This window comes from Halomonas sp. SpR1, assembly GCF_031010175.1.
GTDB lineage: Bacteria > Pseudomonadota > Gammaproteobacteria > Pseudomonadales > Halomonadaceae > Vreelandella.
Genome location: NZ_JAUAMB010000001.1, coordinates 172,703 through 229,764 on the forward strand (window position 1 = coordinate 172,703; position 57,062 = coordinate 229,764).

Sequence of the window (57,062 nt, forward strand, 5' to 3'; positions counted from 1 at the left end):
CAGTTGGCGCTGGGCTAACGGTATGCCGGAAGGCCCAGAAATTCGTCGCGCGGCAGATCGTATTGAGCAGCAGATAGGTGGGCGGGTGATCGACGCTGCCTGGTTTGCTTTTCCAGAACTTGCCGAGCAGGCGTCGTCTTTTATCGGTGTTAGGGTTGTGCGGGTAGATACCTGGGGCAAAGCGATGCTTATTCGGTTTGCCGATCAGCGCGTGCTCTACTCCCACAATCAACTCTACGGAGTTTGGAAGCTGCATAGCGAGGATAAGCCGCCTAACACAAAGCGCACGCTGCGTGTTCGACTAACGGCAGAAGGGCGCTGCGCCAGTCTCTATAGCGCCTCCGATATTTCCCTCTGGCATGCAGACAATCTCACCGAGCATCCTTTCTTAGCCCGCTTGGGCCCTGATCTGTTGAGTCAAAAGGTGGCACCTGCGGATGTGCAACAGCGACTTAATTTGCAGCAGTTTCATAAGCGTAGCCTGGGCGCGCTGCTGCTCGATCAGGGGTTGGTGGCGGGGTTGGGCAACTATTTGCGCTCTGAAATCCTGTTCTTCTCTCAACTGCCGCCAAATGCTCGCCCGGTGGATTTAACCCCAGAACAGCAAAAAACGCTGGCTGCCTGCATTATTGACGTTACCCGCCAAGCCTATCAAACCGCAGGCGTTACTAACCAAGAGGCCTGGATAGCGCAAGCCAAAGCAGCGGGGGAGTCGCGCAGGCAGTGGCGTTTTGCGGTTTTTGATCGAGCAGGCCTTGAGTGCCACCGCTGTGGGGCGGTGATTGAGCGCAAAATGGTCGGTTCGCGCAGGCTCTACTTATGTCCTCGCTGCCAGGCAGCGTAAGCGGCTATAGAGTATTCGGTTGGCGCTTCAGTTTCATAGCGTTTTTTTATACCGTTATCTTGTTATTAAAAACACACTTACATCAAGAATTGGCGAAGTAGTCAGTTCTACGCAGCAGAGTGCTGCTGCGTAAGGGCCAATACGGTATACTCGGCCTACGCTAAGACGGCACCTCCGCAGGCGCGGAGGAAAGCCGCTGACTAGACGATAACCTAGGAGCTACTAGTCCATGACCGTGATTCGCCAGGACGACGTTATTCAAAGCGTTGCCGATGCTCTGCAGTACATCTCTTACTACCATCCCAAAGATTTTATCGACGCCATGGCGGCCGCCTACGAGCGTGAAGAGAATCCCGCTGCCAAAGACGCTATTGCGCAAATTCTGATCAACTCACGCATGTGCGCCACCGGGCACCGCCCAATCTGCCAGGATACCGGCATCGTCACCGTGTTCGTTCATGTAGGCATGAACGTTACCTGGGAGGCGGACATGAGCCTGGACGACATGATCAATGAAGGTGTTCGTCGTGCTTACCTGCTACCGGATAATATCCTGCGCGCCTCGGTGCTGGCGGATCCTGACGGCAAGCGTGCCAACACCAAAGACAACACCCCGGCCATTATTCACCACTCGATCGTGCCCGGCGACAGCGTCGAGATTCACGTGGCGGCGAAGGGCGGCGGTAGCGAAGCAAAATCCAAGTTTGCCATGCTCAATCCCTCCGACAGCGTCGTTGATTGGGTGATGGAGCAACTGCCGAAGATGGGTGCTGGCTGGTGTCCGCCCGGTATGCTGGGAATTGGTATCGGCGGCACCGCGGAAAAGGCCATGATGATTGCCAAAGAAGCGCTACTCGATCCTATCGATATTCAGGATCTGCAGGCCCGTGGCCCCAGCAACCGTGCCGAAGAGCTGCGTCTAGAGCTGTTTGATAAGGTCAACAAGAGCGGTATCGGTGCCCAGGGTTTAGGCGGCTTAACCACCGTGCTGGATATTAAAGTCAAAGACTATCCTACCCATGCGGCTAACAAGCCCGTCGCGATCATCCCCAACTGCGCGGCGACCCGTCATGCCCACTTTACCCTGGATGGTTCAGGCCCGGCAGCGCTAAAAGCCCCGAAGCTTGAGGACTGGCCGGAAATTACCCGCGAAGCGGGCGAGAACGTCAAACGCGTCAACCTGGATACAGTGACGCCCGATGAAGTCAAAACCTGGCAGCCGGGTGATACGCTGCTATTAAACGGCAAGCTGCTAACCGGTCGTGATGCCGCCCATAAGCGCATGGTCGATATGCTGGCCAAAGGTGAGCCGTTACCTGTCGATATGCGCGGCCGCTTTATCTACTACGTCGGCCCCGTTGACCCGATTGGCGATGAAGTCGTCGGCCCGGCAGGCCCCACTACCGCCACGCGGATGGATAAATTTACCCGCACCATGCTGGAAGAGACCGGTTTGCTGGGTATGGTCGGCAAGGCAGAGCGTGGCCAAGCCGCTATTGATGCTATCCGTGATAATGAGGCAGTGTACTTAATGGCGGTAGGCGGCTCGGCTTACCTGGTCGCCCAAGCGATTAAGAAATCACGGGTCGTGGGCTTCGAAGATCTGGGGATGGAAGCGATCTATGAGTTTGAGGTAGAAGATATGCCAGTGACCGTTGCCGTTGATAGCCTAGGCACATCGGTACATCAAACCGGGCCTGCGAAGTGGAAAGAGATTATTGCCCAGTCGGCGTAAAGGAGTGGTAAGGTTGATTAGGCTTTAAACGCTTAAGGGCCTCGCTGACGGCGAGGCCTTGTTATTTGTGTGAGCTTCATGAGGACGTGCTATGACCTCCTGGTTGCTAGGGACTGGCATCTTATTGATACACGTGATGGGTATCGTTTCGGCTATTATGGCGCTGATGTCCAGTCGCACCTCTCAGGGGGCTGTGGCGTGGATCATATCGCTGCTTACGTTCCCCTATATTGCGCTGCCCGCTTACTGGTTTTTCGGGCGGCCGCGATTTTATGGCTACGTATCTGCCCGGGGGCAGCGGGACACCGTGCTACGCCGGGTGCTGCTACGCTACCGAGCTAATGTGGAGCCCTATGTTGCGCCCTCTCATAATGCAGATATTCAGGCGGTGGAACAGCTCGCCATGATGCCCCTCACCCATGGCAACCAGGCGACGCTGCTCATTGATGGGTCGGCAACCTTTGAAAGCCTGTTTGACGGCGTCGAACGCGCTGAACAGTATGTCTTGATACAGTTTTTTATTGTCCGCAACGATGCACTTGGGCAACGTTTGAAACAGCATTTGCAGCGCGCTGCCCAGCGCGGTGTACGGGTATATTTTCTCTACGATGAGTTGGGCAGCCGTAAATTAGCCGATAGCTACCTCAATGATTTAATCAGTGAGGGGGTGGCCGTGAGTGCCTTTCGCTCGTCACGGGGCTTTAAACACCGTTTTCAGCTTAACTTCCGCAACCATCGCAAAGTAACCGTAATAGATGGCAAAGAGGGCTGGGTAGGCGGGGTTAATGTCGGGGTCGAGTATCTAGGGGAGAGTCAACGGCATGGGGCTTGGCGGGATACCCACCTCAAGCTTGAAGGGCCTAGCGTGCTGGGGTTGCAGGAAGCCTTTTGGGAGGATTGGCACTGGGCCACTGATGAAGTGATTAGTTTGAACTGGATAGCGAATACCGTTTCTTCCACGATTGATCATCACGTGGTGATTGTGCCCTCGGGGCCCGCTGATCGTCAGGACACTGCCAGCCTGCTTGTGCAACAGGTGATCCATAGCGCAGAGCAGCGGCTGTGGGTAACCAGCCCCTATTTTGTTCCCGACCAGGGGGTTCAGGACGCGCTGCGTCTTGCGGCGATGCGCGGTGTCGACGTTCGAGTAATGATTCCTGAGCGTCCCGACCACCTGCTAGTTTTCCTCTCGGCGTTTTCATTCCTTCCCGATATGTTAAGAGCAGGTGTTAAAATATACCGTTATCTTCCCGGATTTTTACACCAAAAGGTCATATTGATTGATAACCAGGCAGCCACAGTAGGCACAGTAAATTTGGATAATCGCTCTTTTCGGTTGAATTTTGAGATTACGGCATTTATTCCTAGCCGCGATTTTGCTGGCAGTGTCGAGAAGATGCTGGAAAAAGACTTTGCGCACTGCAGGCGTGTCACCCTCGATGAAATCAACCAGCGCCCGATGTGGATGAAAGTCATCTCGCGCGCGGCCTATTTAATGGCCCCGGTTCAATAGATAATACAATCTACAAGGAAAACCATTATGCGTGAAAGCAGAGTGAGACAAGGAGTCATGGAGTGAATCTCGAAACAAAATGGCTGGAAGATTTTGTAGCGCTTGCCAACACGCGTAGCTTCTCTGCATCCGCACGCCAGCGGCATGTAACTCAGCCTGCCTTTAGTCGCCGTATCCGCGCGTTGGAGCAGGCCGTTGATGTCACGCTGGTGGATCGCTCGACCACTCCCGTGGGATTAACGCCAGAAGGGCAGCTTTTTTTAGTCACCGCCCGCAATCTGGTCGAACAGTTAAACGAATCGCTTAGCCATTTGCGCGGTCTTTCCATTGCCAATGAGGCGCTGGATATTGTCGCGGCGCACTCACTGGCACTGAGCTTTTATCCGCCTTGGATTTCCCGCCTGCAGCAGGGGTTGGGCGAGTTGCCAACTCGCCTGGTGGCGATGAATGTTGGCGAAGCGATACACGTGCTGCGGGAGGGGAACTGCGATTTGATGCTCGCGTATTACGACCCCTTTGCCACTATGCAGCTGGATGCCGAGGTGTTTCCCTCTTTTTCGATTGGTAAGGTCAATATGCTGCCCGTTTCGTTGCCAGACGAGCACGGGAAAGCTAAGTTTTCACTCCAGCACGACACCTCCATTCCCTATCTTTCCTATACCCAGGGAGCTTTCTTGGGCCGCAGCGTGCGCATGCTGCTGAAGAATGACCCGCTGCGTATGAAGCTACGCACCGTATACGAAACCGCCATGGCCGAAGGCCTCAAGGGGATGGTGCTACAAGGCGTTGGCGTGGCGTGGATACCTGACTTCTGTATTCGTGAGGAGCTAAAAAGCGGCCGTTTGGTGAGGGCAGGTGACCCAAGTTGGGATATCCCGCTGGAAATTCGCTTATACCGCTGCTCCATGGTGCATAAACCCGGCGTAGAGCGTTTATGGCGGCAGATGATGAAGCTGCCGCGGGATTTTCTTCAGGCCTAATTAGTAAATTGCGAATGGCGAATGGCGAATGGTTGAAGTTTAGCCACTGCCGAAATCAGCAGGCAGGCCCAGAAAGTTCTGAATAATGAAAAAGTGATCCTCGAACAGGCTGTCGGGTTCAAGATCGGCCAGCGCTACCCAGCGTGCATGATCGCCGCCTTTGACTGGTTTTAGGCGCGGTAACTGCTGGTCAGGGCGTAGCGCAAAGTAGAAAGCTTCCGCCAAGGTACGCCCGCGCCAACTGCGGTGGGGCTCATCAAACAGCCGCTGACCGCGCAATGAACCTTTGAGCACCGGCTCGGGCACCTTTAAACGTAAGCGCTCGCGAAGTTCGCGTAAACAGGCATCCAGTAGCCGTTCGTGGGGATTAATAAACCCCCCAGGCAGGGCATAAAGGCCTTTCCCCGGCGCCGCCGTCCGCCGTACCAGCAGCACATGGCCCGACTGTACGACCACCGCATTGACCGTGACAAAAATAGGCGGGTAGGGCGCATGGGCCCAGGCTTGGCGATACTGATCCAGTAACTGCTGCTCTTCCAGCAGTCGCTGGTAGGCACGCTCATGACAAAAGTGTTTAACACTCTCCACTACGCCCGGCGGTAAATCGTGGTAAGCGCCCGTGCTCAGGTAATCATCGGTTGAGCTGGGGGAGTGAAACAGGCGCGCGCGTATCTGACTTGCTGAAATACCCTCCACCGACGGCACGCTGACCGACTCCCACTGGGGAAACAGTGAAAGGTAGTAGCTTGATTGGCCGCGGCTGGCCCCGATCAAACCAATACGGGGTAGACGGGCATTGGCAGGCGTAGCCAAATCGCGCACCTTGCGCTGTACGTCGCGCACCCAAACGTCGTCATTATAGAGGGCATCGAGTAACGGGGTAATTTCCAAACGTTGATTATCCGCGTCATCAAATCCTGCGCGTAGCATGGCCTGACGCTCATCGAATCGCCAGGGATTACGCAGGGAGCGGGCTTGCCAAGAAGAGCCTACCAGCACGATGACCTGCCGTGCGCGCTTAAGCGCCTCTCTAATAACTGCCAGATGCCCCAGGTGCGGTGGCTGAAAACGACCAATAAACACCAAACAGTCGAAGTCGCAGGCGGTCGCGGAGTGCGAAGTGTCAGTGGCCATCCAAGCTTCCTTTTTCGTTTGGTGATCTCAGAGATGCAACCTACCAGAAAACTGCGCTAAACGCTGTGGTTAGGTATGCTAGAAAAAGTAGGACATTGATAACGTTTATAAAACACCCGATACCTAGCATCGATACCCAGCACACAGGGAGTGAATATGATTCAACGCGCCGCTATCTTCTGGTGGAAAGTAGTGCAAGACGCCACGTCACTATGGTTAGAGCGAAATGCCTTTAGCTACGCGGGCTCGCTAGCGTTTTATACGCTTTTCTCATTGGCGCCCACCATTATTATCGCTGTTACGGTAATCGGCGTTGTATTGGGCGAAGAGGCTGCCCAGGGCCAAATAGTCGCTCAGCTTCAAGGCACGCTGGGTATGGATGCGGCGGTAGCGATCGAGCAGGCCGTTGCTCAGTCGAGAATTGAAGAGTCGGGTATCCTGCCAACACTTTTAGGTGTAGGCGCGCTGATAATCGGTGCGACGACAGTCTTTGCTCAAATGCAGTTTTCACTCAATACCATTTGGGGGGTAACAGCTAAGCCGACCTCCAACAGCGTATTGTTGTTTATTAAAAATCGATTGCTATCGTTAACGGTGGTGCTCTCCATCGGGTTTATACTGCTGGTATCACTGGTATTAGGCGTCGTCTTGCGCGGTATGCTTCAGGCTGCCGATCATCTGGTGCCTTTCGCCAGCTTGTTGACCACGTCAATTGAGTCGCTGGTCTCGCTGGGGGTAGTCACTTTGCTATTTGCCACCATCTTTAAGGTACTGCCCGACGTTGTGTTGCGTTGGCAAGATGTGTTGATTGGTGCTGTTGTCACTGCGGTGCTGTTTACCATTGGGCGCAGTGTGATCGCGATTTACCTGGCGTATACGGCAACAGCATCCACCTATGGCGCCGCCGGGTCGGTGGTTATGATACTGCTGTGGGTTTACTACAGTTCATTAATATTGTTGTTTGGGGCGGCGTTCACCCGCTCATTGTTACTGCGTCGTGGCCGCCCGCTGATACCCCGCAACAGTGCAGTCATTGTCAAGCGCGAGTTTGTTTAACTCTCCGTTAAGAAGCGAAAGGCAGGGAGGTGTGTATGAGCGATTGCTGTGTACGTGCTCTTGTGACTGGTAAGGTGCAAGGGGTCTGGTTTCGCCGTGCTGCACAAGAGAAAGCTCTTCAACATAGCATCACCGGCTACGCCAAGAATTTACCCGATGGCCGCGTTGAGGTGTTGATGTGTGGTCACTCTGATGCGGTCAAGCTGCTGAGCGAATGGCTATGGCAGGGCTCAGAGAGGTCGCAGGTGACCCATGTGGAGCTCGAGGTGCTGGATAATTGCCGCGCCCCGAGCCACTTTGCTACCCAGTAAGGCCTATAAGGCACTTCAGGTTAGTCGCTCAATTTCTATTTGCTGGCTTTCCATTCAAGGATATTGTTAGCTGTCAGGCTAACAATATTCTGACGCGCTTCCGGTGTGATCCAGGCATTATGAGGCGTCACAATCAAGTTGAGCGGCTCGCTGAGCGCATCCAGCAGTGGATGGCCCTCTCTGGGCGGCTCGGTGGGCAGTACATCGACACCTAGCCCGCCTAGCCTGCCGCTGCGCAACGCCTCTAACGCAGCCACTTCATCGATAACCCCGCCACGGGCGCAGTTGATCAATAGCAGCGAGTTTTTGGCGCGCGCTAAGCGCTCACGGTTGATCAAGTGCTTGGTGGCCTCGCTCAACGGGCAGTGCAGGCTGATAACATCAGTGTCTGGTAGCAGGTCGTCCAGGGCAGGGCGCTTATCATTCGCTTCGTTTCCGGGGCGTGCGGCAAAGGTAACGTGCATGCCAAAGGCCTCGGCCAAACGTGCGACTTCGGAGCCCAGTTCACCTTGGCCGACTATCACTAGCTGTTTGCCGGAGAGCTGTAGCGTTGGGTGGTTCTGCAAGCAGAAGAAGGCGCTGCGCTGCCACTCGCCTGCGGCAACCGCACGCTGATAGAGAGGAAGTCGATTGGCTAACGCGAGCATTAGCATCAAGGTGTGTTGAGAAACGCTGGCTGTGCCGTAAGCCGCAACGTTTTTCACTAGAATATTGTTAGCTTCTGCACTTTCAAGATCGATATTGTTAAGGCCTGTCGCCAATACGCATATGAGTTGCAGTTTAGGTAACTGCTGGAGTGTCTCAGCGTCCAGCACGACCTTGTTGACGATCGCAATATCCGCGTTGGCAAGGCGTTCCCGCGCTTGTTGAGTCGTGCTTTGCTCAAACACCTCAAGGTTTGAAACTGTCTCTTTAATGGCGGTCAAGTTGATCTCAGGGCCGAGGCTTTCCGCATCCAGTATCACCGCATTGGGCATTTTCTTCTCTCCATTAGCTGCAGGGAGCTGTATAACCTTGCTCGTTAGGGGGCACAAAAGGGTATAATGGCGGCGCTTTATCAACCGCAGCCTTGGAATTTACCCCGACTGGCCACATATTGCAGCCTGGCAGCGTTTGTGTCCGCTACTGTTCTTTAAAAGAACCGATCTTAACGATCTTTAAAAGAACCAAGCTTGTCAGGGTTGAGCTTATTAGGAGTCATTAAGATGCCCATCTACGAATATGAGTGCAAGGCCTGCGGCCATCGTATGGAGAAACTGCAGAAAATTAGCGCCGATCCCCTTAAGGATTGCCCTGCATGCCAAAGCGATGGCTTGGAAAGATTAGTCTCGGCAGCGGGTTTTCGCTTGGCCGGCGGCGGTTGGTACGAAACCGATTTCAAAACGGGTAGCAAAAAGAACCTGGTCGCTGATGGCAAAACTGCCTCTGCAGATGTCGGTAAATCAAGCGACTCCAGCGCTACCGCTAAGAGCGTTACTCCCAAAGACAAGGGCGCCGCGGCATAGCCGCGGCAGTCAGGGTCGGGACGCCCGCGACACACTCATTTGCCACGAAACAGAACAGGATTTGACATGCGCAGCCATTATTGCGGCCAGCTAAACGAAACTTTGGTGGATCAAACGGTTACGGTATGCGGATGGGTTCATCGCCGCCGTGACCACGGTGGGGTAATTTTCCTTGATATGCGCGATCGCGACGGCATCGCTCAGTTCGTGGTCGACCCTGATACCGCCGAGGCGTTCGCTAATGCCGACCGTGCGCGCAGTGAATTTGTCCTGCGTATCACCGGTCGCGTTCGGCTGCGTCCAGAGGGCACCCAAAACCCCAACATGCCAACGGGCATGATTGAGGTATTGGCAAAAGAGGTCGAAGTGCTCAATACCGCCGTTACCCCGCCATTCCAGTTGGATGAGCATGGTAAAGTCGGCGAAGAAGTGCGCTTAAAGCATCGCTATATCGACCTGCGTCGCCCGGACATGATCGAGAAGCTGCGTTTGCGCTCGCGTATTTCTCACACCGTGCGTGCGTATCTCGAGAACCAGGGCTTCCTGGATATCGAAACGCCGGTGCTCACTCGCGCGACGCCAGAAGGCGCCCGCGACTACCTGGTGCCTAGCCGCACCCACGCGGGTAGTTTCTTTGCGTTGCCCCAATCGCCGCAGCTGTTCAAACAACTGTTGATGGTGGCAGGGTTCGACCGCTACTACCAGATTGCCAAGTGCTTCCGCGATGAAGACCTACGCGCCGACCGTCAGCCTGAGTTCACTCAGATTGATATCGAGGCCTCGTTTGTGGAAGAGAACGACATCATGGGTATTACCGAAGCCATGATACGTCAGCTGTTCCAGGAAGTGCTTAAGGTCGAGTTGCCAGAATTTCCGCGCATGACCTGGCAGGAAGCGATGGATCGTTTCGGTTCAGATAAGCCGGATCTACGTATCCCGCTGGAACTGACCGATGTGGACGACCTGATGCAGCAAGTCGACTTCAAGGTCTTCTCTGGCCCTGCCAGCGCTGATGATGGTCGCGTCGCGGCGCTGAAAGTGCCCGGCGGTGCCAAGTTATCGCGTAAAGAGATCGATGAGTACACCAAGTTTGTTGGCATCTACGGTGCTAAAGGTTTGGCGTGGATTAAGGTCAACGAGCGTGCCAAAGGGCTTGAGGGTCTGCAGTCGCCGATCGTCAAGTTTATGGAAAATATCGTTGAAGAGCTGCTCGACCGCGTGGGTGCAGAAGACGGTGACATTATCTTCTTCGGTGCCGATAAAGCCCGTATCGTCAACGAAGCCATTGGCGCGCTGCGCGTCAAGCTGGGCGCTGACCTTGAGCTCTACACCCAGGAGTGGGCGCCGCTATGGGTGGTCGACTTCCCGATGTTTGAAGCCGACGACAATGGTCGCCTAAGTCCGCTGCACCACCCCTTCACCGCGCCTTCCTGCACACCGGAAGAGCTGAAGGCAGACCCTGCAAAGGCGCTTTCACGTGCTTATGATATGGTGCTCAACGGTACCGAATTGGGCGGTGGCTCTATTCGTATTCACGATCAAACCATGCAGAGCACGGTATTTGAGATCCTGGGCATCGGTGAAGAAGAAGCCCAAGAGAAATTCGGCTTCCTGCTGGATGCGCTGCAGTACGGTGCGCCACCCCATGGCGGCTTGGCCTTTGGCTTGGATCGTCTGGTTATGCTGATGGTCGGCGCCAAAACGATTCGTGAAGTGATCGCCTTCCCGAAAACCCAAAGCGCTGCCTGTTTGATGACCAACGCACCGGGCGAAGTCAGTCCCGAGCAGTTGAAAGATTTGAACATCCGTTTACGCCAGAAAGTCAAAGCGGAAACCGCTGCCGAATAAATCGGTTGGTTGACTGCCTAGCACCGACGCCACGGCGTCGGTGTTTTTGTATGTTCTAGTCACACGAGTAGCGACGCCATGGAAGCGAAACAGCCCGTCGTACCCATCCGAATTTTGGGCATCGACCCGGGATCCCGGGTGACCGGCTATGGGGTGATTGATGTTGTCGGGGTTAAGCCTTGCTATGTGGCGAGTGGCTGTATTCGCACGGCGGAAGGGGCGCTAGAGCAGCGCTTGGCGCAAATTTACGCTGGTTTAAGCGAAGTCGTCGGTTTACATCGTCCCACCCAAGTGGCCATTGAACGGGTGTTTATGGCCAAAAATCCCGATTCTGCGCTAAAGCTGGGCCAAGCGAGGGGAGCAGCAATGGTGTGTATGGCTAACCATGGTTTGAACCTCGCCGAGTACGCTGCGCGACAGATCAAGCAAGCGGTAACCGGCCAGGGCGGCGCAGATAAAGAGCAGGTGCAACATATGGTGACCGCGATACTGCAGCTTTCTGCTACCCCTCAAGCCGATGCTGCGGACGCGCTAGCCATTGCGCTAACTCATGCTTATAACGGCCACGCCTTTAGTAGCCACGGTCTGCCTGCCGCGCCATCTCGAGGACGTCGTCGCTCTACGGGGCGCTGGCGGCTTTAATTACAACTGTATGGGTGGCTGAACTACTGGTCACCTGTACAGAGTCGCTTTATAGTAGCCTCTGTTTTTCACTCTACTGTTTTTCACTCTTTTTTCATCTCGGTGCGAGCAAATTTATGATTGGACGTCTGAGTGGCCAGCTAGTGGCAAAGCAACCGCCCTGGATTGTGATCGATGTTCACGGGGTCGGTTACGAGCTGGAAACCTCAATGAATACGCTGGTCGCGCTTCCTGCGGTGAACGAGAGCGTCTCGTTATTCACTCATCTGACCATTCGTGATGACGCCCACTTACTGTATGGCTTCGGCCGTGAGCACGAGCGTGCGCTGTTTCGCGCCTTGATCAAGGTCAATGGTGTAGGGCCCAAGCTCGCACTCGCCATCCTGTCGGGTATGGACGAAGACGCCTTTATGCGCTGTGTGCGTGATGACGATAGCAAAGCGCTGACAACGCTGCCAGGAGTGGGTAAGAAAACCGCTGAGCGGCTGATTATCGAAATGCGCGACCGCTTCCCTGAGTGGGAAGACGGCAGTAACGCACTACTCCCCCTTGAGGCAACCAATGGTCGTGCCTCTGCACGTAATAATCTTGCCGATGCGGAAGCCGCATTGGTTAGCTTGGGGTATAAACTGACTGAGGCGTCGAAAATGCTTGCTGACATCGACCCCAATCAGTCCACTGAGGCGTTGATCAAAGCCGCGCTGACCCAGCGTATGGGTGGCTAAACAGACAGCGGTACAAGCCCGAAATTGCGGGTAGCGAACAGACCTTTTGAATCGCCATAAAGAAGAGCACCTATGTTAGAACACGATCGGCTGATCGCCGCTGAGCCTGAACAGGGGGAGGGGCGGATTGATTACGCTATTCGCCCCAAGCGGCTGGATGACTATATTGGCCAGCCGCGCGTGCGTGAACAACTGGAAATCTTTATCGGCGCCGCCCGGCTGCGCGAAGAGAGCCTTGATCACACTCTGGTATTTGGCCCCCCAGGGTTAGGCAAAACGACCCTCGCGCATATTATTGCCACCGAGATGGGTGTCGGTATGAAGTCGACTTCCGGCCCGGTGCTTGAACGTGCGGGCGATTTAGCCGCCATGCTGACCAACCTAGAGCCTGGCGACGTACTCTTTATCGATGAAATTCATCGCCTGTCGCCGGTGGTTGAAGAAGTGCTCTATCCGGCCATGGAAGATTTTCAGCTCGATATTATGATTGGCGAAGGGCCAGCAGCACGTTCGATTAAGCTGGATCTTCCCCGCTTTACGCTGGTAGGGGCCACCACGCGGGCAGGGCTATTGACCTCTCCATTGCGAGATCGATTTGGTATCGTTCAGCGGCTCGAATTTTATAATCTTGAAGAGCTGACGGAAATTGTCTCGCGCTCGGCGCGCCTGTTGGGCGTTGAAACCAGCCATGATGGTGCCATTGAAGTGGCCAGACGTTCACGCGGCACGCCGCGAATTGCCAACCGATTGCTACGCCGGGTGAGGGATTACGCTGAAATGAAAGGCAACGGTGTAGTCGATGTTGCCATGGCCGATGCGGCGCTCAATATGCTCAATGTGGATCACCACGGTTTGGATCATATGGATCGGCGGCTACTGCTGGCCATGATCGATAAGTTTGACGGCGGGCCGGTGGGCATTGACTCACTCGCCGCTGCCATCAGTGAAGAGCGTGACACCATCGAAGATGTCATTGAGCCCTATCTCATTCAACAGGGCTTAATGATGCGCACCCCCCGTGGCCGGGTAGTGACCCGTCAGGCGTGGCTGCACTTTGAGCGCGTGCCCCACGAGCAGGCAACCGATATGGAAGGAGAGCGCCGTCCGTGAGTGGCAACAACATAAGCGAAAGCTATCGCCTGCCGCTGCGCGTTTATATGGAAGATACTGACGCAGGCGGTATTGTCTACTACGTTAACTACTTGAAGTTTATGGAGCGTGCGCGCAGCGAGTGGCTACGCCAGTTGGGCCTTAACCAGCAAACGCTGCTAGACGAGGGCACACAGCTAGTGGTATACCGCTTGGCCTGTCACTACGCAAAACCAGCCTGCTTAGACGACGCGTTGGAAATCAGTGCCCACGTTACCGATGTTGGTCGCTGCCGGATGACATTTGAACAGCAGGTTTGGCGTGGAGAGGAACTCCTTTGCTCTGCCACAGTCGAGATAGCTTGCTTGAGCACCGAGCGTTTACGGCCAAAGGCTTGGCCTGCATCGCTTAACGTTTTGACCCGGGCCTCTTAACCAAGAGGTCACTCACTGCGTCGGCAATCCCGACCCTAATAGATTGATGAGGGCACCTGTGAACGATAACACCATGTCCATTCCCCATTTGATAATGAATGCCAGTACTGTAGTGCAACTGGTAATGCTGCTACTGCTGGTGGGGTCGATCCTCTCTTGGGTAGTGATTTTTCAGCGCAGTATTGCGCTGGGCCGTGCCAAAAAAGAGTACAACCAGTTTGAAGAATCTTTTTGGTCGGGTGTCGACTTAAACGAGCTCTACCGTGAGATCCCGGCCGATGACCCGCGCCATGGCGCCGAACATATTTTTCAAGCCGGTTTTCGCGAGTTTAACCGTTTGATGCCTAAAACCCGTGATCCGGATACCGTGCTGGAAGGTGTTCAGCGCAGCATGCGGGTCGCGTGGTCACGTGAAGAGGATCGCCTAACTCAACACTTGGTGTTTCTTGCCACAGTTGCCTCAGCCAGCCCCTATATCGGCCTGTTCGGCACCGTGTGGGGTATTATGGGCTCTTTTCAGGCGCTATCGCTAACCCAGCAAGCGACCCTTGCCACCGTGGCTCCCTGGATTGCCGAAGCGCTGATTGCCACCGCCATGGGGCTATTCGCTGCAATCCCAGCGGTCATTTTCTATAACCGTCTTTCCAACTCATCTTCTCGTCTGCTCGGCAAATACGAAGACTTTGCCGAAGAGTTCCACGCTATCCTGCATCGCAATTTGCAAGGTCGTGATGGCAAACCGAGCGCCAGCTAAGAGGAGAGAGCCATGCAAGGACCATTCAATCGTAGCGGTAAAAGCAAGCCGATGGGGGAGATTAACGTCGTCCCTTTCATCGACGTTATGCTGGTACTGCTGGTGGTCTTTATGATCACCGCGCCAATGCTGACCCAGGGCGTACAAGTTGAGTTGCCGCAAGTCACTTCCCAGCCTATTGATACCCAGGAAGATAATGATCCTATCGTTATTTCAGTCGATAGCGACGGTGGCTATTTCATTACGCTGGGGGAAGACTCCACCTCGGTCACGCTGGAGGAGATGTCGTCAAGAGTGACCACGATTCTTGAGCGGCGACCAGGTACGCCGGTCATGGTTCGCGGTGACCGTAACGTGGCCTACGGACAGATCGTCGTGCTGATGAGCACTCTGCAAGGCGCCGGCGTTGCTAATGTGGGGCTGCTTTCCGAGCCGCCGCAAGATGGGTAAGGGCAAGGCGCACATGGCACTGAAATCCCCGCGCGATCCCCAAGATGTCGGCTATAAGTGGCCGACTGTTCTGGCGATAGCCGTGCACGTCGCGATTGTCGCGTTTAGCTTGATCAGCCTGCCCAGCAGGGACGCAGAGCCTGACAGCTCTTCGATTGTGCAGGCTACGCTGGTAAGTACTGAAACCTTTACCGATCAGGCTCAGCAGGCAACAGAAGAGCAAGCGGCCATGAATGCGCCTGCCGAAGCGCCCACCGAGCCTGAGGCGCCCGAAGAACCTTCGTCTAGTGAGGAGCCGTCAGCTAGTGAACAGCAGGCTGCTGCCGAGCAACAAGCGGCAGAAGAGGCAGCCCAGCAGGCGGCGGAAGCTGAAGCACAAGCGTTAGAAGAAGCACGGGCGGCGGCGGAGGCTGAGGCTCAGCGCCGGGCTGAAGAAGCGGCTGCCCAGGCTGAGCAACAGGCGGCAGAAGCGGCTAAACGTGAAGCCGAAGCGGAAGCTGCCGCGCAGCGCCAGCGTGAAGTGGAAGAGGCACAACGCCAACAGGAAGCCGCAGAGCAGCAGCGACGTGAAGAGGAAGAGGCTGCACGGCAGCGCGAAGCCGAAGAGCAGCAGCGTCGTGAGGCGGAAGAAGCTGAACGCCAGCGTGAAGCGGCAGAGCAGCAGCGCCGTGAAGAAGAGGAGGCCGCACGTCAACGCGAGGCTGAAGAGCAGCGCCTCCGAGAGCAAGAGGAGGCCCAGCGGGAGCGCGAGGCAGAAGCGCAACGCCAGCGTGAAGCCGAAGAGCGGCAGCGTCGTGAAGCGGAAGCCGAGCGTCAGCGCGAAGCAGCGGAAGCTGCAGAAGCGGCCATGCAGCGCCAACTGGCCGGTGAGGCCGAAGCGGCAGCCAATGCCCAGCAAGCGGCGCAGGCTGCAAATAATTTCAGTAATATAATGAAACGAGCTATTGAACAAGCGTGGATAATTCCCGCAGGATCGAGTGATAGTATGCGGGCTTCTGTCAATGTGCGCCTGGGGCCGTCGGGGGAGGTATTATTAGTAAACGTAACATCATCGAGTGGCGATAGTGCCTTTGATCAATCCATTATTCAGGCGGTTGAGCAAGCGGCACCGTTTTCTGAGCTACTACAGTTAACAGACGCTCAACAGCGCGAAATCCGACGCAATATCACTTTGAACTTTTCCCCAGGGGGAGTCCGTTGATGCAAACTCAAGTGTTAAAGAAGTTTTTGTTATTATGCTTGCTGATCACTTTTAGCAGTGTGGCAAGTGCCAACTTAACCATTGAGATCACGCGCGGCAGCGATCAAGCGCTGCCTATAGGAGTAGTACCATTCGCCGGCTCAGACGGCCTGCCCGAAGATGTCGCCCAGATTGTCCAGGATGATCTTGAACGCAGTGGCTATTTTGCTCCTCTGGAGCGTAGCGCTATGTTTGAGCAACCGAGCCAATCTGACGATGTGCAATTCGGCACCTGGCGTTCGCTGGATGTGCGTTACCTAGTGGTTGGTCGGGCGGCCCAAACTGACGGCGGCTTTGAACTACAGTTCGAACTGATGGATATCAGCGGCCAGCGCCGGATGATCGGTGAAACCGTAACGGTTCGGGGCAATGATCTGCGTGGTGCTGCCCACTACATCAGTGATCAAATCTTTGAAGAGATAACCGGTATTCGGGGCGCTTTCTCAACTAAAATCGCTTATGTTACCGCGCAGGGTATTGGTGACAACATGCAGTTTGGACTGTACGTTGCCGACGCAGATGGTCGTCGCAGCGAGCAGGTGTTGACTTCGGATGAACCGATCATGTCACCAGCTTGGTCGCCTGATGGTACCAAGCTTGCCTATGTCTCCTTTGAGACTGAGCGTCCGGCAATCTATATTCAGGATGTGGCGACTGGTCAGCGCGTGCAAGCGACCTCGTTCGATGGCATAAATGGCGCGCCGGCGTGGTCACCGGATGGGCGGCGTATTGCCATGTCGCTGTCTAAAGATGGCCAGCCTGAAATTTACATTATGGATGTTGGCAGCCGTTCCGTAGAGCGCATTACCAATAACAACAGCATTGATACGGAGCCCGCTTGGGCGCCGGATGGACGCAGCCTGTTGTTTACCTCGGATCGTAGCGGCGGCCCCCAGCTATACCAATACACGCTGGGTGGCGGAGAGGCCCAGCGCCTGACGTTTACCGGTAATTACAATGCCCGCGGACGTTATTCACCTGATGGCGAGCAGATATTCTTGATTCACCGCTCTAGCCGAGGTTACCAAGTGGCGAGGCAGGATCTAAGCGGCGATCGCTTGGTAGTATTGAGTGAATCGACAAGAGATGAATCTCCTAGTGTTGCGCCGAACGGGACCATGGTAATCTTCGCTACCCAACAGGGTAATAGTGGGGTGCTAAGTGCTGTTTCTGCCGATGGCCGTTCTTCATTCAGGCTGCCATCAGCACAAGGCGATGTCCGTGATCCAGCTTGGTCACCCTTCTTAAATTGATCAAATCAATTGATTAATATCGAAATTCTTAGTTTTCAGGCAAGGAGTCTGATTATGCAAATTAAACCGTTGGCTCGCTCATTAGCAGCAGCGCTATCTATCGTGGTAATTGCTGGCTGTTCCAGCACCGGCGGAACCCAAGACGGTGACTCGTACGGTAGCCAGGATGGCAGCACGACCGGTTCCAGCACCTCGGGTACAGGCACAGGTAGTCAGTATGGATCTACTTCTGGTTCTGGCGCTGGGCAGCAGGCCGATTCACGCATTCCAGAAGTACGCACGATCTATTTTGATTTCGATCGCGATACGATCAAGAGTGAGTACGAATCCGTGGTGATGGCTCATGCGCGCTATTTGCGTGCCAACCCTAATGCCCAGGTGGTTCTCCACGGACATACGGATGAGCGTGGTACCCGTGAATACAACATGGCACTTGGTGAGCGTCGTGCTAACGCCGTGCAGCGTTTCCTGAACATCCAGGGTGTATCTTCTTCACAAATGAGCGTGGTTAGCTATGGTGAAGAGCGTCCGGCCGTCAATGGCCAAGACGAGAGCGCCTACGCTCAGAACCGTCGTGTTGTGTTTAACTACTGAGCATTAACTATTTAGTGTTTAACCACTGATGAATCCGGCGTGCGGCTAACCGCACGCCGTTTACGTCTCCGGAGTCATCATGAATCACAGTCTCAAGCGTTACGTTGAGAGGCTGTGCGGTGCGGGAGCCATTGCGCTCCCGCTGTCCGTATTGTCCCTAACGGCCACCGCTCAACAGCCGCTCGTGCAAGACCTCTCTAACTCTTCTACTAACGCTTCCAACAGCAGCTTCTACCAGCAGACGCAGCGACAGGAAGCCTCAAGCGGCAATCTTGTACTGTTTAACCAGGTGCAGGAGCACCAGCAGGAGATCCAGCAGCTACGTGGTCAGATTGAAGAGCTGCGTCACCAGTTGGAGCAGTTGCGTCGCCAATCGCAACAGCAGTATCTCGACATTGAAGATCGCCTTATGAGCAGCGGCCCAACGCAGATAGAGCAATCAACGCCAGCGGTAGAGCCTGAAGCCGCCGAGGAAGTTGTCAATGCACCGTCTAGCCGCAATGTCAGTGAAGACGCCCAAGCCGATTATCAGGCGGCTTTTGCCCATGTTCAGGCGCGTCGTTTTGACGAAGCGATTGCGGCCTTTGAAGCCTTTGTCAGCGACCATCCTGACACTAGTCTAACGGCTAATGGCCACTACTGGCTGGGTGAGCTATACGCGGCAGAGGGTGAGCTGGATGCCGCCGACCAGGCGTTTAGCCGCGTGATCGGGGAGTATAGCGGCAGCAGTAAAGTGCCGGATGCGATGTACAAGTTAGGCTTGGTGAAGGCGCGTAAAGGCGAAGCACAGCGCAGCCGTGAGCTGCTTGAGCAAGTGCGCGATGATTATCCGCAAAGTAGCGCTGCAGGTCTTGCCAACGATTTTTTACGCCAATCAGCAAGTTAATATCTTTTTGATCTATTTTTGCTTCAGGGAATCAGCATGAGCTGCAAGATCGACTATCAACCAGCGCCCAACCTATTGGAAAATCGCATCGTGTTGGTAACCGGCGCAGGGGACGGTATTGGCCGTGCGGCAGCGTTGAGCTATGCCCAGCACGGTGCAACAGTGATTCTATTGGGGCGCACTATTGCCAAGTTAGAGCGAGTATATGATGAAATTGAAGCGGCCGGCGGCCCCCAACCAGCGATTTTTCCGCTCAACTTTGAAGGCGCCACGCTAAAAGATTTTCATGATATGGCGGAGACGTTGGATAAAGAGTTTGGTCGCTTGGATGGATTGCTGCATAACGCCGGTCTGTTAGGCCGCATCACGCCCTTTGAGCAGTACAATCCCGAGCTTTGGCAGCAGGTAATGCAGGTCAACATTAATGGGCCCATCTGGATGACTCAGGCACTACTGCCTCTGCTGCAGGCGTCTGATGATGCGTCGGTTATTTTTACCTCCTCCAGCGTTGGCCGCAAAGGGCGCGCCTATTGGGGCGCTTACTCCGTGTCTAAGTTTGCCACCGAAGGCTTTGTAGAGGTGCTGGCCGACGAGTTGGATAATCAGTCCAACATCCGGGTTAATTCGCTCAATCCGGGGGCGACACGCACACAGATGCGACGTACCGCGTTTCCCGGTGAAGATCCCTTCACACTTCGCACCCCGGAAGACATTATGCCTACCTACTTATGGCTTATGGGGCCAGACAGTGCAGGCACCAACGGTCAAAAGCTTGATGCCCAGCCGCCCCGGGTATAGTGCTTGCTTTTAGGCCTTATCAGTGTCGATGCCCATAGGTAATCAGTGCGCTTGAAGTTATTGCTAGCGTTTGAAACCGTTCAGGGCATCGACCAGGGCGTCACACTCACCAAACCACAAATCAGCAGGCCACTGCTGGTAGTCATCCTCTTCGCTGATATAGCCGTAGCCAACGGCCACGGCCGTCATCCCCGCGGCGACGGCTGCCTCAATATCCCGGGCATGATCGCCTACATACCAACACTGTTCAGGCTCGACGCCTAGCCGCCGGGCAGCTTCCCAAAGTGGCTCAGGCGCTGGTTTTTTAACACTCAGATCATCTGCACAGAGCAGGGCGCCGGGCTGCAGCGCCAATGCTTCCAACAGTGGGAGGGTGTAGCGGCGCGGCTTATTGGTCACAATCCCCCAGGGGCGTTGATCGCCATGCCACTCTTTCAACCATATATCGAGTGGCGAGAAAACCCGGCTATGCACGGCGACGGCCTGCTCATAGGCATCAAGCAGAAATTGACGTGCCTGAGTATGCCCATCCGAGGTAGCTTCTAACCCCAGAGCCAATGTGACCAGCGCACTCCCACCGTTTGAGACCTGACGGCGAATCACTTCGAAGGGGAGCGGGTCTAAGCCATGGTGAATGCGGAGCGTGTTCGTTGCTTGGGCTAAATCTGGAGCGGTATCGACCAGGGTGCCGTCTAGATCAAAAAGTATGGCTTGAGGCGCGTGCATCATCGGCATTTAGTCGCTCACCTTTCGGCAGTACATCATGTAGTTGACCGAAACATCATGGCTGACCAAGCGGTAGTGACGGGTTAGCGGATTGTAGGTCAGGCCGGTCTGCTCGCGTACTTCTAAACCACTTTCTCGAGACCAGGCCGCCATTTCTGAAGGGCGAATAAATTTCGCATAATTATGAGTGCCCCGGGGGAGCAGTCTTAACACGTATTCAGCGCCTAGAATGGCAAACGCATAAGATTTGGCGGTGCGGTTCAGCGTAGAGAAAAACACGAAGCCACCAGGGCGAACCAGAGCGCTACAGGCGCGAATGACGGAAGCCGGGTCGGGCACGTGCTCAAGCATTTCCATGCAGGTCACTGCATCGTAAAACCCCGGCTTTTGAGCTGCCATAGCCTCCACGCTGATGTGTCGGTAATCAATCTCAACGCCGCGCTCTTCCGCATGCAGCCTGGCGACTGCTAACGGCGCTTCACCCAGATCAATGCCAGTGACTTTAGCCCCGCGGTTGGCCATGGACTCGCTTAAAATGCCACCGCCGCAACCTACATCCAGCACCTTTTTCCCCGCCAGCCCCGCTCGCGCATCAATAAAGTCGAGGCGCAGAGGGTTAATTTCATGGAGCGGTTTAAATTCTCCCTGCGGATCCCACCAGCGGCTGGCGAGCGCTTCAAATTTAGCGACTTCGGCTGCATCGACGTTGCCTTGATAGTGACCAGCAGTGCTATCCTGTGGTGTCGCTTGCATGTTGTGACTCCCATTGTCATTGAGCATTAAGCAATCATTGACGCTTAATCACTGGTTATAATCCATTTGCACTGGTTATCGTCCATTGGCGAGGTGGCATCCATCCGCGCCTTCAGTATTATGGACATTCTAACCACTCCTGTGTCGGAACGCATGAAAAGGACCTCTCTATGATTCGCAAGGCCGTACTTCCTGTCGCTGGGTTTGGCACCCGCTGCTTGCCGGCTTCGAAGGCTATTCCCAAGGAGATGATTACGATTGTCGATAGACCAGTCATTCAATATGTCGTTGAAGAAGCGATAGCCGCGGGGATTCGCGAGATTGTACTGGTCACCAGTAGTAATAAAAGCGCGATTGAAAACCACTTTGACACCCACGCGGAGCTGGAGGCCAGCCTGGAAGCAAAAGGTAAACACGAGCTTTTGGAGATGTTGCGCAACCTGGTGCCTGATGATGTCAGCATTATCAGCATTCGCCAGGGCGTGCCGTTAGGGCTTGGCCATGCGGTGCTCTGCGCTCGCCCGATCATTGGCGACAATGAACCTTTTGCAGTGCTGCTGCCCGATGTGCTGGTCGATAACAGTGCCAACCCAGCGACCGACTTGGCGGGCATGTTAGCAGCGTACGATCAACAGCAAACGGCACAGCTGATGGTGGAAGAGGTAGCTTGGGAGCAAGTTGAAAAATATGGCATCGTGGCGCCAGCCGGTGATGTGCCCGCGCCTAATCAATCGGCAGATCTGGTGGGTATGGTGGAAAAGCCAAAGCGTGATGCAGCGCCCTCAAATTTGGCAGTGATCGGCCGTTATGCGCTGCCAGGCCATATTTTCCCTATTTTAGAAGCCACGAAGCCCGGTGCCGGTGGTGAAATTCAGCTGACCGATGCGCTTGAAACACTACGTGAGCAGTCGGGCGTCCAGGCCTATCGTATGCAGGGCACTACCTACGATTGCGGTCAGCCGCTGGGTTATCTTGAAGCGACGCTTGCCTATGCGCGTCGGCATCCTGAGTTTGGCGAGGGCTTCAAAGCCTTGCTGTCACGTTACCATCAGGGAGAGTAGCCCATGCGGGTGTTACTTTACGGTAGCGAGTTAAGCGCTGCGACGGCAGCCGCTGCGTTAGCCTGGGTGGGCCATCAGGTGCAGTGGTTACCCCATGCCGATGCGCCCTGGTCAGCTCTTTCCCAAGTGGATTGGCTACGTAGCGAACCTCAACTAATGGCACACCTTGAACAGGGCTTGGCGGAGGGCACGCTGCAGGTCATTGATCAACTGAAGGATGCGGTCATTCCTGAAGTCATCTGGCTGGCGTTATCGCCCGCACAGCGCAATTCAGCCAGTACGCTTGTTGAAGATCCGCTACTGGCTGATCAGCAGGGCATTGTGCTGATCAATAACTCAACGTTTCCAGTCGGCGAGACCGAGCGCCTGCATGCGCTGATGGGCACCCAGCACACCAGCGTGGCACTCCCCGATACGCTGGAAGAGGGTCGGGCGTGGGACTCGTTTACCCGCCCCTCTAGGCGGCTGCTGGGTTGTGATGATGCCACAGGCGAACAGGTGACCAGGGAGCTATTACGCGCCTTTAATCGCCGCAGCGAGGTATTCCAGTGTATGCCGCGCCGCGCCGCGGAGCTCACCAAGCTGGCGATTAACGGCATGCTCGCTACGCGCATCAGTTATATGAATGAAATTGCGGGCTTGGCTGATACCCTGGGGGTGGATGTTGAGCATGTCCGGCAGGGCATGGGCGCTGACTCGCGGATTGGTTTTGAATACTTGTATCCCGGATGTGGTTTTGGCGGGCCTAATTTCTCACGGGATTTGATTCGCCTGGCTGATGTTCAGCTACAAAGTGGCCGCTATTCAGCGCTGCTTGAGCAGGTGATGGATATCAACGAGCAGAAGAAAGAGACCCTGTTCCGCAAGCTATGGTCCCACTTTGCTGGCGAGATGGCAGGTAAAACGGTGGCGATTTGGGGCGCCGCGTTTAAACCCGGCACTGCGCGTATTGATCATGCTCCGGTATTAACGCTGCTTGAGGCGCTTTGGGCGCAGGGGGTTAAAGTTCAGCTCCACGACCCAGCGGCGGTGCCTGCTCTGCGCGCTTTGGTAGGCGAACGTGACGATCTGATGACTTATACCCATGACCCCTACCAAGCTTGTGAGGGGGCCGATGCCCTAATGCTAGTGACCGAATGGAAAACGTATTGGAACCCTGACTGGCACCGACTCGGCTCGCTATTAAACGCTAAACTCGTATTAGATGGGCGCAATATTTACGATCCTGAGTTTGTTGCCAGCTGTGGATTAATGTACCGAGGTATTGGCCGTCGTGCCGACCCGAAGACTCTTTGAGGAAATGTCATGCCAGACGCCACCGCATCCTCTCGTATTGTGCCCGATGTGGATCAAAGCTTGACGGCGCAACATCTACGCCATCGAAAGGGGCCGACAATATGGCCGCTATGGCTATGTATGTTACTGATCATTGCGCTATTGGGCGCGGCGGCAGTTGGACTGTGGTACGAACGTGAACGGCTGCTCGATGAGATTCACCGGGTGAGTGGGGAGGTCTCCAATGTGCATGCTCGGTTGGATTCGGATGACACGGACGTACAAGATACGATAACCTTTGTACAAGCTCAGATGTCGACGCTTTTCCAAGAGCAGGAGCAGCTTGCCACATCGTTGGCCGCCACCCGCGAAGAGCTATACGGTTTTCTCACCACTAGCGAGGATACGGTCTCTAGCGACTCAATCAACACGCTGATGCAGCAGTTGTCTCAGCTTAGGGAGCAAGCCGAACTGCGCGACAGTCAGTTAATGGCGGTGCGGGAATCCCTTGATGCCTTGGAACAAACGGGGGCGTCGGGGCGTCAAAATCTCGTTGCAGAGGTATCCCATTTGGAGCAACTGACTGGACAGCGAATCGAGGAGCTGGATAGTCAACTCAACAGCGTCACTAGTGCTTGGGAAGAGCAGTTGTCAGCCCATAGAGCGGCAATTGAGGATCGCTTTGATGAATTAGAAACGTCCGTTGCAGCGCTGGAAGCACCGGTAGATCAAGCAGCCCTGGAAGAACTGGAACAACAGTGGTCTCAACGCCTGAATTCGTTGGAAAGCGATGTGCGCCAAGTGCGACAAGCACAGCTTGCCTTCAGTGCCCAGTTAGAGATGTTGCGTTAACGAATTGCATCGAGAGTATAAGTGCGACTGCTTAATCTTTGACGTGCTAGCGCATTGCAATGCTTAGGCGATGAAGCCGCTGATTTAGGTTGGGATAAAAATGTATGGGAAGACAACGGCAATGGACATTAGCCACAGGACGCACGTTTTTTGCAGTGCTACCGCTGTTATGCGTATCACATGGAGCATGGGCGTTAGAAGCGACCATCGCGGGCGTTTCCAATGAGGTCGAAGGCAATATCCAAGCCTATTTAGAGAACATCGATGCAGCGCAATATACTGAGGTGCGCCTGGAGGGCGAAATTCGCCGACGCACCCAGGAAGCAATGCGTGTTTATGGCTACTATGAGCCTGAAATAACCCTTGAACGCGCCACGGATGAGCGCGTCTGGCTTGAAATCGAGCCGGGCCCCCAGGTTGAAATTGAAATTCTGTCAATCAACGTGGAAGGCGATGCAAGTGAAGACCCTCCTTTTCAACAGGCCGTAAAGAACTTCCCATTAAAGGAAGGGGATGCACTTCGCCATGCCCCTTGGGATCGGCTGAGCAATCAGTTTTCAGGATTGGCTATCGAACGTGGCTACTTTGACTGGGGGTTTACCGATCGGCGTATGGAAGTACGCCCCTATTTGCAAAGTGCGCGACTCTATATGAATTTCGATAGCGGCCCCCGCTATCAATTTGGTGCAACCTCTATCACCGGCAGTCATATTGAGCTAGACAGGTTGCGACGCATGCAGCCTTTCGAGCAGGGCGATCCCTATTTAGCCCAATCCATAGCAAAATATAATCAATCGCTTGCTGAAACCGGCTGGTTTAGTTCGGTCTCGGTGCGCCCACGCCTTGAGACCGCCCAGGAACTGACGATTTCTCCATCTGGCGGCGGAGCTCCCTGGTGGAGTGAGGCTACCGCCTCTCAGCCAGAGCGCCCGCGTGTCACCAGTGCTGCCTTGGCCAGCGCATTAAGACTTAATAAGCGCAGTGATACCCAACTACCGATCGATGTCAGTGTTGAACCTGCTGATCGCCATCAGTTTGAAGTGGGTATTGGCTACGCCACCGATGTAGGGCCGCGGCTGCGCTTTGGTTGGGATCAACCATGGATTAACCGCTATGGTCATAGCCTTGATCACGACCTCTATTTATCTGCCCCAGAGCAGCGTTTCACCGGGGTGTATAACGTGCCCCTTGAGGATCCGCTTCGTGACAGCTATCGGCTTCAATACGGGATTCGTAATGTCGACGACAGCGACACCAAGTCGCTAGAAGGCACCGTTGAACTGGCTCGGCGATGGCAGTTCGATAATGACTGGGTACAAACTCTCTATTTTCGTACTACCTATGAGGATTTCGAGCAGGGCGGCGAAGCGGATCAGGTTTGGTTGTTCTACCCAGGTATCCAGTGGTCGCGCACCCGGACGCGCCCCCAGCGCTTCCCATTATGGGGTGATCGTCAGCAGCTCTCTTTAGAGTACTCAGATACCGTCTGGGGCTCAGATGCTAAGTTCGCTCGCATTACGGGAGATACGGAGTGGATTCGTATGGTCGGCAGCGATAACCGCTTCTTGGCGCGCGTCAGTGTCGGTGCCATTGAAACCGATGATTTTGCCAAGATACCGCCATCGCTGCGCTTTTTCGCGGGTGGCGACCGCAGTGTACGCGGTTACTCCTATGAGAGCTTATCTCCTCGCAATGACGAGGGTCGACTGCGTGGTGGGCAGCAAATGCTCACCTCGACTCTGGAGTACCAGCGCCGCGTGACGGGTGATTGGTGGGGGGCCACTTTCGTGGATAGCGGCGACGCCTTTGATAACTGGGGGCCTAATGATTTGAAAACCGGGGCCGGTGCCGGGGTGCGCTGGGTCTCGCCGGTGGGGCCAATTCGCTTTGACATTGCCCACCCCTTCGACCATGAAGACGATTGGCGTTTGCACTTTTCCATCGGGCCTGAATTCTAGGAGAGAGACTTGTCGCAGGTTGAACCGGCTACATCTGATAAACGCCGTACATTGTCCCCCCAATACCGCGCTTGGCTCCTGCTCTGGAGCCTTGTACGTCTTGTTATTGTTCTACCCATTTGGCTGTTTGGCATAGTAGCGCTAGTTGTTGGGGTTGCATTATCTCCCTGGGGCACCGGTGTGCTGCTCTCCCAAGGTGAGCAGCGTGGTTTTTTCACCTACGGGCAGCATGAAGGGGGCTTGCTCGACCATTTTCAGCTCGAAGATTTCCAGCTACAGCTGGGCGAAACCCGTATAAGCGTGGATGAGTTTGAACTCCAGTGGGCAGATGACTGTGTGCTGTCAGGGCGCTTATGCATCGACACACTGCGTGTGGTGGGCGCCGACGTCCAGCTAGGCCCACCCAGTGAGCAAGCGCCACCTCCCGAAGAGGGGGGGAGCCCGTTGGCTATTCGTTTTCCTTTTCCCATCGAACTACGTTCGCTGCTGCTGGACGATGTTAACCTCAGGCTTGCCGATGGTACCGAAGTAGCGTGGCATTCGTTAAGCTCGGCAGCCATCGCTGAAGGAAACACAGTTCGCCTCTCGTCAACCCATTTGGAGCAGCCACGTGTCTATTTGCCACCCTCCTCGGGTGTGCTGCTAACCCAGGGTATTGAAACACCGCTGCAGGCTGAAGCCATTGATGCCGCTATATTACTCAACCAGCCACCTCAAGAGGCCGTGGCGGCGGTGGAATCGCTAGAGCAGCAGCTTGAAGCACGCGAGCGCCTGGAGCTGCCGGAAATCTCGCTACCGGTAGATATCCAGCTCCCTGAATTTTCGCTCAACGATTTTCGTCTGGAAGGGGCTACCGAGTATCGCGTCGAGCGACTGCAGCTTGGATTGCTGACCGAGGGGAGTAACGTTGAAGTAACCGAGCTTTCCGTGGTTACCCAGGATGCTGAGGCGGAGTTAACCGCAAACGCTACCTTAACCGGTAACTATCCACTCGAAGCCCGCCTAGCGGTCGAGCTGTTTTTACCTGAGATCTACCCTGAGCTAAGCGGCGAGTCGTTAACCTTGACGCTGTCTGGCCCACTGGATGCGCTTGAAGCGCAGTTGGATGCCTCCGGTGCGGTCAACGCATCACTCAGGGGGCAAGTCGACGCGCTAGCCCCAACGCTTCCGTTTCAACTGCAGCTGCAAAGTGACCAAGCAGAGTGGCCTTTGCCTGGGCCTGGAGATGAAAGCCCTGGTGACCGCGTGGATGGAAGCACCGAAGAAGAGACAGCCCAAGCTTATATTGTCGATGACTTGAACCTACAGGTAACCGGTAGTCTTAGCGCTTACAGTGCTCAGCTCGCCATGGCGGTTGAGGGGCCGAGCCTCCCGCGCACTCAAATTAACGTCACCGGTGAGGGCGATCTTGAGCAGTTTAGCTGGCAACCACTCACCCTGGCGGTTGGCGAAAGCTCTTTGCGCAGCGAAGGTAATATTAGCTGGCTGGCACCGTTAACGGTTAACGCTAGTATTCGTTTGGATCAGTTTAACCCTGCCCACTTCGTTGACCAGCTAGAGGGTAATTTAAACGGCGATATTGAGCTTGCCCTTAGCCAACATCAGGGCCAGCAAGAAGAGGATTATTGGTCGATTAGCGTGCCCACTTTAGCGATTGATGGCGAACTGCGCGACTACCCGCTAACGTTGCAAGCTACCTTTGACGCTAATAGCAATCTGGAATTGGATATTGACGAGCTGCTATTCACCCAGGGGAATAATCGCCTGGAAGCAGCGGGACAAGTCAGCCAACAGGCGATGTCGTTAAATGCGGATATTGCCCTGCGCCAGCTGCAAACCCTCTCGCCAGATTTGGCGGGCACTATCGTGGGTACGCTAGAGGCGAGCGGCAGTTTTAACCAGCCCCAAGTACTCGCCAACTTACAGGGTGATGGCGTACGTTTTGGCGAGAACCGGGTTGAGCGGTTAACGCTGGATGCCGATGTGCAGGGCATCGATAACCCTAACCTCGATGTCCAACTGGCGCTACAAAACGTCAATGCGGGAGGGCAGTCGCTGACAAACATTCAGGCCAACCTTGCTGGACGCCTCTCAGAACATCGGCTTGAGCTGAGCGCCCAAGGCGCCGACAACAGCGCTCTTGGCCGCGCGCAGCTTGCCTTGGATGGCCGTTTTGATCAGCAGAGCCAGCTGTATCAAGCTCGCTTGACACCGCTGGAAATCGATTCTGAGGCAGGCGATATTCGCCTTGAAGCCCCTATGGACGTGCGCTACAACTTAGCTAATGGTGAGGCCCGTCTGTCGACGTTCTGCCTGCGCCGTGAGCAGGGCGGGCTAGTCTGTTCCGAAGAGGCGATCGTTGCTTCTGCACAACAGGGCAACGCCGTGCTTACGGTACGCGAAGTGCCAATGGAAATGTTAGAGCCATTTTTGCCGGAGGAGTGGCAGCTAGAGGGCGACACAACCGCGGATCTCGTCGCCAACTGGCGGCAGGGCGGCGCGCGATGGCAGGCTGAGCTGCAAATTCTTAGCGAACTCGCTATTACCGCCGTTAATGATTATGGCCAGCCAGTCCAACTGCCGGAAATCAGTTTGGACGCTCAGATTGAAGCCACCCAATCTCAGGCGGATGCCAATGTATCGCTCTCGCTTGCCGAGGCGGGTGACATCAACTTAGACCTGTCGGTCAATGACCCATTAGGGGCCGGCGCATTATCAGGCGAGCTGCGCGCAAACAATGTGTCGCTGCAACCCTATCGGCCCATGCTGGTGGGAATGGATCGATTGGAAGGCGATTTATCGGGCAGCGTTCAAATTACCGGCACCACTGCGGCTCCTGACTTACAGGGCCAGCTCGGCCTACGCGGCATAGGGGTAAGTGGCCCGGATATCCCTGTCGATGTTCAGGGGGGGGAACTGGTGGTCTCTTTCGATGGTGAAGAGGGCGATATTAACGGTTATCTGGCCGCTGAGCGCGGGCGTTTGAACATCACTGGTGATGCTTATTGGCCAAGCGGAGATGATTGGCGGATTGGCGTTGACCTGAATGCCGTCCAAGAGCCTATCTTGGTTGTACTGCCGCAGTTTGGCCGTCTTGAGGTAGCGCCGGATATCCGTATCCGGGTCACGCCGGAAAGGCTGCAAGTGAGGGGAGACGTCAATTTACCCTGGGCGCGGCTTGAAATTGGCGATATGCCCTCATCGGCCGTCACGCCGAGTAGCGACGAAATAATTATTACCGAGCGCGACGACCGCCAGGCGGAAATAGAGGCCCAGCGTGCGGCTGCCAGTGGGGAGGGCCCCAGCGCTGCGGATGAGCTTGCCGCCAGCGGTATGGCCATTGATGTGCTGGTGACCTTGACCCTGGGCCGTGATATGCAAATTTCAGCCTACGGCCTGGAATCGGGATTAGGCGGTGCGCTGGAAGTTCGCCAAAGTAGCGGGGCGTTGCAGCTGTTTGGCGATGTTAATTTGGTTGATGGTCGTTTCCAGGCGTTTGGCCAAGACCTGATTATTCGCCGCGGTGAACTGCTGTTTAGTGGCCCACCGGGGCTGCCTACGCTGGACTTCGAGGCCATTCGCAACCCTGACGTCACCGAAGATGATGTCATTGCGGGCTTGCGGGTAACCGGCAGCGCCGAAGCTCCGAACGTAATGATCTTTTCTGAACCCCCAATGGATGAATCCCGTGCACTCTCTTACCTATTACGGGGTCGCGCGCCAGATGCTTCCGGTGGCGGTATGGATAGCGCTTTGACAACCGCGCTCATTGGTATGTCCTTGGGTCGCACCGGTGGTGCGGTGGGCTCAATTGGTGAAGCCTTCGGTATTGACGACTTGACGCTGGATACCGCCGGTGCTGGCGACGACAGCCAAGTTGCTGTCAGCGGTCAACTTACCGATGATCTTAGAATTAGTTACGGCGTGGGAATTTTCTCGCCGATTGCCGAACTAACGCTGCGCTACACGCTGTGGCGTAACCTTTATGTGCAGGCCGTATCGGGTACCAATCAAGCAGTGGATTTGATCTATACCTTTACCCGTTCCGGTAATCCCAAAATTATACAGCAGCAATAAGTGAGGGCGAAATGTCGCTATTTTCAAACGCTATCTCAAGTGCAGGCCGTGTACTGCCTGGGCGTGATACGCCCATAGAAACAAGCCAGCTGCATACCATTAATGGGCACTCGCTCCATCCGCCATTTCCCGAAGGTCACGAAGAGATTGTGTTGGGTATGGGCTGTTTTTGGGGCGTAGAACGCCTGTTTTGGCAACTGCCTGGCGTCTATGTCACTGCGGCGGGGTATGCCGGTGGAGAAACGCCAAACCCTACCTATGAGGAGACGTGCACTGGACGTACGGGCCACACCGAGGTGGTGCGGGTTATTTATGACCCTAAGCAAATCAAGCTGGAAACGTTGTTGCAGGTTTTCTGGGAACAGCACGACCCGACCCAAGGCAATCGCCAGGGTAACGATATTGGCTCTCAGTACCGTTCTGCTATTTTCACTACCAGCGAAGCGCAGCAAACGGCAGCCAAGCAGAGCGCGGCAGCGTATCAGCAGGCGCTCGATAAGGCGGGAAGAGGGGCGATTACCACTGAGATAAAGCCGCTCGAAACCTTTTATTACGCAGAGGCCTACCATCAGCAATACCTTGATAAAAATCCCAATGGCTACTGTGGCCTAAAAGGGACTGGCGTCACGTGCCCAATAGGTTAAAAAGTAATTGATTAGCCATTTAACCAACGCATCATCGATAGGAAGCCATTATGCAGCAACGTTATCATTTAAAGTGGGCTTCCCCGCGCTGTGCGGCAGTCAGCGTCTTGGCGCTAATCTTATCCACGCCGCTGGCTTGGGCAGACAATGAGACAAGTGACTTAGCCATGCCTCAGGCGGTCAGCGATACGCCATTCGCAAGCGAACGCGAAGCCGTGATTTGGCGCCGCGAAGAGCTTAAAGATATTGAGAGTCTGGTGCGTCAGCTGCGCTTTGATCTAATCAATAATCAAGATATTGAGGCCGCAACGCCGCGATTGCTGGAGCTGCAAGAGCGCGCCAGTGCGCAACGTTTATTGCCTGCATTTATCGAGGGCACACACGGCAGTGGTTCTGAAGCGCGGGCCTCTATATGGGAGGAGTGGGAACAGTTTGCGGCCGGTTTTACCGACCTTGAGGATAAAATCGCCAATTTGGTAGACGTGGCCGAGCAACAAAATCCCCGTGATACTGCACGCGCGCTTTCAGAGGTAGGGGCAAGCTGTAAAAGTTGTCATCGTGCCTACCGCTACGACTAGCGCAGCGGTAGGTCTTGGAGAAGTAGACGCTGGGGAGGGCGCTTAGTCGCCTTGCTGAATGCGATCAATACGGTAGAGCGTTTCCACTTGTTCTAGACCACTGATGGTGCAATTTAGGTCTTTAACGCGACCATCGCTTAACCCATAAACCCAGCCATGCACTGAGATCTGCTGACCACGCTGCCAGGCGCGCTGTAAAATCTTGGTGCGGCATAAACTATTTACCTGGGCTTTAACGTTGAGCTCGCACATGCGGTCGATTTGATCTTCAAGCGGGAGGTGCTCCAGCGAGCTCCGGTGGTGGTTGTACTGTTCGCGTACCGAATGCAGCCAATAATCTACCACGCCGCATTCGCCTCCCATCATGGCGGCTTTAATGCCCCCGCATCCATAGTGGCCGACAATCATTATATGGCTGACTTTAAGCACATCCACCGCGAACTGAACCACCGATAGCGCGTTCATATCCGTGTGGTGGAGTAGATTGGCGACGTTACGATGGACGAAAACCTCGCCAGGCGGCAGAGCGATAATCTGATTCGCTGGCACTCGGCTGTCGGAGCAGCCAATCCATAAATAATCGGGGTTTTGCTGGTTCGAGAGACGCTTAAAGTAGTCGGGGTCTTCTTCACACATGCGTTCAGCCCAGGCGCGGTTATTATCGAGTAGCGTCGCAATAGGGTCAGACATAGCGTTTCCAGTAAGGTTAAAGGGGTTGAATCACTGGTAGGTAAGCAGAATATCAAACCCTACTCAGTATAAAATTAGGGACTTTATAAAATATGTGCCGGCACAAGAGTACAGCTGAAGGTTTTAACCTCCCCGGGCAGTCAGGTCAACCACCACACTTGGCCCTTTGACAATACGACGATTGACTTACACGAATTTAACTCCCCAGGAGCAAAGCATGGCAGACGTTTCAGAATACGAATATGACCTTCTGGTGATCGGTGCGGGCTCTGGTGGTGTGCGTGCTGCACGCATGGCAGCCGCTACCGGAGCCAAGGTGGCAATTGCCGAAGATCGCTACCTGGGCGGAACCTGCGTCAATGTTGGCTGTGTTCCCAAAAAACTTTACTCCTACGCTGCCCATTTCCATGACAGCTTTGACGATGCGGCTGGCTTTGGTTGGCAACTGCCCGGCCCCGCCAGTTTTGATTGGGCCACGCTGCGTGACAACAAAATCAGTGAAATAAAACGACTGAATGGTATTTATCAGCGCATGCTGGAGGGGGCCGGGGTCACGCTCTTTAATGCTCGAGCACGCCTGGCCGATGCCCATACGGTAACGCTAAGTGGCGAGCATGGTGACATTTCAGTGACCGCACGCAAAATCGTTCTCGCTACCGGTGGTTGGCCCTGGGTGCCCGATTTTCCAGGCAGTGAATACGCCCTCGATTCCAATCAGATTTTTGATCTGAATACCTTCCCGAAACGCTTTTTAGTACTGGGCGGTGGCTATATTGCGGTGGAGTTCTCCAGCATCTTTAATGGACTGGGCAGCGAGACACACCTTATCTACCGCGGTGAGCTGTTTTTGAAAGGCTTTGATCAGCAGGTTCGTGAGTTCACACGCGCTGAAATGGAAAGAAAGGGTGTCAATCTCCACTTCAATACCAATATTGAGCGCATTGAGCTCAGCCAGGATGCCTACAACGTGCATCTCACTAACGGCGATGTGCTTGAAGTCGACGTAGTGCTCGCGGCCACTGGGCGGAAAGCCAATATCCGCGATCTAGGGCTTGAAGCGTTGGGATTAAGCTTGGATGACGCGGGCAAAATCCCCGTAAACGCGCGGTTTGAAACAGCGCTGCCTTCAGTGTTAGCGCTAGGTGACCTAACGGCTGGGCCTGAATTGACACCGGTCGCGCTGGCAGAGGCGATGCAGCTTGTTGAAATTCATTTTGCCGACACAGTTCCCCAGCCGTTGGATTACAGTACGATCCCCACCGCCGTTTTTTGCCACCCCAACATCGGTACCGTAGGACTTTCCGAGCAGGCAGCCCGGGAAAAATTTGCCAATATTCGTGTTTATAGCACTGATTTTCGTGCCATGAAGCACACGCTATCCGGCAGCCAAGAACGCACCTTAATGAAATTGATCGTGGACGATGCCACCGATGTAGTGGTGGGGGCCCATATGGTGGGTGATGATGCGGGTGAAATCATTCAGGGTATTGCCATTGCAGTAAGAGCTGGTCTTACCAAGCAGGACTTCGACCGCACTGTAGGCATTCATCCTACGGGAGCAGAGGAGTTCGTTACGCTGCGTACGCTCACTCGTACTTAGTAGCCCATGCTAAAGCAGGCGTGTCTATATGGCGCGCCTTTTTTTGGCCTGTGCACTACTCTAAAAGCCATAGCCGTTTAATGACCGAGATAGCTGTCGCATTGTTGAATTGACCAGTTATAACAAAAAATTATGGAAAGCGGGGTAGAGAATAATATGGCTTTTGAATTGCTCATAATCAGCTGTTATAATGATCATCAAATTCGCTACAGCGAAGCATAACTATGAGTACGCCGATACAACCTTTTACCCCCTCTGCCGACCTAGCCAGGCCAACGGTGGCCGATGCCGTTGTGGGTCATGCGGAGACACCGCTGTTTATTCGCAAACCCAATGCGGATGATGGCTGGGGGGTTTACGAGCTGGTTAAAGCTTGCCCACCGCTGGATGTGAATTCAGCCTATGCCTACCTGCTACTTGCGACTCAGTTTCGTGATACCTGTGCAGTCGCTACCAATGAAGAGGGTGAAATCGTTGGTTTTGTGTCTGGCTATGTTAAGGACAATGCTCCCGACACTTACTTCCTATGGCAAGTGGCTGTCGGTGAAAAAGCGCGCGGCACAGGTCTGGCCCGGCGCTTGGTCGAGGCGATTATGTCACGCCCCGAGCTTGACGATGTGCATCACCTTGAAACCACCATTACTCCTGACAATCTAGCCTCTTGGGGCTTGTTTCGCCGCTTGGCTGCGCGCTGGCATGCGCCACTCAACAGCCGCGAATACTTCTCTACCGAACAGCTCGGAGGAGAGCATGATCCGGAAAACCTGGTTCGTATTGGCCCGTTCCAAACAGACCGCATCTAATACGCCGTTTCGCTAGATACCGCGTATCGGACTAACTGTTTTCCCGCTCATGCTACTCGGGGCAAGTAACGCCTAACGTCAAAATGATCAACCAAGGAGGTCGCTAATGCAGACCCAGACGCTTGAACGCATGGAATCCAATGTACGTACTTATTCTCGTTCCTTTCCGGTGGTGTTTACCAAAGCGCAAAATGCGCGCTTAACCGATGAGAACGGCCGTGAGTACATTGATTTCCTCGCCGGCGCGGGCACGCTTAACTACGGCCACAACAACCCGCATATGAAGCAGGCGATGATTGATTACCTGTCGACTGATGGTGTGGTTCACGGTTTGGATATGTGGACCAATGCCAAGCGTGATTACCTGGAAACGCTTGAAAACGTTATCTTCAAGCCACGCGGGCTTGACTATAAAGTGCATCTGCCTGGCCCGACCGGTACCAATGCCGTAGAAGCTGCTATCCGACTGGCTCGTGTGGCTAAAGGCCGCCATAATATTGTCACCTTCACCAACGGTTTCCATGGCGTCACCATGGGGGCTTTGGCGACCACGGGTAACCGTAAATTCCGTGAAGCCACTGGGGGCATACCCACCCAGGGTGCTAGCTTCCTTCCTTACGATGGCTACATGGGCGAGCACACCGATACCCTGGATTATTTTGAAAAACTGCTCAGCGATAAATCTGGCGGCTTGGATATCCCTGCAGGTGTCATCATCGAAACCGTGCAAGGCGAGGGCGGTATTAACGTGGCAGGCCTGGAGTGGTTGAAGCGTCTTGAAGGCATCTGCCGTGCCCACGATATTCTGCTGATTATTGACGATATCCAGGCAGGTTGTGGCCGCACAGGCAAGTTCTTCAGCTTTGAGCATGCGGGTATCACGCCTGACATTATTACCAACTCGAAATCGCTGTCTGGCTTTGGCTTGCCATTTGCCCATGTGCTGATGCGCCCAGAGCTGGATAAATGGAAGCCGGGACAATATAACGGTACCTTCCGTGGTTTCAGTTTGGCGATGGTGACCGCCACCGCAGCTTTGAAAAAATATTGGACGAATGACACTTTTGAACGCGATGTTCAGCGTAAAGGGCGTATTGTAGAGGAGCGCTTCCAAAAGTTAGCGGCGCACTTAACGGAGCACGGCATGCCTGCCAGTGAGCGTGGTCGTGGTTTGATGCGTGGTATTGACGTCGTATCAGGTGATATTGCCGATAAAATTACCAGCAAAGCTTTCGAGCACGGCCTGGTGATTGAGACCAGCGGTCAGGACGGCGAAGTGGTGAAATGTCTGTGTCCGTTAACCATTAGCGATGAAGACCTGCTGGAAGGCTTGGATATTCTCGAAATGTGCGTTAAAGCTGTTGCTAGCGAATAATTTGGCGTTACGCTGAAGTAGTCGCGCGCAGTTTTTAGATGTCTTTTTAGATAGGGATATAACGGCTGGTAGTCGCCAGTCGTTTTGCAACGGAGTACTTCCTATGATCGTTCGTAATCTTGAAGAAGCGCGTAAAACAGAGCGCCTGGTGACTGCTGAAAATGGTAACTGGGATAGTACGCGCCTTGTTCTGGCCAGCGATAATGCCGGTTTCTCTTTCCATATTACCCGCATTTTTCCAGGCACAGAGACGCATATTCACTATAAAAATCACTATGAAGCAGTGTTTTGCTATGAAGGTGAAGGCGAAGTTGAAACCCTGGCTGACGGCAAAATCTGGCCGATCAAAGCAGGCGATATCTATCTACTTGACCAGCATGATGAACACCTGCTTCGCGGCAAGGAAAAGGGCATGACCGTGGCGTGCGTCTTTACGCCGCCGATTACTGGTAATGAAGTTCACCAGGAAGACGGCTCCTACGCAGCGCCGGAATAACCCTGCTAGTGTGAAATAAGAGAGGCAGCCTGCTCATATAGTAGGCTGCCTTTTTTATCTATTTAACCGTAACTTAGCCTTTCTCAAATACGAGTGTGATTTCGCCCAACGTAAAGCCAAACTTGCGCATGGCGGTTCGATTGATCAAGCGTCCATCTGGCTGAAGGTACATCCAGTCATCCATGGTAAATGAAATCATTCGACCGTTAATTGCTATCACTAGCGGATAGCGCATGTGAAAGGCATGGCCGTATTGACGTGCTTCCACTTGGCCATCTACGTCGTCGGCAGTGCCAACCCAATGGTGTTCATCGACTCGCTTAAATGTCCAAACACGTCGATCGGTTTCACCGTCTGCAAATACGAAAGACTCATCCAGTGTTAGGGTGTCATCTTCGTAGGTGCCTTGGATATCCACGGTGAAACGTCGCTGTACCTCGCCGGAGTAATCCTGCACCATGCCCCAGGCGCGAGTGGTACCCGTAAAGTATTCGGCGATATCCAGGCGCGGTTCAGAGTCAGCGTAGTCTTCAATATCAACGCCAGCACAGCCAGCTAACGTGAAGAGCAGTGTGAAGAAAAAGCCAATACGCAGGGAACGGGTCATGATTCATTTCCTGTATGAAAATGGATTTTAGTACAATGTTTGTTCAGTATTTTGCTAGCATAGAGCACCTAGGCGGTCGTGACTACTGCTAGACCTGTCTGGGTTCGCTTAATATATATTATGTTAAATCAAGCAAACTAAGCATCTGAAATAGATGTCCCAAAAGCTGTGATGGCGTTGGACACTAGTCTTCCATCTCCTTATCATTCTCCAACCTATTGTCCAAGGATATCTCTCGTTATGCGCCCAGGTGTTTTGTGGCTTGTAGCTGGCTTGTCGCTTTCAATCGCTGGCTGTGCAACAACCCAGCCGGAAACGAATCAACCACCTCCCCCTCTAAGCGAAGCCTCGTTCAACTCTCGTATCTTGGAATTAGAAAACCAGTTGGTGCAGCAATGCGACACTCACACTCAGTTGCAGGAACGCCAGCTTGATCAGCAGAAAACGCTAACTGCCGATATGCGTGAAGTGGGCAGTTTGCTGCGCTACCTTCGCCAAGATGTACAGCAGCTAGAAGCCCGTGGTGAAGAGCCTGTCATCATTCGAGAAGAGTGTGAAATTGACGAGAGTTTAACCACTAAAACCCTGGTGGGTCGCAGTGAATGGGTAGGTTTGCCAAGCCTGGGCACCTACCTTAAAGCGCGTGTCGACTCTGGTGCCAATACGTCCTCCCTCTCTGCAGCAGAGATCACCCGTTTCGAACGTGACGGTGAAAACTGGGTGCGCTTCAAGTTGGCGCTGAACGAAGACGACGTGGCCGTTGAGTCTCAGCGCGGTGAGTGGATCGAAGCGCCTATCGTGCGCCGAGTACGTATTGTTCAAGCCTCGGGTGAAGATTCACGCCCGGTCATCTCACTTTTAATGACTCTAGGGCCAATTCGTGAAAACGTCGAATTCACCCTCAATGACCGCTCTCATCTGGATTACCCGGTGCTGCTAGGACGGCGCTTTTTAATGGATATTGCGGTAATTGATGTAGCCGACACCTATTTGCATGACCGCCCCGAATTTCCTGGTGGCGAACCAGCTGAACAAGCTGCTGAAGATGAAGCAGTTGACGAAGACGATAGCGAAGAGTAACTGCTCTAGCGCTTCACGAGGAAAGGAATCTCCATGTCACGGTTAATGTTCTATATTATTGTCGGCCTGCTGATGGTCGTGGGCATCGCGACTAGCGTACAGCGCCACGTGCAGTTTGAGATCCCATGGCTGCCCGGTGAGCAGCGTCAGGTGTGGGAGATTGAGGCAGGCATTAGTTTCAATGCCCAGGGTGGCCCTGTTCAGGTTGATTTGGCCCTGCCTTCTCATCAGGCAGGCTACCGTGTGCTGACAGAAAACACTGCTTCGTCAGGCTATGGGCTTGCTTACCAGGCGGATGAATTGGGCCGTACCGCCCGCTGGACTATTCGTGAAGCAGCAGGTAGCCAGACACTATACTACTCGGTTCAAATGCTGGTTTCGGATGATGCCCGCTCCCCGGTACAAACTCCCCCGGAGGTTGCTACCACGCCATGGGAAACACCCTATGACACAGCGGCCAGCCAGTTAATTGAGCAGGCCTGGGCACGTAGCGCCAACAACGCCACCTTCGCTCGCGAGCTGATTCGCGATATTAATGGCGAACGTCAGGAAGAAAACGCACGGCTGCTCCTGACGCAAGAAACCCCGGCGGCGCTGGTGGTGCGGCTACTCAACCAGGCGGGAGTTCAAGCCCGGGAAATAAGTGGCTTACTGCTGGAAGATGGACGCCGACGCCAAACCCTGAGCAGTTGGATTCAGGTGTTTAATGAGTCTGGCGAAGAGTGGACAATTTTCCACCCGCTGACGGGGGAGCAAGGCAAGCCGGACAATTTACTGCTATGGGAAACCGGTGGCCGAGCCGTACTGGAAGTCCAAGGCGGCACCAATTCGCGGGTTACATTCTCCATGATGACCCATGACCAGCCGGCTTCTGCGGCGGTGCGCAACCATTACTCTGAAGACACGCTGCTGAATTTCTCCATTCATAGCCTGCCACTGGAAGAGCAAGCGCTGTTTCAGACTATTTTGCTGATTCCGATCGGCGCGTTGATGGTGGTATTTTTACGTGTGCTGGTGGGCATCAAAACGTCCGGCACCTTTATGCCGGTGTTGATTGCCCTCGCCTTTATTCAAACGAGTCTGCCCACGGGCTTGATTGGCTTTCTGCTCATTGTCGCCGTCGGCCTGATTATTCGTAACTATCTCTCTTACCTGAATTTATTGCTGGTGGCCAGGGTCTCGGCGGTGATCATAACGGTGATTGCGATCATCTCAATCTTCACCGTATTGGCTTACCGCATGGGGCTCAGTGCTGGCTTAACGATCACCTTCTTCCCGATGATCATTCTGGCCTGGACCATCGAGCGGATGTCGATTCTATGGGAAGAGGAAGGCCCTAAGCAGGTGTTAATCCAGGGCGGCGGCAGTTTGATTACAGCGATTCTTGCTTACCTGGCGATGAATAACCCCTGGGTGCGCCACATCACCTTTAACTTCCTTGGCGTTCAACTGATATTGATGGCGCTGATTTTGCTCCTGGGCAATTACACCGGTTACCGTTTGCTGGAGTTGCGCCGCTTTAAGCCAATCACTGATGATGAGAAACCCTCATGAGCTGGCTGAAGAACTGGACGTGGCCCACGCGCTTGCGGGATAAAGGCATCATCGGCATGAATCGGCGCAATATTCGCTATATTGGGCGATATAACAGCCGCCGACTTTACCCTCTGGTGGATGACAAACTTAAAACCAAACTGCTGGCCCAGCAGTACGGAATTACCTCACCGGAACTGATTGGTACCGTGACCACCCAGTTCGGTGTCAAGCACATTGGCGAAATGCTAACAGGCCACGCTGGTTTCGTTATCAAGCCTGCCAAGGGAAGCGGCGGCAAAGGTATCCTGGTGATTGAAAAGGTCGAAGATAACGTCTTTATCAAGCCCAGTGGTGCCCAGCTCTCGCTTACCGATCTCGAGCGGCACGTGTCGAATATTCTATCGGGGCTCTACTCGTTGGGTGGCTCGCCCGATGTGGCGGTGATCGAAACGCTGATCAATTTCGATGAAAGCCTGATGGATTACACCTATGAAGGGGTTCCCGATATCCGGGTTATTGTCTTCAAGGGCTACCCTGTTATGGCCATGATGCGTCTTTCTACCGCGGCGTCCGACGGCAAAGCTAACCTGCACCAAGGCGCGGTAGGCGTTGGCTTGAACATCGCTACCGGGGCTGCCCTGCGCGCCGTGCAGTTTGACCGCCCCTGCTTTAGCCACCCTGACACCGGGCATGATCTGGCAAGCCTGGTCGTACCCCAGTGGGAGACGCTGCTTAACTTGGCCGCAGGCTGTTATGAAATGACCGGGCTAGGCTATCTGGGTACCGATATGGTGCTGGATCGCAAGCACGGCCCGATGCTGCTTGAGCTCAATGCAAGGCCTGGCCTGGCTATTCAAATGACCAATGGCGAAGGTTTACGACGACGGCTCGATCTTATTGAACGTCAACCCGATGGTGTGCCCGCTAAACAGCGGGTGGCGTTTGCCCAGCACCATTTTGCGCGACAAAGCGAGCTGGTGGATAGCGCATCGGTAGAAAACTCTGACACCTCCTCCACCGGCGCGTAGACTACTAACGAGTGCCTAGGCTAACAACGTTCAACGAGTTGCCCATGACCCAAGCGAGTACACTACTACAGCAGGCGGAGTCTCAGTGCCATATCCGCGGCGTTCGTTTCACTCCTATTCGCCGACGCGTACTTGAGATGATTGCTGAAAATGGCGGTGGGCTAAAAGCCTATGATCTGCTCGACAAGCTCTCTACCGAGCATGCAGCCGCCCGCCCCCCGACGGTTTATCGAGCCCTGGAGTTCTTGATTGATCAAGGCCTGGTGCATCGCATTGAGTCGCAGAACTCCTATGTGGCCTGCGCCTGCCCAGAGCATGCCCATGGTTTTCAGCTACTCATTTGCCGTCACTGCGGTTATGTGGAAGAGCTGCATTTGGACGAAATCAGCGAGCAACTGGCAGCGCTGGCTAAAAGCCAAGGCTTTAACGTGGAGCGCCAAACCATTGAGCTCCAGGGGCTCTGTCAGGATTGTCGAACAGCGAGCGAGTAATTGTATGTCCCATTTTGATCACATAGCGCCGGATGCACTGTTTAAGCAGCTAGAGCGTGCCACCCCCGAAGATAGCCTACCCGCTGTGGCCACCCTGCTAGCGGCCGTGCGCTTCAATGCCGAGGGGTTGATTCCTGCCATTGCTCAGCAGCACGATACGCAAGAAGTGCTAATGATGGCGTGGATGAATCGTGAGGCGCTGGAGGAGACGTTAACCACCCAGCGCGTTTGCTACTATTCGCGTTCGCGGATGAAGTTATGGCGTAAGGGGGAGTCGTCAGGACAACAGCAGCAGCTTGTCTCCGCTGCGCTGGATTGCGATGGCGATACGCTACTGTTGCAAGTTGAACAAACAGGCCCTGCTTGCCACACCGGGCGGCGCAGCTGTTTCTATATTGCCGTGGACAAAGAGCAAGCATCGATCACCAGTACGCCGCTGATTGATCCCGACGATCTGTACGGCAAAAAAGCCTAGTTTTCGCCATGCCACACTCAGCCAAGACGCGAATCATATCAGTGCTGCGCTCAGGCCCGCGGTGGCTATTGATGAAAGTGATGGTTGGCTGCGTAAGAGTCTATCAATACACGCTCAGTCCACTGCTGGGCCCTCGCTGCCGCTTCTGGCCAAGCTGCTCGTCCTATACGATTGAGGCGATTCAGGTACATGGGCCAATAAAGGGCGGCTGGATGGCCGTTAAGCGCATCGTTAAGTGCCACCCAGGCAACCCCGGTGGTATGGATCCGGTGCCCGGTGGCCGCAGCGAGCAGCTTTGTCGTGAGGATGAAGAAGTATCTCCACCCTCCTGCTGTGATCATCACTCTCGCTAGTTCGCACGGTTTTACCTACTTCTGCTGCGCAACTGCGTAAATCTTCTCAAGCATGGCGTGCAAGCCGTTGCTACGCGTCGGAGAGAGGTGTTTATCCAGGCCTAAATCAGCTAAAAAATGCGGCTCGGTCGCACGTATTTCAGCGGCGGAGCGCTCGCTGTAAATACGCAGCAATACGGCAATCAGGCCGGATACAATGGCGGCATCGGAGGTGGCCTTGAACACCAGCTTATCGCCCTCCTCCTCATGTCGCATCCATACGTTTGACTGGCAGCCCTGAATTTTAAACTCCTCAATTTTCCACTCTTCGGGAAAATCAGGCAGTTGCTTGCCCATATCAATAATGTACTGGTAGCGATCCATCCAGTTATCAAATATTTCGAAATCTTCGATCAGCTCTTGCTGGGCCTGCTCGGCGCCGGAAGTGCTCATGCTATTTCCTTCTCTATTGGCTTGGCGACTGACATGTTGCGTCATTTAGTTACTCATGGTGCTCATTATAACGGCTCGAAGGCGTCTTGAGGGGCGTTGCGTCAGAAACAGTCAATCGATGGCGCTGTTGCTCGCGATGCCACTCCTCGTCTTCGTTATGCAGATAGCGCGATGTGGTATCGAGGCGCGCGTGACGAGCGCTTTCGGCCAGATGGCGCAGGCTAATGCCCGATTGAGCCTGATGGGTAATCGAGGTATGTCGTAACCAGTGCGGCGTTGCCTGGTTAAGCGCGGCAATATGTCCAGGTGCGCCGCCGTTATCTTCAAGTGCTTGCGCCGCTTGCTGAAAGGTCGCACGAATAAGTCGATAGAGCTGGTTATGACCCAGGCCCCGCTGACCATCCAGTGCGCGCAGTACCGGGGCTTTAGCGTCTAACGTGCTTGGATATTGGGACAAGCCTAATACCAGGCGCCACTGGCCCAGGCACTCCAGCATATCGTCGGGTAATGGGATGCGCGCCATCTTGTTGCCCTTACCCACCACATGCCACCACCAGCGCCCTTCGCTGCGCTGAAAATCACCCATACGCGCATCCGCCATCTCGCTTAGGCGCGGTGCCAGCAGATAAGCAAAACCAAAAATAAAGCGCCGCCTCGCCTGCTCGAAATGGGCGCGACTGCCCTCCTCTATTGCTAATGGCTTATTCAACCACTCCCACAGCCATGCCCATAGATTACTCTCCAGATAGCGCTCAATCCGCTGCGTTTGATTATTCAGACGGCGGGATTTATCGCGCATTAAGCGAAACGGGTTGTGGTCAACCCACCCTGCTTCGATCAGCCAGGCAAACATCCCCTGCAGTATCACCAGGCTTTGGCGGCGACTGGCAGGCGATAGCGCACCGCGAAATGGCCGCCACGCCGGATGCGTGCGAGGTTTTGATGGCCCTATCCACTGCTCGCTGGGCTGCGGATCGGTGAGAAAAGCTTCGAATTGGCGCAACGTTTCACGGTTTATATCGGTAAGTGTGAGCCCTTGGCTAGCCAACCACAGCAGCAGGCGCTCCGCCTCGCGGCGGTAGGCTTTCCAGGTTTGCGGGCTATCCGCGTACTCTTCAAGCCATGCGGTCACTGCCTGGGCATCGTTTTGGGCGCTAATACGCCCGCCACTTGGCAGCTCTTTTAATGCCTGTAGTTGGCCTGTGGGTGTAATTGCTGCGTTTGCCATACCCGCCACTACTCTTTGTTCAGCCACTGCGCTCTTCTCAGCCACTACGCTCTTCTCATTAGCCGGTTTTTGCTTCCTCTGGCCTTAAGTCTGCCGCTGTAGCCGTAAAAATTCAAGATAAGACGGGTAATCTTGAATTTATAGCATTATTTGTAAATAATTTTACGTATTACATAATACGTAATTATTGCCTTTTGAGAGATAAGCCCCGACAATGGCGCTTACAAAAGCGCGCAAGGAAGGATCACTACATGGCCCGCAACGGCATTCAGTACAGCGATGTTCAACAAGCCATTGATGCCCTGCTGGCACGGGGCGATACGCCCAGCGTGCAGCGCATTCGCGATGTGCTGGGCACTGGCAGTTTCACGACAATTAGTGAGCACTTTCGCTTGTGGCGCAGCGAGCGTGAGCAGAATCGTGACGTGCCGCCGCCCAAAGGCGTACCGGAAGTGGTGGCGACCATGGCTGGGGAGCTTTGGCGGGAGGCCCAAGAGGTAGCGAATCAAACGCTGCACCACTACCGCGAGGATGCCGATCGCCAGGTGTCGGACGCTCAGCAGCTCTCTGAGGAGGCTAAACAGCAGGCGGCTAACGCTGAGCAGCGAGAAAGCGCCCTCGCCGAGCACTTGCGTCATATGGAGCAGCGCATGGAAGCGTTAAATCGGGAGTTAGCCGCCAGTCAAACCAGCGAACATCACTGGCATCAACAAGCAGAGACAGCGCTGAACGAAGTCGCTCAACTAAAGCAGGCGCAACAACAGCTAGAGAACCAGTTTGGCGTACAGCGCGATGCGCATAACCAAGCACTCAGCGAGCAGCAGGTCGCATGGGAGCAGCGGTTAGCACAGGAAGAGCAGCGTCATGAAGCGGCCGAAGGGAGGCTGATGGCGATGCTGGATAGCGCTCAGCAGGCGCGTGCCCAGGAGGAGAAAAGCTTTCAAAAGCGTCTACAGCAGTCTGAACAGCGTATTGAGTCATTAAGCCAGGAGCTAAAGACAAAGCAGCAGACCCAGCATGAGCTACAGATCAAGGCCAGCGAACGCGAGCAACAGCTTGGTGAGAAGACGCAACAAATCACATCGTTGGAGAAGCAGCAAAAAGCGTTAACCCAGCAATTAGATGAGGCGAAGGCGGCATTAGATCGCCAAGCCCGGCAGCATGCAGAGCGCGAAACCGCGCTGCAGCAAGCGTGGCAAGAGAAACTCTGGAGTCGAATGGAGGCGCTTCAGTCACAACTAACGGCGCTTCCCGATGCGCTTTCTAAACAGAGCAGTGAGCCAGGCCAGTAATTAACCTAGAGACGTAAAAAGCCCAGCGATTCAAGCTGGGCTTTTGAGTCTTACTATCGTTTATTTAGCGGTAGTAGGCGTTGGTCGTATCGGTATGGTCGGTGACATCGCGAATACCGGCAAGCTCGGGAATGCGCTCCATCAGGGTTTTCTCAACGCCGTCTTTCAGGGTTAGATCAACCGCCGCACACCCCTGGCAACCTCCCCCAAAGGCTAAGATGGCGTATTGTTCCTCGGTAAGCTCCACCAACTTGATTTCGCCACCGTGGGCCGCCAGACCTGGATTGATTTCGCTGTAAAGCACGTAATTAACGCGATCTTCCAGCGGGCTGTCGGCATTTACCTTGGGCATCTTGGCGTTGGGCGCTTTGATGGTGAGCTGGCCGCCCATGCGGTCGGCGTTGAAATCCACCACCGCCTCTTCCAAAAAGGCCAAGCTGTTTTTATCGAGAAAGACATTGATTTTCTCGAGTTCCAGCAGCACATCAGTAGGCTCTTCTTCGCCGGGACGGCAGTAAGCCAAGCAGGTTTCCGCGTAGGGTGTGCCCGGCTGAGTAATAAAGATGCGTACAGCAATACCTTCAACGTTCTGCTTTTCCAGCAGTTCTGCCAGGTACTCTTGCGCGCTGTCCGTAATATCAATACCTTGGGTATCGACTTTAGTTTCTTTTTCGCTAGTCGTGGTCATGAGGGCTGTCTTCCTCCCGTGGTAGTGGCGGCGCCACTTCACATGTCATTTGTCCCTATGGTAAGCAAAACGGCGCGCTGACACAATCCCGACTGTTTTAGTCGGCTATTTTAATTATCTTTCCTTATGCAGCGGATAGCCTTCCCAGGGGCGCCTTTTGCCCTCCCTTTTGTTATCATTATGCGCCTCTAAACGACAGATGCTGCTTTTTCCGACGATAACAACATCCCCTTTGACGACTGTGACGCTGGAGAACTCCCCCTGCCATGGCTGATAGTGCTTTGATCGCGACCCTCACCCAACGCCTTGCCGAACGTATCCTGATTCTGGACGGCGGTATGGGCACCATGCTGCAGAATGCTCAGTTAAGCGAGGAGGATTTTCGTGGCGAACGGTTCAGCGATTGGCCTTCGGATCTCAAAGGCAATAATGATTTGCTCGCGCTCACCTGCCCCGATGTGGTCAAGCGGATCCACCGCGACTACCTGGAAGCTGGTGCCGACATTATCGAGACCAACACCTTTAACAGCACCCAACTGTCACAGTCCGATTACGGCATGGAATCGCTGGTAGTTGAGCTCAACCGCGAATCAGCGCGCCTGGCTCGTGAAGTATGCGATGCGGTGGCCGCTGAAACCGGCGTACCCCGCTATGTTGCGGGTGTGTTAGGCCCCACCTCGCGCACCGCCTCGCTCTCGCCGGATGTGAATGACCCCGCCAAGCGTAATGTCACCTTTGATGAGTTGCGCGAGAACTACTATGAAGCCGCCGAAGCGCTGATTGCGGGCGGTGCCGATCTGATCATGATCGAAACCATCTTCGATACGCTCAACGCCAAGGCAGCGATCTATGCCCTTGAAGAGCTGTTCGATGCCCGCGGTGAGCGTTTGCCGGTAATGATCTCCGGTACGATTACCGATGCCTCGGGCCGCACGCTTTCGGGTCAAACCACAGAGGCTTTCTGGAACTCGGTACGCCACGCTCAGCCGCTTTCGGTGGGCTTAAACTGCGCGCTGGGCGCCGAAGAGTTGCGCCCCTACCTGGAAGAGCTTTCTACCAAGGCTGACACCTTTGTCTCCGCGCACCCCAATGCGGGCCTGCCTAACGAGTTTGGTGAGTATGACCAAACACCGGAGGAGATGTCGGAAATCGTCAGCGAGTTTGCCGCCAGTGGGCTGGTCAATATTATCGGCGGCTGCTGTGGCTCGACGCCTGAGCATATCCGCGCGATTGCCGACTCTGTGCGCGATATGGCACCACGGGTAATCCCTGAGCGCAGCCGCGCCTGCCGTTTGTCCGGTCTAGAGCCGTTCAACATTGAAGCTGACTCGCTGTTCGTCAACGTCGGCGAGCGCACCAACGTCACCGGCTCGGCACGCTTTAAGCGCTTGATTGTGGAGGAGGACTTCACCACCGCGTTGGAAGTCGCTCTTGAGCAGGTCGAGAGCGGCGCCCAGGTCATCGATATCAATATGGACGAGGGCATGCTCGAGTCCAAGGAAGCCATGGAGCGCTTTCTTAACTTGATCGCTGGTGAGCCGGATATCGCCCGTGTACCAATTATGATCGACTCCTCCAAGTGGGAGATCATCGAAGCGGGATTGAAGTGCGTTCAGGGCAAGGCGGTGGTGAACTCCATCTCACTCAAGGAGGGTGAAGCCGCTTTCCGCGAACAGGCCACCAAGTGCCGCCGCTTTGGCGCCGCCATCGTGGTTATGGCCTTTGATGAAGAGGGCCAGGCGGATACCTTCGCGCGCAAAACCGAAATCTGTCAGCGCGCCTACCGTCTGCTGGTCGATGAGATCGGCTTCCCCGCCGAAGATATCATCTTCGACCCCAATATCTTTGCTATCGCCACGGGCATTGAAGAACACAATAATTACGCGGTCGACTTTATCGAAGCGACCCAGTGGATTCGTGACAACCTGCCCCATGCCATGGTTTCCGGCGGCGTGTCCAACGTCTCGTTCTCGTTCCGTGGCAATAACCCGGTACGCGAAGCGATTCACTCGGCTTTCCTGTACCACGCCATCCGTGCGGGCCTCACCATGGGGATCGTCAACGCGGGCCAGCTCGCCGTTTATGACGACCTGCCTGCCGAACTGCGCGAAGCGGTTGAAGATGTGGTGCTTAACCGGCGTAGCGACGGCACCGAACGGCTGCTGGATATTGCCGACAAGTATAAAGGCGACGGTAGTGGTGCGGCCAAGAAAGAAGACCTGGAGTGGCGCAGCTGGCCGGTGAACAAGCGTATTGAGCACGCGCTGGTGAAAGGCATCACCGTCTATATCGAAGATGACACCGAACAGGCTCGCGCCGAGGCCGAACGGCCAATTGAGGTCATCGAAGGCCCGCTGATGGACGGCATGAACGTGGTGGGCGACCTGTTTGGCGATGGCAAGATGTTCTTGCCTCAGGTGGTTAAGTCAGCGCGGGTAATGAAACAGGCCGTGGCTTACTTGATCCCCTACATCGAAGCCGAGAAGAGCGAAGACACTAAGGCCAAAGGCAAGATCGTGATGGCCACGGTCAAAGGCGATGTCCACGATATCGGCAAAAATATCGTCGGCGTAGTGTTGCAGTGTAATAACTACGAAGTCATTGACCTTGGCGTGATGGTACCTGCCGATAAAATCCTCCAGGCAGCCAAAGAGCACAACGCCGACATTATCGGCCTTTCGGGACTGATCACTCCGTCATTGGATGAAATGGTGCACGTGGCCAAAGAGATGCAGCGCCGTGGTATGGATCTACCGCTACTGATTGGCGGTGCCACCACCTCTAAAGCGCATACCGCAGTGAAAATTGAGCCCCAGTATGAGCACCCGGTGATTTACGTTACCGACGCCTCTCGCGCCGTGGGCGTAGCGGGTAAATTGCTCACGCCTGCCTTAAAAACACCTTATGTTGCCGAGATTCGCGAAGAGTACGAAAAGGTTCGTGAGCGTAACGCCAAGCGTCGCCCCAAGGCAGCGGATCTGGACTACACCCAGGCGCGTAAGCGGCGTTTCCGTACCGACTGGAGCGCCCACACTCCCGCCGAGCCCAACATGCTCGGGCTGAAGACCTTTGACGACTACGATCTCGAAGAGTTGATCGAGCGCATCGACTGGACGCCGTTTTTTATGAGCTGGCAGCTTGCGGGCAAGTACCCCAAAATCCTTGACGACAAAGTGGTGGGTGAAGCGGCACGTAACCTGTTTGAAGACGCCAAGGTAATGCTGGCAAAGCTTGTCGATGAAAAACGCGTTCAAGCCCGTGGCGTTATCGGCCTTTGGCCCGCCAATAGCGTCGATGACGACGTGATTGAGGTCTACGCCGACGAATCGCGCAGCGAAGTCGTTGAACGTCTCTTCCATATTCGTCAGCAGACCACCAAAGGTCGCGACGGCATCTGCTACAGCCTGGCCGACTTTATTGCCCCCAAAGAGAGTGGCAAACCCGACTGGATTGGCGGCTTTGCGGTCACTACCGGCCACGGCGTCGATCAGCTCTCTAAAGCTTACGAAGCCGCTGGCGACGATTACAATGCCATTATGGTGCAGGCGTTGACGGATCGCCTTGCGGAAGCCTTTGCCGAACGCATGCACGAACGGGTGCGCAAAGAGTTCTGGGGCTACGTGCCGGAAGAAACCCTGGATAACGATGCATTGATCGCCGAGAAGTATCAGGGTATCCGCCCTGCCCCTGGCTACCCTGCCTGCCCGGATCACACCGAAAAAGCCACGCTATTCCGGCTGCTCAATGCCACCGAAAATACCGGTCTGGCACTGACCGAAAACTTTGCCATGTGGCCCGCAGCGGCGGTTTCCGGCTGGTACTTTGCCCATCCGCAGTCGAAATACTTCTCTACCGGCAAGATCACCCGGGATCAGGTCGAAGCCATCGCCGCGCGTAAGCAGATGCCCCTTGAGGAGATGGAACGCTGGCTCTCACCGGTGCTCTCCTACAACCCGAGTTGATTAGTGCTGTTTGCAAACCGCCATGGCAGGGTATTGCGCCTTGCCTTACCCATCATGTTGGGCATGCTTTCACAGAGCCTGCTCAACTTGATCGATGCTGCGTTGGTAGGGCATCTAGGCGAGGTAGCACTAGCAGGTGTTGGCGTGGGCGGTTACGCCATGTTTATGCTGACCGCGGTAGTGTTTGGTCTATCTTCCAGCGTACAGTCACAAACTGCCCAGCGCGTGGGGGCTGCCCATAGGCATATCGCCCACCCGCTTAACTCGGGGCTAGCGATAGGGTTTGCGCTAGGCCTGCCGCTATCACTCTGGGCGTGGTGGCAAGCGCCGCTGCTGATGGGCTTGATTAGCCAGGCCGATGATGTTCAAAGCGTTGCGGTTAGCTATTTTCGTTGGCGGGTGGTGTCACTGATCGCCATTGCGTTAACACTCTGCTTTCGTGGTTACTGGAACGGTCGCCAGCAGACGCATCTCTATTTGCGTATCATCGTGTCAGTTCACTTGATTAACGTGGCGACCAGCGCTGGTTTAATCTACGGTTTAGCCGGGCTACCGCAAATGGGTGCGAGCGGTGCGGGTGCGGGAACGACACTGTCACTGTTTATTGGCTTGATGGTGTGGTGCTGGGTGAGCACCCAAAGCTTTTCTTTAAAACGTTGTTTAAAACAGCTGCCACGTTTGGCCACCCTGCGCACTACCCTGATACTGGCTGCTCCCCACTCTTTACAGCAGCTTCTATTCGCAGCGGGTTATGCGGTACTCATTGGACTCTTGAGCCAGCTGGGCACCGCCAGCGTCGCGGTTGGCCACGTGTTGATTAATTTATCACTGCTGCTGATTTTGCCAGGGGTCGGAATAGGCGTTGCGGCGATGAGCCTGGTAGGCGAAGCGTTAGGCCGGGATGCTCAGTATGAAGCCCACCGCTGGGGGCTGGATGCGCTGCGGGTGGCTTGGCTGTTACTCATTATGTTGGCGCTACCCATGCTGGTCTTGCCCGAGCAGGTACTCGCCCTCTTTTTCACCAACAGCGAGTTAATCGCGCTGGGTAAACTCCCGCTACAGCTAACCGGCGTGATGATTGTGCTGGATGCTGCGGCCCTGGTGCTTGCCCAGGCATTAATGGGCGCGGGCGCTCAGCGCACAGTCATGATGCTCACCCTGGGGATGCAGTGGCTGCTTTTTTTACCTCTGGCCTGGTGGGTAGGCATCGGTTTAGACCAAGGCTTATTAGGTATCTGGCTTATGCAACTGCTTTACCGATTGGTAAACTCGGCCGGATTTTTATGGGTATGGCAGCGCCGCCGCTGGTTGGCCCCCGCCTTCTAACGGGCTGCCAAACTCATACTATGGTTTCTAAATAGCTTTTAGAGATAAAAAGATAATTATATATTCTTTTGTAGAATATGACGCCCGCGTTAAGGTGACGCTACATTAACGTCCGTCTCAACGTGACCATTTCGCTTTTTAGCAGGATCGTGCCACATGTACCGTTATGATATTCACGACCAAACCCTGGTTGATGAGCGTGTCGCTCAGTTCCGTGACCAAATGGAACGCTACCGCGCCGGGCGTTTGGGAGAAGAAGAGTTCCGTCCGTTACGGTTGCAAAACGGCCTCTATATTCAACGCCATGCGCCCATGCTGCGTATTGCGATTCCATACGGCATGCTGGCGGGTAGTCAGCTACGTGCCTTGGCTGAGATCACTCGCCGCTATGACCGCGGCTACGGTCACTTTACTACTCGGCAAAATTTGCAGCTGAACTGGCCTGCCCTTGAAGATGTGCCGGATATTTTGGCGGATCTGGCCAAAGTGCAGATGCACGCGATTCAAACCAGCGGTAACTGCATTCGTAACACCACCAGCGACCAGTTTGCCGGCATCGCCAACGATGAAGTGGAAGATCCGCGTCCCTGGTGTGAGCTAATCCGCCAATGGTCAACGCTACACCCGGAATTCGCCTACCTGCCGCGCAAGTTCAAAATCGCCGTCAGCGGTGCGGCCCAAGACCGTGCGGCCATTCAGGTGCACGATATTGGCCTGCGCTTCTGGTACAACAGCGACGGAGAGCTGCGTGTAAAAGTGTTGGCCGGTGGTGGCCTGGGCCGTACCCCGATGATAGCCGACGTGGTTCGCGAAGACCTGCCCTGGCAGCATTTGCTGACTTACCTGGAAGCCTGTGTGCGGGTCTACAACCAGTTTGGTCGTCGCGACAACAAGTTCAAGGCGCGGATTAAAATCCTCGTTAAAGCCCTGGGTATTGAGGAGTTCCGTCGCCGGGTGGACGAAGAGTGGGCACACTTAAAAGATGGCCCGCAAACGCTTAATCAGGCAGCCGTCGATGCAGCCAAAAAGCACTTCCCCGAGCCTGATCGTCGCCCGGTGGCAGCGTCCGCAACAGAAGAGTTTGACCGCCTGCGGGCCGAAAACCGTAGCTTTGCGCGTTTTGTCACCAACAATGTGACCGATCACAAGGTGTCCGGCTATAAAGCCGTAACGCTATCGCTTAAACGCCGTGAGCACGCGCCGGGCGATGTCACCGCTGACCAGATGGAAGCCGTCGCTGATTTAGCCGACCGCTACAGCTTTGGTGAAGTGCGTGTCACCCACGAACAGAACCTGGTGCTATCTGATGTGCCGGTGGATGAGCTGGAAGCGCTGTGGAAAGAGCTTGAGGCGTTGGGTATGGCCAACCCCACCGTGGGCACGCTCAACGACATTATCTGCTGCCCTGGCGGCGACTATTGCAGCCTGGCCAATGCAGTATCGATTCCCATCGCCCAGGCGCTACAGGAACGCTTTGAAGATCTAGACTTCCTGTATGACCTTGGCCCGCTGGATCTGAATATTTCCGGCTGCATGAACGCCTGTGGCCACCACCACGTGGGCCATATCGGCATCCTGGGCGTGGATAAAAAAGGCGAAGAGTTCTACCAGATATCGATTGGCGGTAACTCCACCGACGATGCCTCGCTGGGTAAGATTTTAGGCCCGTCCTTTTTCCGCTCAGATGTACCGGATGTGGTTGAAAAAGTATTGGAAGTCTATGTGTCACAACGCCATGAGGACGAACGCTTCTTGGATACCTATCGCCGTATTGGTCTAAAACCCTTTAAGGAGCGTGTTTATGCCTGATAAATCCTTGCCAAACGACACGCAAGCTGAAGCAACGGAACTGATGCCGGTTCATGTTGATCACTTGATAGCTAACGGCGAGCTGGCGGCGGAGAACGCTTGGTGTGTCTCCTACGATGAAGACACACTACCAGAGCAGCGCCCGGCGTTTGTGCCGCTAGCGTTGTGGCAGGCCAACCAGGAAGACGCTGAGCTGGCGCCGCTTCTGATGAGCGATACGACGCTTAATACGGAGCTTGCTGCGGAACTGAGCAAAGCGCCGGCCATTGCCATCGACTTCCCCGCCTTCACCGATGGCCGTGGTTACTCCATCGCTCGCCTGCTTCGTGAGCGCTACGACTACCGCGGTGAAGTGCGCGCCGTAGGCGACGTCTTAGTTGATCAGTTGGATTACATGCGTCGCTGTGGCTTTAGTGCCATGGCGCTGCGTGATGACCAGCATCCCGAGGATGCCCTGCGCGCGCTAAGCTTCATCAGCGTTCGCTACCAGCCTGATGTGGAAGAGCGACAGGCGCTATTCGAGCGCCGCTTAGCAGCCGATAAGTAAGCGCAGTAAGTGACGTTTGCAAACCAAAAAGGGCAGCTTCGGCTGCCCTTTTTATTTGAAAACAGTTTTATTGATAGACACTTATCCTCGGCGTTTTTGCTGGCGCTCGCGGTTATTGGCTTTGGCGCGATCACTTTTACGTAGCATGACCCAGGTAGCACCCAGCCCACCTTCTGAAGGCTGCGCGGACACGTACGCCTGGACTTCCTCAAACTGGCTGAGCCACTTGGCAAGGTATGAACGCAGCACATTGGCGGGGCTATCAATCTCACGCCCACGGCCATGCACGATCATAACGGAGCGTAAATCATGGGCGTAGGCATCCTGAATAAAGGGAAACAGCATGCGACGGCACTCCGTTAATGGCCGCCGAAGCAAGTGGAGCTGCGCCTGAACGCTATAGCCACCGTGTCTTAATTTATCGACCACACCCTGCTGAATGCCCTCGCGGCGATACTCCATGGGATCAAAAGGGGGCAGCAGATCGACAAAGTCGTCAGATAGGAAGTTACGCGCTCCCATCTCTTCCTCTGCCCACTCCCGCCGAGCCAACTGGGATTCAGAGGGGATTTTACGATGAGCGCCTGGGTCGGCGCGATTTCTAGGTGGCAGCGGTTTAACATCGCCTACTAGAGCACGAAAATCCAGATCATCACGAAGTGGCTGATTCATTGCAGGCTCCTACGGCAGGGTCTAATAAGCACCTATATGACATAAATAGAGTAGCAAACCGGTGCACTTTGCTTAAGCAGATTCAATAAGACGATAACATAGAACTTGTCATCGTCCGTTTGGCGCGCCAAGCTGACCAGCCACTTTTTTAGCATTCGCAGTGAGACAGAGTATGGTGTGGTTAAAACGTCTAGTCATTTTAAGCGGTGTGGGGCTGCTTAGCCTAGCCGGATGGCTCTGGTTAACCATGCTCAGTCCGTGGTTTTATGATCGCCCTGGTACATTCCCCGCTATCGAACAGCGTACTCATCAGGTGTTTGTGTATGGCACGTTACGCTATGCCCCTATCCGGTTCGTTGTGATGGGGAGCTTAGGCGCCCCTAAGGAAGCCGTGTTGGAGGGGTACCAGCGCAACGGCCTCGACCTGTCGCCCCAGCCAGGGAGTCACGTCGAAGGCCTGGTGCTGAGTGTGAATGCCAAAGAGTTGGCCCGCCTTGATCGCTATGAACGACTGGGTATCCGCTATGAGCGGGTAGCGTTAACCCTTGATGATGGCACCCGCGCTTGGGTCTATAGGCGCCTTCCAGAGCAACAAAATACATTTGTATCGTACATGGAGTTTCCGATAGCTCTGGTACCATAGGCATCTATGATTACCGCGACAGCTTCCATGAACCCATTCAGGAATAGTGATGAGTGAAATGACACCCTACGTTCTGGTTCTCTACTACTCGCGCTCAGGTGCCACGGCCACCATGGCGCAACAGATTGCGGCTGGCGTAGAAAGCGTGCCTGGCATTCAGGCACGTTTGCGCACAGTGGCCCCGGTTTCAACGACCTGCGAAGCCATAGACCCAGAAATTCCTGCAGAAGGCGCAGTGTACGCTGACCTGGACGATCTGCGTAATTGCAGTGCGTTAGCACTGGGCAGCCCCACCCGGTTTGGCAACATGGCGGCACCACTTAAGTATTTTATCGATTCAACCAGTGGCTTGTGGATGAACGGTGCTTTGATCGACAAACCCGCCAGTGCATTCACCTCAACTTCAAGCCTACACGGTGGGCAGGAGAGCACCCTGCTCACTATGTTAGTGCCTCTGCTGCATCACGGTATGGTCTATGCGGGGGTTCCCTACAGTGAAACCACCCTGTTAGAGACTCGCACAGGCGGCACGCCCTATGGTGCCAGCCACTTGGCTGGAACACGTAGCGACCGCTCGGTGGATGAGCACGAGCGCGAACTCTGCATTGCCCAGGGTAAACGACTGGCGAGACTCGCCTTGGCGCTGCACGCTATGCGTCAGGAGGCATTATGAGGCAGTGGCTGGAAGATGTAGAAGCACGCCATGGGCTTGATAAATTGACCCTTAGAAGTCGGCAGGTGGTGCTAGCCAGTTTTGCCATCCTGCTGGTACTGGTCATTTATCGCGGCTTTTTACTCCAAGACGACGATTTTAACTGGCGCCCTGTCGTTGCGTTTGTTTTACCCCTGGTGCTGTTTTTACCCTCAATCATTGGTAAACGCGCACGCGGTCACGCCTGGCTCGCCTTCGTCAGCCTACTCTACTTCACACAAGGCGTGATGTTAATTACTCTGCCAGGCCAGGGACTACGTGGAATTTTGGAGGCCACTGTTGCGCTTGTGCTATTTGCCGGTTGCATGGGCTATGCGCGCTTTCGCAGTCGGCAGTTGCGTCAATGACTCATTCAAGAACGTATTCAAGAACTAATTTAAGAGCTAATTCAAGAACAAGTACATTAAAACCACAGCCATAGGACGACGCCAGCAGCAACCAATAAGGCGCCAATCGCGCGTAAACGCAGTAGCGTTGAGCTCAACGACTCTTTACGCGCATCAACTGGCTGCTGGCAAAAACGTTTGGCACCTACCAGCATCGCCGCTATCAGCGATTCACCCATTAGGCTATGTACGATCAAGCCTGCAAGGTGCAGCCCAATTAGGATGATGAGTAAATCGCTATTGAGCTGGTGCAAGGTTCTCAGCTGGCTGCCCACCTCATCCCCAAAGAAGCCATAGAGCGGGGCCTGAAAAAAGATATCGTCACTTAAAAACAGGCCACTCACTGCCTGAAAACTAAGCGAGAGCAGCATCAACAGCACCATCCATCCGCCTAGCGGATTGTGGCTGGCATAAGCGCTGGGTTGGCGCTTTAGGAGCGACCTGGAGTAGGCGACTGTTTCAGTGGGTGGATATAAAAACGTGTTAAATCTCGCGTACACGCTGCCCAGAGCGCCCCACAGCCAACGGAAGACAAGTAGCCCTATTACCAGATAGCCTGCCTGTGCGTGCACTTCAACTGGGAATAGGAAGGGCGCGCCGCTGGTCTTGGTGGTATAAAAAGAGACCAGCACGGCCGTCACTAACCCCCAGTGAAATAAGCGAACCCAGCCATCCCATACCTCAATCACTACCCTGTCACGCATAACTTATCCTCCCTTAGCAGTGATGGGCCTATATTGGTGGGCCTAGCGCTAGTAAGCCCGAAATAATGAGATAGCTTCGCATTAATTTTGGCTTTCTCCTAGAATGCGAGACAGTTAGCCGCAATCGATAGTCACAATGAGCTAGTCATAACACTGGTTAAAATAGAACAGTGAGTCGCAACGCATTTAACATCCATTGATGTCGGTCACTTGAGCTTTAAAGTCAGACCAGCGAACATGGATGAAACTCCAGGGAGAAGCATTCAATGACACGTAACATAGCCGATATCAGGCGTGACTATGAAGGTGGCAAGCTAGAAGAGTCCCAGACACCCGATGATCCATTCGTGTTGTTTGACGAATGGTTCACCCTCGCATTGGAAAAAGAGGGTACAGATGGCAATGCTATGAC

The 57,062-nt window shown here is 54.6% G+C and carries 57 protein-coding genes (2 of these 57 running past the window's edge); 46 read left to right on the top strand and 11 right to left on the bottom strand.

Features of this window, described 5'->3' with window-relative positions; all coding sequences use genetic code 11:
• From uvrB to QT231_RS00855, 5 genes are all read left to right on the top strand, one after another.
• Positions 1-18 carry the 3' end of an excinuclease ABC subunit UvrB gene (uvrB, locus tag QT231_RS00835; protein WP_308322993.1) on the top strand. 2,007 nt of this gene lie to the left of the window's left edge, so only the last 18 of its 2,025 coding nucleotides appear in the window; its start codon lies off the left edge, out of view; it ends in the stop codon at positions 16-18.
• 4 nt (positions 19-22) lie between these two features.
• Complete coding sequence (gene nei, locus QT231_RS00840) at positions 23-844, top strand: endonuclease VIII (RefSeq protein ID WP_308335062.1); 822 nt, start codon at positions 23-25, stop codon at positions 842-844.
• Between the two features lie 229 nt (positions 845-1,073).
• Entirely contained in the window at positions 1,074-2,579 is a 1,506-nt protein-coding gene (locus tag QT231_RS00845) for a fumarate hydratase (protein ID WP_308335063.1), read from the top strand.
• Positions 2,580-2,670: 91 nt separating this feature from the next.
• A complete protein-coding gene (cls, locus tag QT231_RS00850) occupies positions 2,671-4,092 on the top strand; it encodes a cardiolipin synthase (protein WP_308335064.1) in 1,422 nt (473 codons plus the stop codon).
• A 62-nt stretch (positions 4,093-4,154) separates the two neighbouring features.
• Entirely contained in the window at positions 4,155-5,072 is a 918-nt protein-coding gene (locus QT231_RS00855) for a LysR substrate-binding domain-containing protein (protein WP_009286686.1), read from the top strand.
• Between the two features lie 39 nt (positions 5,073-5,111).
• Here the strand turns inward: QT231_RS00855 and QT231_RS00860 are convergent, their stop codons facing one another.
• Entirely contained in the window at positions 5,112-6,206 is a 1,095-nt protein-coding gene (locus tag QT231_RS00860) for a bifunctional nicotinamide-nucleotide adenylyltransferase/Nudix hydroxylase (protein ID WP_308335065.1), read from the bottom strand.
• Positions 6,207-6,362: 156 nt separating this feature from the next.
• Here QT231_RS00860 and QT231_RS00865 point away from each other — a divergent pair, with 156 nt between their 5' ends.
• Both QT231_RS00865 and QT231_RS00870 read left to right on the top strand, forming a co-directional pair.
• Entirely contained in the window at positions 6,363-7,262 is a 900-nt protein-coding gene (locus QT231_RS00865; RefSeq protein ID WP_308335066.1) for a YihY/virulence factor BrkB family protein, read from the top strand.
• 35 nt (positions 7,263-7,297) lie between these two features.
• Complete coding sequence (locus QT231_RS00870; RefSeq protein WP_308335067.1) at positions 7,298-7,573, top strand: acylphosphatase; 276 nt, start codon at positions 7,298-7,300, stop codon at positions 7,571-7,573.
• A gap of 35 nt (positions 7,574-7,608) precedes the next feature.
• Here the strand turns inward: QT231_RS00870 and QT231_RS00875 are convergent, their stop codons facing one another.
• Complete coding sequence (locus QT231_RS00875) at positions 7,609-8,550, bottom strand: D-2-hydroxyacid dehydrogenase (protein ID WP_308335068.1); 942 nt, start codon at positions 8,548-8,550, stop codon at positions 7,609-7,611.
• Between the two features lie 228 nt (positions 8,551-8,778).
• On the opposite strand from QT231_RS00875, the gene QT231_RS00880 reads away from it, so the two are divergent.
• The 13 genes from QT231_RS00880 to QT231_RS00940 all read left to right on the top strand — a co-directional run bounded on the left by QT231_RS00880 (position 8,779) and on the right by QT231_RS00940 (position 19,791).
• Entirely contained in the window at positions 8,779-9,078 is a 300-nt protein-coding gene (locus QT231_RS00880) for a zinc ribbon domain-containing protein (protein WP_308335069.1), read from the top strand.
• Between the two features lie 66 nt (positions 9,079-9,144).
• Positions 9,145-10,926: an aspartate--tRNA ligase gene (gene aspS / locus QT231_RS00885; RefSeq protein WP_308335070.1), complete on the top strand. Its 1,782-nt coding sequence runs from the start codon at positions 9,145-9,147 to the stop codon at positions 10,924-10,926.
• Positions 10,927-11,004: 78 nt separating this feature from the next.
• Positions 11,005-11,568: a crossover junction endodeoxyribonuclease RuvC gene (gene ruvC / locus QT231_RS00890; RefSeq protein WP_308335071.1), complete on the top strand. Its 564-nt coding sequence runs from the start codon at positions 11,005-11,007 to the stop codon at positions 11,566-11,568.
• A 116-nt stretch (positions 11,569-11,684) separates the two neighbouring features.
• Complete coding sequence (gene ruvA, locus QT231_RS00895) at positions 11,685-12,293, top strand: Holliday junction branch migration protein RuvA (RefSeq protein ID WP_308335072.1); 609 nt, start codon at positions 11,685-11,687, stop codon at positions 12,291-12,293.
• 72 nt (positions 12,294-12,365) lie between these two features.
• Positions 12,366-13,403, top strand: coding sequence for a Holliday junction branch migration DNA helicase RuvB (gene ruvB / locus QT231_RS00900; RefSeq protein ID WP_088701469.1), 1,038 nt, complete (start codon positions 12,366-12,368; stop codon positions 13,401-13,403).
• Positions 13,400-13,816, top strand: coding sequence for a tol-pal system-associated acyl-CoA thioesterase (ybgC, locus tag QT231_RS00905; protein WP_374694366.1), 417 nt, complete (start codon positions 13,400-13,402; stop codon positions 13,814-13,816). The genes ruvB and ybgC overlap by 4 nt, the downstream gene beginning before the upstream one ends.
• A gap of 58 nt (positions 13,817-13,874) precedes the next feature.
• On the top strand, positions 13,875-14,570 hold the full coding sequence (gene tolQ, locus QT231_RS00910) for a protein TolQ (protein ID WP_007114222.1): 696 nt from the start codon (positions 13,875-13,877) through the stop codon (positions 14,568-14,570).
• Between the two features lie 12 nt (positions 14,571-14,582).
• On the top strand, positions 14,583-15,020 hold the full coding sequence (gene tolR / locus QT231_RS00915; RefSeq protein ID WP_308335073.1) for a protein TolR: 438 nt from the start codon (positions 14,583-14,585) through the stop codon (positions 15,018-15,020).
• Between the two features lie 13 nt (positions 15,021-15,033).
• A complete protein-coding gene (gene tolA / locus QT231_RS00920; protein ID WP_308335074.1) occupies positions 15,034-16,221 on the top strand; it encodes a cell envelope integrity protein TolA in 1,188 nt (395 codons plus the stop codon).
• Positions 16,221-17,513, top strand: a complete 1,293-nt coding sequence (gene tolB / locus QT231_RS00925; protein WP_308335075.1) for a Tol-Pal system beta propeller repeat protein TolB — start codon at positions 16,221-16,223, stop codon at positions 17,511-17,513. The genes tolA and tolB overlap by 1 nt, the downstream gene beginning before the upstream one ends.
• 54 nt (positions 17,514-17,567) lie before the next feature.
• A complete protein-coding gene (gene pal, locus QT231_RS00930; protein ID WP_211594318.1) occupies positions 17,568-18,107 on the top strand; it encodes a peptidoglycan-associated lipoprotein Pal in 540 nt (179 codons plus the stop codon).
• A gap of 79 nt (positions 18,108-18,186) precedes the next feature.
• Entirely contained in the window at positions 18,187-18,993 is an 807-nt protein-coding gene (gene ybgF / locus QT231_RS00935; RefSeq protein WP_308335076.1) for a tol-pal system protein YbgF, read from the top strand.
• A gap of 36 nt (positions 18,994-19,029) precedes the next feature.
• A complete protein-coding gene (locus QT231_RS00940) occupies positions 19,030-19,791 on the top strand; it encodes a YciK family oxidoreductase (protein ID WP_215093166.1) in 762 nt (253 codons plus the stop codon).
• A gap of 63 nt (positions 19,792-19,854) precedes the next feature.
• On the opposite strand, the gene QT231_RS00945 is transcribed toward QT231_RS00940, so the two are convergent.
• Positions 19,855-20,526: an HAD-IA family hydrolase gene (locus tag QT231_RS00945; protein WP_308335077.1), complete on the bottom strand. Its 672-nt coding sequence runs from the start codon at positions 20,524-20,526 to the stop codon at positions 19,855-19,857.
• The gene (gene ubiG / locus QT231_RS00950; protein ID WP_308335078.1) at positions 20,527-21,270 is read right to left on the bottom strand and encodes a bifunctional 2-polyprenyl-6-hydroxyphenol methylase/3-demethylubiquinol 3-O-methyltransferase UbiG; all 744 of its coding nucleotides are present in this window, start codon (positions 21,268-21,270) and stop codon (positions 20,527-20,529) included.
• A 170-nt stretch (positions 21,271-21,440) separates the two neighbouring features.
• On the opposite strand from ubiG, the gene galU reads away from it, so the two are divergent.
• The 7 genes from galU (at position 21,441) to QT231_RS00985 (ending at position 31,715) form a co-directional block, all read left to right on the top strand.
• A complete protein-coding gene (galU, locus tag QT231_RS00955) occupies positions 21,441-22,331 on the top strand; it encodes a UTP--glucose-1-phosphate uridylyltransferase GalU (RefSeq protein WP_308335079.1) in 891 nt (296 codons plus the stop codon).
• A 3-nt stretch (positions 22,332-22,334) separates the two neighbouring features.
• Positions 22,335-23,627, top strand: a complete 1,293-nt coding sequence (locus QT231_RS00960; protein ID WP_308335080.1) for a nucleotide sugar dehydrogenase — start codon at positions 22,335-22,337, stop codon at positions 23,625-23,627.
• Between the two features lie 9 nt (positions 23,628-23,636).
• Entirely contained in the window at positions 23,637-24,458 is an 822-nt protein-coding gene (locus QT231_RS00965) for a hypothetical protein (RefSeq protein WP_308335081.1), read from the top strand.
• A 104-nt stretch (positions 24,459-24,562) separates the two neighbouring features.
• The gene (locus QT231_RS00970; protein WP_308335082.1) at positions 24,563-26,416 is read left to right on the top strand and encodes an autotransporter assembly complex family protein; all 1,854 of its coding nucleotides are present in this window, start codon (positions 24,563-24,565) and stop codon (positions 26,414-26,416) included.
• 9 nt (positions 26,417-26,425) lie between these two features.
• Positions 26,426-30,493 carry a translocation/assembly module TamB domain-containing protein gene (locus QT231_RS00975; protein ID WP_308335083.1) on the top strand — a complete coding sequence of 1,356 codons (4,068 nt, stop codon included), beginning with the start codon at positions 26,426-26,428 and terminating at the stop codon, positions 30,491-30,493.
• Positions 30,494-30,504: 11 nt separating this feature from the next.
• Positions 30,505-31,137, top strand: coding sequence for a peptide-methionine (S)-S-oxide reductase MsrA (gene msrA, locus QT231_RS00980; RefSeq protein ID WP_308335084.1), 633 nt, complete (start codon positions 30,505-30,507; stop codon positions 31,135-31,137).
• A 50-nt stretch (positions 31,138-31,187) separates the two neighbouring features.
• Positions 31,188-31,715 (top strand): cytochrome c, encoded by a 528-nt coding sequence (locus QT231_RS00985; protein ID WP_308335085.1) that lies wholly within the window; start codon positions 31,188-31,190, stop codon positions 31,713-31,715.
• A 42-nt stretch (positions 31,716-31,757) separates the two neighbouring features.
• Here the strand turns inward: QT231_RS00985 and can are convergent, their stop codons facing one another.
• On the bottom strand, positions 31,758-32,405 hold the full coding sequence (gene can / locus QT231_RS00990; RefSeq protein WP_308335086.1) for a carbonate dehydratase: 648 nt from the start codon (positions 32,403-32,405) through the stop codon (positions 31,758-31,760).
• A 217-nt stretch (positions 32,406-32,622) separates the two neighbouring features.
• Here can and gorA point away from each other — a divergent pair, with 217 nt between their 5' ends.
• The 4 genes from gorA to QT231_RS01010 all read left to right on the top strand — a co-directional run bounded on the left by gorA (position 32,623) and on the right by QT231_RS01010 (position 36,679).
• On the top strand, positions 32,623-34,005 hold the full coding sequence (gene gorA, locus QT231_RS00995; RefSeq protein WP_308335087.1) for a glutathione-disulfide reductase: 1,383 nt from the start codon (positions 32,623-32,625) through the stop codon (positions 34,003-34,005).
• 224 nt (positions 34,006-34,229) lie between these two features.
• The gene (gene ectA, locus QT231_RS01000) at positions 34,230-34,808 is read left to right on the top strand and encodes a diaminobutyrate acetyltransferase (protein ID WP_088701452.1); all 579 of its coding nucleotides are present in this window, start codon (positions 34,230-34,232) and stop codon (positions 34,806-34,808) included.
• A 106-nt stretch (positions 34,809-34,914) separates the two neighbouring features.
• Entirely contained in the window at positions 34,915-36,183 is a 1,269-nt protein-coding gene (gene ectB / locus QT231_RS01005) for a diaminobutyrate--2-oxoglutarate transaminase (protein ID WP_211594332.1), read from the top strand.
• A gap of 103 nt (positions 36,184-36,286) precedes the next feature.
• A complete protein-coding gene (locus tag QT231_RS01010; RefSeq protein WP_308335088.1) occupies positions 36,287-36,679 on the top strand; it encodes an ectoine synthase in 393 nt (130 codons plus the stop codon).
• Positions 36,680-36,752: 73 nt separating this feature from the next.
• Here QT231_RS01010 and QT231_RS01015 read toward each other — a convergent pair whose 3' ends face one another.
• Complete coding sequence (locus QT231_RS01015; RefSeq protein ID WP_308335089.1) at positions 36,753-37,286, bottom strand: DUF3833 domain-containing protein; 534 nt, start codon at positions 37,284-37,286, stop codon at positions 36,753-36,755.
• A gap of 240 nt (positions 37,287-37,526) precedes the next feature.
• On the opposite strand from QT231_RS01015, the gene QT231_RS01020 reads away from it, so the two are divergent.
• From QT231_RS01020 to yidD, 6 genes are all read left to right on the top strand, one after another.
• Positions 37,527-38,366 carry an ATP-dependent zinc protease gene (locus QT231_RS01020; protein WP_308335090.1) on the top strand — a complete coding sequence of 280 codons (840 nt, stop codon included), beginning with the start codon at positions 37,527-37,529 and terminating at the stop codon, positions 38,364-38,366.
• 33 nt (positions 38,367-38,399) lie between these two features.
• Complete coding sequence (locus QT231_RS01025; RefSeq protein ID WP_308335091.1) at positions 38,400-39,920, top strand: inactive transglutaminase family protein; 1,521 nt, start codon at positions 38,400-38,402, stop codon at positions 39,918-39,920.
• On the top strand, positions 39,917-40,930 hold the full coding sequence (locus QT231_RS01030; protein ID WP_308335092.1) for an alpha-L-glutamate ligase-like protein: 1,014 nt from the start codon (positions 39,917-39,919) through the stop codon (positions 40,928-40,930). The genes QT231_RS01025 and QT231_RS01030 overlap by 4 nt, the downstream gene beginning before the upstream one ends.
• Before the next feature lie 44 nt (positions 40,931-40,974).
• Positions 40,975-41,421, top strand: coding sequence for a transcriptional repressor (locus tag QT231_RS01035; RefSeq protein WP_308335093.1), 447 nt, complete (start codon positions 40,975-40,977; stop codon positions 41,419-41,421).
• Between the two features lie 4 nt (positions 41,422-41,425).
• A complete protein-coding gene (gene hisI / locus QT231_RS01040) occupies positions 41,426-41,896 on the top strand; it encodes a phosphoribosyl-AMP cyclohydrolase (RefSeq protein WP_308335094.1) in 471 nt (156 codons plus the stop codon).
• Positions 41,897-41,967: 71 nt separating this feature from the next.
• A complete protein-coding gene (gene yidD, locus QT231_RS01045) occupies positions 41,968-42,249 on the top strand; it encodes a membrane protein insertion efficiency factor YidD (RefSeq protein WP_308335095.1) in 282 nt (93 codons plus the stop codon).
• Between the two features lie 15 nt (positions 42,250-42,264).
• On the opposite strand, the gene QT231_RS01050 is transcribed toward yidD, so the two are convergent.
• Both QT231_RS01050 and QT231_RS01055 read right to left on the bottom strand, forming a co-directional pair.
• The gene (locus tag QT231_RS01050) at positions 42,265-42,681 is read right to left on the bottom strand and encodes a SufE family protein (RefSeq protein WP_308335096.1); all 417 of its coding nucleotides are present in this window, start codon (positions 42,679-42,681) and stop codon (positions 42,265-42,267) included.
• A gap of 49 nt (positions 42,682-42,730) precedes the next feature.
• Entirely contained in the window at positions 42,731-43,909 is a 1,179-nt protein-coding gene (locus tag QT231_RS01055) for a tyrosine-type recombinase/integrase (RefSeq protein WP_308335227.1), read from the bottom strand.
• Between the two features lie 251 nt (positions 43,910-44,160).
• On the opposite strand from QT231_RS01055, the gene QT231_RS01060 reads away from it, so the two are divergent.
• On the top strand, positions 44,161-45,201 hold the full coding sequence (locus QT231_RS01060; RefSeq protein ID WP_308335097.1) for a DNA-binding protein: 1,041 nt from the start codon (positions 44,161-44,163) through the stop codon (positions 45,199-45,201).
• Between the two features lie 64 nt (positions 45,202-45,265).
• On the opposite strand, the gene nfuA is transcribed toward QT231_RS01060, so the two are convergent.
• Positions 45,266-45,889 carry a Fe-S biogenesis protein NfuA gene (nfuA, locus tag QT231_RS01065; RefSeq protein WP_308335098.1) on the bottom strand — a complete coding sequence of 208 codons (624 nt, stop codon included), beginning with the start codon at positions 45,887-45,889 and terminating at the stop codon, positions 45,266-45,268.
• 266 nt (positions 45,890-46,155) lie between these two features.
• On the opposite strand from nfuA, the gene metH reads away from it, so the two are divergent.
• From metH to QT231_RS01085, 4 genes are all read left to right on the top strand, one after another.
• On the top strand, positions 46,156-49,851 hold the full coding sequence (metH, locus tag QT231_RS01070; RefSeq protein WP_308335099.1) for a methionine synthase: 3,696 nt from the start codon (positions 46,156-46,158) through the stop codon (positions 49,849-49,851).
• Between the two features lie 54 nt (positions 49,852-49,905).
• Positions 49,906-51,177 carry an MATE family efflux transporter gene (locus QT231_RS01075; RefSeq protein ID WP_308335228.1) on the top strand — a complete coding sequence of 424 codons (1,272 nt, stop codon included), beginning with the start codon at positions 49,906-49,908 and terminating at the stop codon, positions 51,175-51,177.
• Between the two features lie 156 nt (positions 51,178-51,333).
• Positions 51,334-52,986 carry a nitrite/sulfite reductase gene (locus QT231_RS01080; RefSeq protein WP_308335100.1) on the top strand — a complete coding sequence of 551 codons (1,653 nt, stop codon included), beginning with the start codon at positions 51,334-51,336 and terminating at the stop codon, positions 52,984-52,986.
• Positions 52,979-53,533, top strand: coding sequence for a DUF934 domain-containing protein (locus QT231_RS01085; protein ID WP_308335101.1), 555 nt, complete (start codon positions 52,979-52,981; stop codon positions 53,531-53,533). The genes QT231_RS01080 and QT231_RS01085 overlap by 8 nt, the downstream gene beginning before the upstream one ends.
• Positions 53,534-53,614: 81 nt before the next feature.
• On the opposite strand, the gene smrA is transcribed toward QT231_RS01085, so the two are convergent.
• Positions 53,615-54,205 (bottom strand): DNA endonuclease SmrA, encoded by a 591-nt coding sequence (gene smrA / locus QT231_RS01090; RefSeq protein ID WP_308335102.1) that lies wholly within the window; start codon positions 54,203-54,205, stop codon positions 53,615-53,617.
• Between the two features lie 172 nt (positions 54,206-54,377).
• On the opposite strand from smrA, the gene QT231_RS01095 reads away from it, so the two are divergent.
• From QT231_RS01095 to QT231_RS01105, 3 genes are read left to right on the top strand one after another with little or no spacing between them, the layout of a single operon-like run.
• Positions 54,378-54,848, top strand: coding sequence for a gamma-glutamylcyclotransferase family protein (locus QT231_RS01095; RefSeq protein WP_308335103.1), 471 nt, complete (start codon positions 54,378-54,380; stop codon positions 54,846-54,848).
• A gap of 49 nt (positions 54,849-54,897) precedes the next feature.
• Entirely contained in the window at positions 54,898-55,521 is a 624-nt protein-coding gene (wrbA, locus tag QT231_RS01100; protein WP_308335104.1) for an NAD(P)H:quinone oxidoreductase, read from the top strand.
• Positions 55,518-55,907 (top strand): DUF2069 domain-containing protein, encoded by a 390-nt coding sequence (locus tag QT231_RS01105; RefSeq protein ID WP_308335105.1) that lies wholly within the window; start codon positions 55,518-55,520, stop codon positions 55,905-55,907. The genes wrbA and QT231_RS01105 overlap by 4 nt, the downstream gene beginning before the upstream one ends.
• Before the next feature lie 56 nt (positions 55,908-55,963).
• Here QT231_RS01105 and QT231_RS01110 read toward each other — a convergent pair whose 3' ends face one another.
• A complete protein-coding gene (locus QT231_RS01110; protein ID WP_308335106.1) occupies positions 55,964-56,650 on the bottom strand; it encodes a cytochrome b/b6 domain-containing protein in 687 nt (228 codons plus the stop codon).
• A gap of 266 nt (positions 56,651-56,916) precedes the next feature.
• Here QT231_RS01110 and pdxH point away from each other — a divergent pair, with 266 nt between their 5' ends.
• Positions 56,917-57,062: the 5' end (the start) of a pyridoxamine 5'-phosphate oxidase gene (gene pdxH / locus QT231_RS01115; RefSeq protein ID WP_308335107.1), read on the top strand. Its footprint extends 499 nt past the window's final position; the window shows 146 of its 645 coding nt (coding positions 1-146); the start codon lies at positions 56,917-56,919; its stop codon lies beyond the right edge, outside the window.

Coding starts and splice junctions, on each gene's coding strand:
- nei (WP_308335062.1), top strand. CDS start 23: ATGCCGGAAGGCCCAGAAATTCGTCGCGCGGCAGATCGTATTGAGCAG.
- QT231_RS00845 (WP_308335063.1), top strand. CDS start 1,074: ATGACCGTGATTCGCCAGGACGACGTTATTCAAAGCGTTGCCGATGCT.
- cls (WP_308335064.1), top strand. CDS start 2,671: ATGACCTCCTGGTTGCTAGGGACTGGCATCTTATTGATACACGTGATG.
- QT231_RS00860 (WP_308335065.1), bottom strand. CDS start 6,206: ATGGCCACTGACACTTCGCACTCCGCGACCGCCTGCGACTTCGACTGT.
- QT231_RS00865 (WP_308335066.1), top strand. CDS start 6,363: ATGATTCAACGCGCCGCTATCTTCTGGTGGAAAGTAGTGCAAGACGCC.
- QT231_RS00870 (WP_308335067.1), top strand. CDS start 7,298: ATGAGCGATTGCTGTGTACGTGCTCTTGTGACTGGTAAGGTGCAAGGG.
- QT231_RS00875 (WP_308335068.1), bottom strand. CDS start 8,550: ATGCCCAATGCGGTGATACTGGATGCGGAAAGCCTCGGCCCTGAGATC.
- QT231_RS00880 (WP_308335069.1), top strand. CDS start 8,779: ATGCCCATCTACGAATATGAGTGCAAGGCCTGCGGCCATCGTATGGAG.
- aspS (WP_308335070.1), top strand. CDS start 9,145: ATGCGCAGCCATTATTGCGGCCAGCTAAACGAAACTTTGGTGGATCAA.
- ruvC (WP_308335071.1), top strand. CDS start 11,005: ATGGAAGCGAAACAGCCCGTCGTACCCATCCGAATTTTGGGCATCGAC.
- ruvA (WP_308335072.1), top strand. CDS start 11,685: ATGATTGGACGTCTGAGTGGCCAGCTAGTGGCAAAGCAACCGCCCTGG.
- ruvB (WP_088701469.1), top strand. CDS start 12,366: ATGTTAGAACACGATCGGCTGATCGCCGCTGAGCCTGAACAGGGGGAG.
- tolR (WP_308335073.1), top strand. CDS start 14,583: ATGCAAGGACCATTCAATCGTAGCGGTAAAAGCAAGCCGATGGGGGAG.
- tolA (WP_308335074.1), top strand. CDS start 15,034: ATGGCACTGAAATCCCCGCGCGATCCCCAAGATGTCGGCTATAAGTGG.
- tolB (WP_308335075.1), top strand. CDS start 16,221: ATGCAAACTCAAGTGTTAAAGAAGTTTTTGTTATTATGCTTGCTGATC.
- pal (WP_211594318.1), top strand. CDS start 17,568: ATGCAAATTAAACCGTTGGCTCGCTCATTAGCAGCAGCGCTATCTATC.
- ybgF (WP_308335076.1), top strand. CDS start 18,187: ATGAATCACAGTCTCAAGCGTTACGTTGAGAGGCTGTGCGGTGCGGGA.
- QT231_RS00940 (WP_215093166.1), top strand. CDS start 19,030: ATGAGCTGCAAGATCGACTATCAACCAGCGCCCAACCTATTGGAAAAT.
- QT231_RS00945 (WP_308335077.1), bottom strand. CDS start 20,526: ATGCCGATGATGCACGCGCCTCAAGCCATACTTTTTGATCTAGACGGC.
- ubiG (WP_308335078.1), bottom strand. CDS start 21,270: ATGCAAGCGACACCACAGGATAGCACTGCTGGTCACTATCAAGGCAAC.
- galU (WP_308335079.1), top strand. CDS start 21,441: ATGATTCGCAAGGCCGTACTTCCTGTCGCTGGGTTTGGCACCCGCTGC.
- QT231_RS00960 (WP_308335080.1), top strand. CDS start 22,335: ATGCGGGTGTTACTTTACGGTAGCGAGTTAAGCGCTGCGACGGCAGCC.
- QT231_RS00965 (WP_308335081.1), top strand. CDS start 23,637: ATGCCAGACGCCACCGCATCCTCTCGTATTGTGCCCGATGTGGATCAA.
- QT231_RS00970 (WP_308335082.1), top strand. CDS start 24,563: ATGGGAAGACAACGGCAATGGACATTAGCCACAGGACGCACGTTTTTT.
- msrA (WP_308335084.1), top strand. CDS start 30,505: ATGTCGCTATTTTCAAACGCTATCTCAAGTGCAGGCCGTGTACTGCCT.
- QT231_RS00985 (WP_308335085.1), top strand. CDS start 31,188: ATGCAGCAACGTTATCATTTAAAGTGGGCTTCCCCGCGCTGTGCGGCA.
- can (WP_308335086.1), bottom strand. CDS start 32,405: ATGTCTGACCCTATTGCGACGCTACTCGATAATAACCGCGCCTGGGCT.
- gorA (WP_308335087.1), top strand. CDS start 32,623: ATGGCAGACGTTTCAGAATACGAATATGACCTTCTGGTGATCGGTGCG.
- ectA (WP_088701452.1), top strand. CDS start 34,230: ATGAGTACGCCGATACAACCTTTTACCCCCTCTGCCGACCTAGCCAGG.
- ectB (WP_211594332.1), top strand. CDS start 34,915: ATGCAGACCCAGACGCTTGAACGCATGGAATCCAATGTACGTACTTAT.
- QT231_RS01010 (WP_308335088.1), top strand. CDS start 36,287: ATGATCGTTCGTAATCTTGAAGAAGCGCGTAAAACAGAGCGCCTGGTG.
- QT231_RS01015 (WP_308335089.1), bottom strand. CDS start 37,286: ATGACCCGTTCCCTGCGTATTGGCTTTTTCTTCACACTGCTCTTCACG.
- QT231_RS01020 (WP_308335090.1), top strand. CDS start 37,527: ATGCGCCCAGGTGTTTTGTGGCTTGTAGCTGGCTTGTCGCTTTCAATC.
- QT231_RS01025 (WP_308335091.1), top strand. CDS start 38,400: ATGTCACGGTTAATGTTCTATATTATTGTCGGCCTGCTGATGGTCGTG.
- QT231_RS01030 (WP_308335092.1), top strand. CDS start 39,917: ATGAGCTGGCTGAAGAACTGGACGTGGCCCACGCGCTTGCGGGATAAA.
- QT231_RS01035 (WP_308335093.1), top strand. CDS start 40,975: ATGACCCAAGCGAGTACACTACTACAGCAGGCGGAGTCTCAGTGCCAT.
- hisI (WP_308335094.1), top strand. CDS start 41,426: ATGTCCCATTTTGATCACATAGCGCCGGATGCACTGTTTAAGCAGCTA.
- yidD (WP_308335095.1), top strand. CDS start 41,968: ATGAAAGTGATGGTTGGCTGCGTAAGAGTCTATCAATACACGCTCAGT.
- QT231_RS01050 (WP_308335096.1), bottom strand. CDS start 42,681: ATGAGCACTTCCGGCGCCGAGCAGGCCCAGCAAGAGCTGATCGAAGAT.
- QT231_RS01055 (WP_308335227.1), bottom strand. CDS start 43,909: ATGGCAAACGCAGCAATTACACCCACAGGCCAACTACAGGCATTAAAA.
- QT231_RS01060 (WP_308335097.1), top strand. CDS start 44,161: ATGGCCCGCAACGGCATTCAGTACAGCGATGTTCAACAAGCCATTGAT.
- nfuA (WP_308335098.1), bottom strand. CDS start 45,889: ATGACCACGACTAGCGAAAAAGAAACTAAAGTCGATACCCAAGGTATT.
- metH (WP_308335099.1), top strand. CDS start 46,156: ATGGCTGATAGTGCTTTGATCGCGACCCTCACCCAACGCCTTGCCGAA.
- QT231_RS01075 (WP_308335228.1), top strand. CDS start 49,906: ATGTTGGGCATGCTTTCACAGAGCCTGCTCAACTTGATCGATGCTGCG.
- QT231_RS01080 (WP_308335100.1), top strand. CDS start 51,334: ATGTACCGTTATGATATTCACGACCAAACCCTGGTTGATGAGCGTGTC.
- QT231_RS01085 (WP_308335101.1), top strand. CDS start 52,979: ATGCCTGATAAATCCTTGCCAAACGACACGCAAGCTGAAGCAACGGAA.
- smrA (WP_308335102.1), bottom strand. CDS start 54,205: ATGAATCAGCCACTTCGTGATGATCTGGATTTTCGTGCTCTAGTAGGC.
- QT231_RS01095 (WP_308335103.1), top strand. CDS start 54,378: ATGGTGTGGTTAAAACGTCTAGTCATTTTAAGCGGTGTGGGGCTGCTT.
- wrbA (WP_308335104.1), top strand. CDS start 54,898: ATGAGTGAAATGACACCCTACGTTCTGGTTCTCTACTACTCGCGCTCA.
- QT231_RS01105 (WP_308335105.1), top strand. CDS start 55,518: ATGAGGCAGTGGCTGGAAGATGTAGAAGCACGCCATGGGCTTGATAAA.
- QT231_RS01110 (WP_308335106.1), bottom strand. CDS start 56,650: ATGCGTGACAGGGTAGTGATTGAGGTATGGGATGGCTGGGTTCGCTTA.